52 protein-coding genes, 1 tRNA gene and 1 riboswitch (2 of these 54 running past the window's edge) are annotated in these 55,866 nt (G+C 73.3%); of the genes, 20 read left to right on the plus strand and 33 right to left on the minus strand.

Annotation, left to right across the window (positions count from 1 at the left end; translation table 11 throughout):
- From ACIQVI_RS27810 to ACIQVI_RS27825, 4 genes are all read right to left on the minus strand, one after another.
- Positions 1-31, minus strand: the 5' end (the start) of a protein-coding gene (locus tag ACIQVI_RS27810; RefSeq protein WP_403600678.1) for a hypothetical protein. It extends 2,444 nt beyond the left edge of the window; 31 of the gene's 2,475 nt are visible here — the first part of the coding sequence; the start codon lies at positions 29-31; its stop codon lies beyond the left edge, outside the window.
- Positions 32-144: 113 nt separating this feature from the next.
- Positions 145-900: a polysaccharide deacetylase family protein gene (locus tag ACIQVI_RS27815; RefSeq protein WP_403601219.1), complete on the minus strand. Its 756-nt coding sequence runs from the start codon at positions 898-900 to the stop codon at positions 145-147.
- Positions 901-992: 92 nt separating this feature from the next.
- Entirely contained in the window at positions 993-2,294 is a 1,302-nt protein-coding gene (locus tag ACIQVI_RS27820; protein WP_403600680.1) for a glycosyltransferase, read from the minus strand.
- Positions 2,295-2,340: 46 nt separating this feature from the next.
- Complete coding sequence (locus ACIQVI_RS27825) at positions 2,341-3,417, minus strand: GNAT family N-acetyltransferase (RefSeq protein WP_403601222.1); 1,077 nt, start codon at positions 3,415-3,417, stop codon at positions 2,341-2,343.
- 251 nt (positions 3,418-3,668) lie between these two features.
- On the opposite strand from ACIQVI_RS27825, the gene ACIQVI_RS27830 reads away from it, so the two are divergent.
- Together ACIQVI_RS27830 and ACIQVI_RS27835 are read left to right on the plus strand one after the other, a co-directional pair.
- The gene (locus tag ACIQVI_RS27830; RefSeq protein ID WP_403600682.1) at positions 3,669-4,022 is read left to right on the plus strand and encodes a hypothetical protein; all 354 of its coding nucleotides are present in this window, start codon (positions 3,669-3,671) and stop codon (positions 4,020-4,022) included.
- A gap of 29 nt (positions 4,023-4,051) precedes the next feature.
- Entirely contained in the window at positions 4,052-4,402 is a 351-nt protein-coding gene (locus ACIQVI_RS27835) for a VOC family protein (protein WP_403600685.1), read from the plus strand.
- A gap of 15 nt (positions 4,403-4,417) precedes the next feature.
- On the opposite strand, the gene ACIQVI_RS27840 is transcribed toward ACIQVI_RS27835, so the two are convergent.
- From ACIQVI_RS27840 to hutU, 5 genes are all read right to left on the minus strand, one after another.
- Positions 4,418-5,776: a RodZ domain-containing protein gene (locus tag ACIQVI_RS27840; protein WP_403600688.1), complete on the minus strand. Its 1,359-nt coding sequence runs from the start codon at positions 5,774-5,776 to the stop codon at positions 4,418-4,420.
- 83 nt (positions 5,777-5,859) lie between these two features.
- A complete protein-coding gene (hutI, locus tag ACIQVI_RS27845) occupies positions 5,860-7,107 on the minus strand; it encodes an imidazolonepropionase (protein WP_403600691.1) in 1,248 nt (415 codons plus the stop codon).
- A gap of 17 nt (positions 7,108-7,124) precedes the next feature.
- Positions 7,125-8,465 carry a formimidoylglutamate deiminase gene (locus ACIQVI_RS27850; RefSeq protein WP_403600694.1) on the minus strand — a complete coding sequence of 447 codons (1,341 nt, stop codon included), beginning with the start codon at positions 8,463-8,465 and terminating at the stop codon, positions 7,125-7,127.
- Entirely contained in the window at positions 8,456-9,667 is a 1,212-nt protein-coding gene (locus tag ACIQVI_RS27855; RefSeq protein WP_403601225.1) for an allantoate amidohydrolase, read from the minus strand. Before ACIQVI_RS27855 ends, ACIQVI_RS27850 begins: the two co-directional genes overlap by 10 nt.
- 17 nt (positions 9,668-9,684) lie before the next feature.
- Positions 9,685-11,412 carry a urocanate hydratase gene (hutU, locus tag ACIQVI_RS27860; protein WP_403600697.1) on the minus strand — a complete coding sequence of 576 codons (1,728 nt, stop codon included), beginning with the start codon at positions 11,410-11,412 and terminating at the stop codon, positions 9,685-9,687.
- A 158-nt stretch (positions 11,413-11,570) separates the two neighbouring features.
- Between hutU and ACIQVI_RS27865 the strand changes: the two genes are divergently transcribed.
- The 6 genes from ACIQVI_RS27865 (at position 11,571) to ACIQVI_RS27890 (ending at position 15,832) form a co-directional block, all read left to right on the plus strand.
- Positions 11,571-12,959, plus strand: a complete 1,389-nt coding sequence (locus ACIQVI_RS27865) for a diaminopimelate decarboxylase (RefSeq protein WP_403600700.1) — start codon at positions 11,571-11,573, stop codon at positions 12,957-12,959.
- A gap of 32 nt (positions 12,960-12,991) precedes the next feature.
- Entirely contained in the window at positions 12,992-13,471 is a 480-nt protein-coding gene (locus tag ACIQVI_RS27870; protein ID WP_403600703.1) for an SRPBCC family protein, read from the plus strand.
- Between the two features lie 161 nt (positions 13,472-13,632).
- Positions 13,633-14,040, plus strand: a complete 408-nt coding sequence (locus tag ACIQVI_RS27875; protein WP_351972534.1) for a hypothetical protein — start codon at positions 13,633-13,635, stop codon at positions 14,038-14,040.
- On the plus strand, positions 14,037-14,813 hold the full coding sequence (locus tag ACIQVI_RS27880) for a transcriptional regulator (RefSeq protein ID WP_351972535.1): 777 nt from the start codon (positions 14,037-14,039) through the stop codon (positions 14,811-14,813). Before ACIQVI_RS27875 ends, ACIQVI_RS27880 begins: the two co-directional genes overlap by 4 nt.
- 41 nt (positions 14,814-14,854) lie before the next feature.
- Positions 14,855-15,355 carry a roadblock/LC7 domain-containing protein gene (locus tag ACIQVI_RS27885; RefSeq protein WP_161371897.1) on the plus strand — a complete coding sequence of 167 codons (501 nt, stop codon included), beginning with the start codon at positions 14,855-14,857 and terminating at the stop codon, positions 15,353-15,355.
- Positions 15,356-15,460: 105 nt separating this feature from the next.
- Positions 15,461-15,832: a hypothetical protein gene (locus tag ACIQVI_RS27890; RefSeq protein WP_351972536.1), complete on the plus strand. Its 372-nt coding sequence runs from the start codon at positions 15,461-15,463 to the stop codon at positions 15,830-15,832.
- Between the two features lie 22 nt (positions 15,833-15,854).
- Here ACIQVI_RS27890 and ACIQVI_RS27895 read toward each other — a convergent pair whose 3' ends face one another.
- Positions 15,855-16,700, minus strand: a complete 846-nt coding sequence (locus tag ACIQVI_RS27895; RefSeq protein WP_403600708.1) for a MurR/RpiR family transcriptional regulator — start codon at positions 16,698-16,700, stop codon at positions 15,855-15,857.
- Positions 16,701-17,107: 407 nt separating this feature from the next.
- Positions 17,108-18,496: a cystathionine beta-synthase gene (locus ACIQVI_RS27900; protein ID WP_351969609.1), complete on the minus strand. Its 1,389-nt coding sequence runs from the start codon at positions 18,494-18,496 to the stop codon at positions 17,108-17,110.
- A gap of 103 nt (positions 18,497-18,599) precedes the next feature.
- Between ACIQVI_RS27900 and ACIQVI_RS27905 the strand changes: the two genes are divergently transcribed.
- The 3 genes from ACIQVI_RS27905 (at position 18,600) to ACIQVI_RS27915 (ending at position 22,200) form a co-directional block, all read left to right on the plus strand.
- Positions 18,600-19,661 carry an SGNH/GDSL hydrolase family protein gene (locus tag ACIQVI_RS27905; protein ID WP_351969610.1) on the plus strand — a complete coding sequence of 354 codons (1,062 nt, stop codon included), beginning with the start codon at positions 18,600-18,602 and terminating at the stop codon, positions 19,659-19,661.
- Positions 19,662-19,909: 248 nt separating this feature from the next.
- The gene (locus ACIQVI_RS27910) at positions 19,910-21,130 is read left to right on the plus strand and encodes an acetyl-CoA C-acetyltransferase (protein WP_121833336.1); all 1,221 of its coding nucleotides are present in this window, start codon (positions 19,910-19,912) and stop codon (positions 21,128-21,130) included.
- A gap of 248 nt (positions 21,131-21,378) precedes the next feature.
- Positions 21,379-22,200 (plus strand): hypothetical protein, encoded by an 822-nt coding sequence (locus tag ACIQVI_RS27915; protein WP_402444907.1) that lies wholly within the window; start codon positions 21,379-21,381, stop codon positions 22,198-22,200.
- Positions 22,201-22,215: 15 nt separating this feature from the next.
- Here ACIQVI_RS27915 and ACIQVI_RS27920 read toward each other — a convergent pair whose 3' ends face one another.
- The 4 genes from ACIQVI_RS27920 to ACIQVI_RS27935 form a co-directional block, all read right to left on the minus strand.
- Positions 22,216-22,545, minus strand: coding sequence for a hypothetical protein (locus tag ACIQVI_RS27920; RefSeq protein ID WP_161371898.1), 330 nt, complete (start codon positions 22,543-22,545; stop codon positions 22,216-22,218).
- Positions 22,546-22,658: 113 nt separating this feature from the next.
- Positions 22,659-23,561, minus strand: a complete 903-nt coding sequence (locus tag ACIQVI_RS27925; protein ID WP_351969612.1) for a Bax inhibitor-1/YccA family protein — start codon at positions 23,559-23,561, stop codon at positions 22,659-22,661.
- 159 nt (positions 23,562-23,720) lie between these two features.
- On the minus strand, positions 23,721-25,037 hold the full coding sequence (locus ACIQVI_RS27930; RefSeq protein WP_403600714.1) for a DUF2079 domain-containing protein: 1,317 nt from the start codon (positions 25,035-25,037) through the stop codon (positions 23,721-23,723).
- Positions 25,038-25,467: 430 nt separating this feature from the next.
- Positions 25,468-25,552, minus strand: a tRNA-Leu gene (locus ACIQVI_RS27935).
- A 388-nt stretch (positions 25,553-25,940) separates the two neighbouring features.
- Between ACIQVI_RS27935 and ACIQVI_RS27940 the strand changes: the two genes are divergently transcribed.
- Together ACIQVI_RS27940 and ACIQVI_RS27945 are read left to right on the plus strand one after the other, a co-directional pair.
- Positions 25,941-26,711 carry an ABC transporter ATP-binding protein gene (locus tag ACIQVI_RS27940; protein WP_351969614.1) on the plus strand — a complete coding sequence of 257 codons (771 nt, stop codon included), beginning with the start codon at positions 25,941-25,943 and terminating at the stop codon, positions 26,709-26,711.
- Positions 26,712-26,790: 79 nt separating this feature from the next.
- Positions 26,791-29,322 carry an ABC transporter permease gene (locus ACIQVI_RS27945; RefSeq protein WP_403600717.1) on the plus strand — a complete coding sequence of 844 codons (2,532 nt, stop codon included), beginning with the start codon at positions 26,791-26,793 and terminating at the stop codon, positions 29,320-29,322.
- Between the two features lie 65 nt (positions 29,323-29,387).
- Here the strand turns inward: ACIQVI_RS27945 and ACIQVI_RS27950 are convergent, their stop codons facing one another.
- The 12 genes from ACIQVI_RS27950 to ACIQVI_RS28005 form a co-directional block, all read right to left on the minus strand.
- Positions 29,388-30,686, minus strand: a complete 1,299-nt coding sequence (locus tag ACIQVI_RS27950; RefSeq protein WP_403600720.1) for a class I SAM-dependent methyltransferase — start codon at positions 30,684-30,686, stop codon at positions 29,388-29,390.
- 175 nt (positions 30,687-30,861) lie between these two features.
- Positions 30,862-32,241 carry an NAD(P)/FAD-dependent oxidoreductase gene (locus ACIQVI_RS27955; RefSeq protein WP_078968552.1) on the minus strand — a complete coding sequence of 460 codons (1,380 nt, stop codon included), beginning with the start codon at positions 32,239-32,241 and terminating at the stop codon, positions 30,862-30,864.
- Positions 32,242-32,642: 401 nt separating this feature from the next.
- Positions 32,643-33,557, minus strand: coding sequence for an exopolyphosphatase (locus ACIQVI_RS27960; protein WP_403600723.1), 915 nt, complete (start codon positions 33,555-33,557; stop codon positions 32,643-32,645).
- On the minus strand, positions 33,554-34,093 hold the full coding sequence (locus ACIQVI_RS27965) for a DUF501 domain-containing protein (RefSeq protein WP_121831642.1): 540 nt from the start codon (positions 34,091-34,093) through the stop codon (positions 33,554-33,556). The genes ACIQVI_RS27960 and ACIQVI_RS27965 overlap by 4 nt, the downstream gene beginning before the upstream one ends.
- A gap of 46 nt (positions 34,094-34,139) precedes the next feature.
- On the minus strand, positions 34,140-34,610 hold the full coding sequence (locus tag ACIQVI_RS27970) for a septum formation initiator family protein (RefSeq protein WP_351969619.1): 471 nt from the start codon (positions 34,608-34,610) through the stop codon (positions 34,140-34,142).
- Between the two features lie 109 nt (positions 34,611-34,719).
- The gene (eno, locus tag ACIQVI_RS27975; RefSeq protein WP_351969620.1) at positions 34,720-36,006 is read right to left on the minus strand and encodes a phosphopyruvate hydratase; all 1,287 of its coding nucleotides are present in this window, start codon (positions 36,004-36,006) and stop codon (positions 34,720-34,722) included.
- Between the two features lie 355 nt (positions 36,007-36,361).
- On the minus strand, positions 36,362-37,087 hold the full coding sequence (locus ACIQVI_RS27980; RefSeq protein ID WP_403600728.1) for a transglycosylase family protein: 726 nt from the start codon (positions 37,085-37,087) through the stop codon (positions 36,362-36,364).
- A 3-nt stretch (positions 37,088-37,090) separates the two neighbouring features.
- A riboswitch (cyclic di-AMP (ydaO/yuaA leader) is annotated at positions 37,091-37,308 on the minus strand.
- A 214-nt stretch (positions 37,309-37,522) separates the two neighbouring features.
- Positions 37,523-38,563, minus strand: coding sequence for a transglycosylase family protein (locus ACIQVI_RS27985; RefSeq protein WP_403600731.1), 1,041 nt, complete (start codon positions 38,561-38,563; stop codon positions 37,523-37,525).
- A gap of 160 nt (positions 38,564-38,723) precedes the next feature.
- On the minus strand, positions 38,724-40,127 hold the full coding sequence (locus ACIQVI_RS27990; RefSeq protein ID WP_403600733.1) for a cytochrome P450: 1,404 nt from the start codon (positions 40,125-40,127) through the stop codon (positions 38,724-38,726).
- A gap of 208 nt (positions 40,128-40,335) precedes the next feature.
- On the minus strand, positions 40,336-41,295 hold the full coding sequence (locus tag ACIQVI_RS27995; protein ID WP_351969624.1) for a nucleoside triphosphate pyrophosphohydrolase: 960 nt from the start codon (positions 41,293-41,295) through the stop codon (positions 40,336-40,338).
- Between the two features lie 19 nt (positions 41,296-41,314).
- A complete protein-coding gene (locus tag ACIQVI_RS28000; protein WP_403600736.1) occupies positions 41,315-42,007 on the minus strand; it encodes a SurA N-terminal domain-containing protein in 693 nt (230 codons plus the stop codon).
- A gap of 80 nt (positions 42,008-42,087) precedes the next feature.
- Positions 42,088-43,083 (minus strand): glycosyltransferase family 2 protein, encoded by a 996-nt coding sequence (locus ACIQVI_RS28005; RefSeq protein WP_403600739.1) that lies wholly within the window; start codon positions 43,081-43,083, stop codon positions 42,088-42,090.
- A gap of 125 nt (positions 43,084-43,208) precedes the next feature.
- On the opposite strand from ACIQVI_RS28005, the gene ACIQVI_RS28010 reads away from it, so the two are divergent.
- On the plus strand, positions 43,209-45,530 hold the full coding sequence (locus ACIQVI_RS28010; protein ID WP_403600742.1) for a YfhO family protein: 2,322 nt from the start codon (positions 43,209-43,211) through the stop codon (positions 45,528-45,530).
- Between the two features lie 76 nt (positions 45,531-45,606).
- Here the strand turns inward: ACIQVI_RS28010 and ACIQVI_RS28015 are convergent, their stop codons facing one another.
- Entirely contained in the window at positions 45,607-46,152 is a 546-nt protein-coding gene (locus ACIQVI_RS28015; RefSeq protein ID WP_403600745.1) for a GNAT family N-acetyltransferase, read from the minus strand.
- Positions 46,153-46,213: 61 nt separating this feature from the next.
- Here ACIQVI_RS28015 and ACIQVI_RS28020 point away from each other — a divergent pair, with 61 nt between their 5' ends.
- The 4 genes from ACIQVI_RS28020 to ACIQVI_RS28035 all read left to right on the plus strand — a co-directional run bounded on the left by ACIQVI_RS28020 (position 46,214) and on the right by ACIQVI_RS28035 (position 48,340).
- Positions 46,214-46,585 (plus strand): PadR family transcriptional regulator, encoded by a 372-nt coding sequence (locus ACIQVI_RS28020; protein WP_351969629.1) that lies wholly within the window; start codon positions 46,214-46,216, stop codon positions 46,583-46,585.
- Positions 46,582-47,163: an HAAS signaling domain-containing protein gene (locus ACIQVI_RS28025; RefSeq protein WP_403600748.1), complete on the plus strand. Its 582-nt coding sequence runs from the start codon at positions 46,582-46,584 to the stop codon at positions 47,161-47,163. Before ACIQVI_RS28020 ends, ACIQVI_RS28025 begins: the two co-directional genes overlap by 4 nt.
- A gap of 26 nt (positions 47,164-47,189) precedes the next feature.
- Complete coding sequence (locus ACIQVI_RS28030; RefSeq protein WP_403600751.1) at positions 47,190-47,807, plus strand: GNAT family N-acetyltransferase; 618 nt, start codon at positions 47,190-47,192, stop codon at positions 47,805-47,807.
- A 143-nt stretch (positions 47,808-47,950) separates the two neighbouring features.
- Positions 47,951-48,340: a hypothetical protein gene (locus ACIQVI_RS28035; RefSeq protein ID WP_403600754.1), complete on the plus strand. Its 390-nt coding sequence runs from the start codon at positions 47,951-47,953 to the stop codon at positions 48,338-48,340.
- Positions 48,341-48,376: 36 nt separating this feature from the next.
- Here ACIQVI_RS28035 and ACIQVI_RS28040 read toward each other — a convergent pair whose 3' ends face one another.
- The 3 genes from ACIQVI_RS28040 to ACIQVI_RS28050 form a co-directional block, all read right to left on the minus strand.
- Positions 48,377-50,116 carry an FG-GAP repeat domain-containing protein gene (locus ACIQVI_RS28040; protein ID WP_403600756.1) on the minus strand — a complete coding sequence of 580 codons (1,740 nt, stop codon included), beginning with the start codon at positions 50,114-50,116 and terminating at the stop codon, positions 48,377-48,379.
- Positions 50,117-50,304: 188 nt separating this feature from the next.
- A complete protein-coding gene (locus tag ACIQVI_RS28045; protein ID WP_403600759.1) occupies positions 50,305-50,922 on the minus strand; it encodes a hypothetical protein in 618 nt (205 codons plus the stop codon).
- 72 nt (positions 50,923-50,994) lie between these two features.
- Positions 50,995-51,387, minus strand: a complete 393-nt coding sequence (locus ACIQVI_RS28050) for a hypothetical protein (RefSeq protein WP_351969633.1) — start codon at positions 51,385-51,387, stop codon at positions 50,995-50,997.
- A 175-nt stretch (positions 51,388-51,562) separates the two neighbouring features.
- Here ACIQVI_RS28050 and ACIQVI_RS28055 point away from each other — a divergent pair, with 175 nt between their 5' ends.
- The gene (locus tag ACIQVI_RS28055) at positions 51,563-52,405 is read left to right on the plus strand and encodes a helix-turn-helix domain-containing protein (RefSeq protein WP_403600763.1); all 843 of its coding nucleotides are present in this window, start codon (positions 51,563-51,565) and stop codon (positions 52,403-52,405) included.
- Positions 52,387-52,593: a DUF397 domain-containing protein gene (locus ACIQVI_RS28060; protein ID WP_403600766.1), complete on the plus strand. Its 207-nt coding sequence runs from the start codon at positions 52,387-52,389 to the stop codon at positions 52,591-52,593. The genes ACIQVI_RS28055 and ACIQVI_RS28060 overlap by 19 nt, the downstream gene beginning before the upstream one ends.
- Positions 52,594-52,641: 48 nt before the next feature.
- On the opposite strand, the gene ACIQVI_RS28065 is transcribed toward ACIQVI_RS28060, so the two are convergent.
- Both ACIQVI_RS28065 and ACIQVI_RS28070 read right to left on the minus strand, forming a co-directional pair.
- Positions 52,642-54,363 carry an FG-GAP repeat domain-containing protein gene (locus ACIQVI_RS28065; RefSeq protein WP_403600769.1) on the minus strand — a complete coding sequence of 574 codons (1,722 nt, stop codon included), beginning with the start codon at positions 54,361-54,363 and terminating at the stop codon, positions 52,642-52,644.
- A gap of 104 nt (positions 54,364-54,467) precedes the next feature.
- A protein-coding gene (locus tag ACIQVI_RS28070) for a bifunctional serine/threonine protein kinase/MFS transporter (protein WP_403600771.1) crosses the window boundary here: on the minus strand, positions 54,468-55,866 show its 3' portion. 1,142 nt of this gene lie beyond the right edge of the window; the window shows 1,399 of its 2,541 coding nt (coding positions 1,143-2,541); its start codon lies beyond the right edge, outside the window; its stop codon occupies positions 54,468-54,470.

A 55,866-nucleotide genomic window follows, 5' to 3' on the forward strand; every position in this document is an offset into this window, starting at 1 on the left:
CGGTCACCGGTGCGGGCACCTGACGCTGCACGGCCTCTCCCCCCACGAACTGTCCCTTTCGGCGAAGTACGGAAGGTACTTCGGTCTTGTCGGTGCGTCCAACACCGGCCGCACGGACCGGGGTTGCTGATCTCCGGACGCTGCTCAGCCCGCGAAGCCGGGCCCCTTGAGCAGGGTGCGGGCCCTGCGGTACATCCGCCAGCCGACGGTGGGCAGCGAGTCCGGGTAGGGCGCGGCCTTCGCGCCCCGCCCCTCCATCCACCGCTCGACGTCGGCGACGGTGTGGCTCCGGCGCAGGATGAGCCGGGCGATGCGGTAGACCTCGTCCGTGCCGGAGCTGAGCGCGTGCCGCACGGCGACCGCCGAGGCGTACCCGGCGGCCGCGGCGGCCCGCCGGACGGCCGGGCTGTTGTAGCCGTGCGGATAGGCGAGGTGCGTGACCTCGTGCCCGAGGACGTCCTCCAGGACCGTCTTCGCCTCGCGCAGTTCGCGGCGCAGGGCGTTCGGCGCGAGGGTGTCGAGCTGCGGGTGGGTGACGGTGTGGGCGCCGATCTCCATCCCGTACTGCTCCAGGCGCGGCGCCTGGGAGAGGGTCATCATCGGCGCGGGCGGCAGCAGGCAGGGCCGGCCGGGGGTGATGGCGCCCGTGGTCAGGTACGCGGTGGACGGGAGGCCGCGCGAGGCGAGGGCCTCGGCGGTCGGCCCGGCCAGGTCGGCGAAGCCGTCGTCGAAGGTGAGGACGACGGGCCGGGGCGGCAGCGGGGTGCCGGTGGCGAGGTGCTCGACGAGGGTGCCGACGGTGACGGCGGTGCGGCCGCTGGCGACGATCGCGTCGAGCTGGGCGGCGAACTCCCTGGGGGAGACGGTGAATTCGGCGATCCAGTCCGGCGGGTCCTCCATCACGGCGTGATAGAGGAGGACGGGTATGAGGACCCGGGGGACGCGGGGGGCCCGGGTGGCACGGGGCGCGCGGGGGCGCCCGGACGTGCTCGTCATCGGGAACCCGCCTTCCGCAGACGGGCCTTGGCGTAGCCGAGCGGACCGTAGAACATGCCGCGTCGCTCCAGTCGGGAGAGGCTGCGAGGCCAGGGGTGGTGGTGGGTGCCGTGCTCGCCGGGAACACCCCCGTCGGGAGCCTCCCCTCGCTGGGCGGTCATCGTACGGGCGTGCGCGAGGCCGCGCGGCAGCCGGGCGAGGAGCGCGGGCAGCAGCCGGGGCCGGCGGACCAGGGTCGCGGTGAGGTACGCGGTGAGGCCGGCGCCGTAGCCGTACGCCTGGTTCCGCAGGTCCTGCCAGGTGTCGCGGTGGTGGTGCCAGACGAGGGCCCGCGCGGTGTAGCGGAGGCGGAAGCCGGCGGAGAGGACGGCGACGAAGGCGTACAGGTCGTCGCCGCCCTTCGCGGCGGTCCCGGTGCCGGTGGCGGGGTCGAAGCCGCCGGCCCGGCGCAGGGCGTCGGCGCGGAAGGCCATGTTGGCGCCGGAGCCGAAGCTGCCCGCGGTGAACGGGAAGAGGGGTTCGTCGGCGGGCGGCCGGGCCGGGTCGTACAGGCGCGGGGCGAAGCCCTTGGCGAAGCCGCCGTGCGATTCGAGGAGGACCTGGGCGGGGGTGGCGAGCCGGGCGGGCAGGATGAGGCCGGTGACGCAGCCGAGGCCGGGGTCGGCGGCGAAGGGCTCGGTGAGGGCGGTGAGCCAGTGCGGGTCGGCGATGACGTCGTCGTCGGTGAAGGCGACGACGGTGCCGTCGGCGGCGGCGAGCCCGGTGTTGTGGGCGACGGCGAGGCCGGGGACGTCCTCGCGGACGTACCGGACGCGGTCGCCGTACGTGCGGGTGACGAGGGCGTGGGTGGCGCCGGTGCGGGGCGCGTTGTCGACGACGATCAGCTCGAAGTCGGGGTGGTCCTGGGCGAGGAGCGAGTCGAGGGCGCGGGCGAGCTGCTCGGGGCGCTCGCGGGTGGCGACGACGACGGAGGCGCGGGGCGGGGCGCCCGCACCGGCCTCGTCCCGGCTGTCCGCGAACCACTCGGCGAACCGCTCGGCGTCGGTGAGGGGCGCGGTCCGGGCGAGCCGTTCCCGGGCGAGGGCGGCGAGCGCCTCGGCGGGGTCCTCGCCGTCCGCGACGGTGCCGACGACGGTGGCGGCGGGCCGCCCCCGGAGCCGTACGAGCGCGTAGACGTCACCGGCCTTCACCTCCGGTCCGCCGGGCGCGGGCCGGAACGACAGGACGGGCCCCCCGGGCGCGGCGAGGTCGAGCTCGGCGACGGAGAGGGGACGGGGGAGGGCGGCGGGGTGGTTCAACGGGGATCTCCCGGGGACGTGACGTGCGGACGGGGGCGCGGGAGGGTCAGCGCTCGCCCCGCAGGCGGGCGATCCGGTTGAGGGCGGTCCGGCCGCGGGCGGCGAGGGCGGGGCGCTCGCGGACGAAGGAGTGGAAGCGCCGGGCGGGCTCGCGGCCCGCCCAGTGGAGGGCGGCGCGGGCGCCGGGCCGGACGACGGCCCCCTCGTACACGGTCAGCTCCCCGGTCTTGAGGGCATCCTTGTACTCGGCGTCGCCGCGCCCCAGGTCGAGCATTCCGATCCCGGCGGCGGCCGCCGCCTCGGCCATCCGCAGGTGGAGGACGAGGCCGGGCGAGTACTTGGCGAACTCGGGGTCGTACGCGGGGAACCAGCAGGACAGGACGGTCGCGGACCGGAGCCCGAAGTGGGCGGCGACGGGCCGCTCGCCCGCGTACAGCACGGAGAGCACGCCGGAGCAGCCGGGCGTGCGGAGGGCGTGCAGGCGGCGGACGAGGGCGGTGATCCACTCCTTGGCGAAGCGGTCGCGGCGGCCGGTCCTGCGGTACTGGGCGGACTTCCACTCCATGAGGGTGCGCAGGGCCGCCGGGTCGCGCTCGTCGAAGACGAAGCGGACCTCGCCGTCGGCCCGGCGGGCGAGCCGCCGCTCCTTGGCGAGGGTGGTCTTGAGGAACTTGGGCGACTGGACGCGCAGGAGCGCCTCGTAGGCGGCGTACCCCTCGCCGACGTCGATCACGGGCGAGGCGAAGGACTCGACGGCGGCGCCCTCGAAGACGGGCTGCCCGTCCTCCAGGTTGTCGAACTTCCAGCCCGCGAGCCCGCAGTGGCGCAGCAGGGCGCGCGCGCCGGGCCGCAGCCCGTCCCGCAGGACGGCCCCCTGGCTGTCGGACACGCCGAACCCGATGGCCCTCCCCTGCCCCAACGGCCCCTTCTCGTAAGGGAAGAACCCGACGGGCTCGTCCCCCTCCCACCAGACGGCGACCCGCGCCCGGGGCCGCACCTCGGCGACCGCGCGGGTGAACTCCGGTTCCATGAACGGATTGGCGGGCGCGCCGGACTTGACCCGCAGCTCCCGCCACGCCTCGATCTCGCGCGCGCTCAGCTCCCCCGGCCGCACGACCCGCATGTGGACAGCGCTCAACCTGTCGACCCCCCGGTCTTCCCCCCTGAGTCCCGCCAGGAAAGGACGGTACCGGTCCGCAACGCTCGGAGACAGGGATACTCGGTCTTTCCGTGACCAACCCGTGAAGGTGGGGACAGGTCGAAGTCCCCCGCGGGTACGGGGCCTTCCCGCCCGCGCTCCGGAAACCCCGTGGCGGCGGCGCGCGGGCCCCCGGTACCGTCGGCCACCCCTCGCCCCGGAACGAAGGCACCGCCATGACCACCCCCCGCCCGACGACGACCCTCTGGCGCCCCACGGGCCCCGTGGAGCTGGACCTCGTCCGGAAGTCGGGTTGGCGCGCCTGGCCTCCCCGCCTCCCCGAGCAGCCGATCTTCTATCCGGTCCTGAACGAGGACTACGCGATCCGGATCGCCCGCGACTGGAACGTCAAGCACGACGGCGCGGGCTTCGTCACCCGCTTCGAGGTCGACACGGAGTTCCTGCGCAGGTACCCGGTCCGGCGGGCGGGCGGGCGGACGATCCTCGAACTGTGGGTGCCGGCGGAGGAGCTGGAGGAGTTCAACGCGCACGTCGTGGGGGAGATCCTGGTGGTCCACGAGTTCCGCTGAACACCGTTCCCCGTACTGAGGAGTCCCCGATGAGCGTGCGCCGCGCAGTCCCCAACCTGCGTACGGAATCCCCGCAGGAGAACAGGGACTTCTACGGTCTCCTCGGCTTCGAGCAGGTCATGGACCACGGCTGGATCGCGACTCTCGCCTCGCCGACCGTGCCCGCCGCCCAGCTCAGCCTGATGGGCGCGGACCTGACGGCTCCCGTCTCCCCCGACCTGAGCGTGGAGGTGGAGGACGTGGACGCGGTGTACGCGGCGGTGCGGGCGGCGGGCGCGGAGGTCGTGCACCCGCTGACGGACGAGGAGTGGGGCGTCCGCCGCTTCTTCGTGCGGGATCCGGACGGCCGGGTGGTCAACGTGCTCGGCCACCGGGCCTGACCGGCCGAACAGGCCCTAGTGGAACGTCAGTCGTTCCACCTGTCCGGGTTCGTACGTCTCCTCGACCGGCTCGCCGTTGACGACGAGCCGGAAGGCGTCCGCGTCTCCCAGGGTGACGTTGAGCAGGTCCTCGTCCTTGAAGGTGCGGGTCTGGCCCCGCTGGAGGATGTCGTCGAAGAGCGTCCGCCCGTCGGAGGCCTTCACCGTGAGCCAGGCCTTCCGCTTCTCGGCGGTGACCACCACGGTGACGACGCCCGGGAGGCCGGCGGCGGTGGTCGGCGGGGTCGTGGCGGGAGCGGAGGGCGTACCGGTGGCCGAGGAGCTCCGCCCCGGGCCCGGCGCGGCGGCCGAGGGGTCGCCCCCGCGGTCGTCCTTCTGCGCGAGGAGGTACCCGCCGCCGGCCAGGACGGCGATCACGGCCGCGGCGACGAGGACGGCGGGGAGGACGCGCTTGCGGGGCGCGGCCGGGTGAGGCCGGTCGGATACGGATCGGTCGGATACGGATCGGTCGGGCACGGGACGGCCGTCCACCGCTCCGGCCGGCTCCGCCGGGACGGCCACGGTGGGCGTGTACGGGGCCGAGCCCGGCACGAACAGGTCCAGGAGCTTGGCGGGGGTGGGCCGGTCGGCGGGGTCCTTGGCCAGGCAGGCGGCCACCACGGGCCGCAGCCCCCGCGGCACCGCCGAGAAGTCCGCGGGCTCGTGCACCGAGCGGTACATCAGCGCCATCGGCGTACCGGCGCCGAACGCGCTGCCGCCCGCCGCCGCCACCAGAACGGCACCGAGCGCGAACACGTCCGCCGCGCCGTCGACCTCGGCCCCCTGCGCCTGCTCGGGTGCGAGGAACCCGGGGGTGCCGAAGGCGGACCCGGTGGAGGTCAGCCGGGTGGACTCGACGGCCCGCGCGATCCCGAAGTCCAGGACGCGGGGCCCGTCCCCGGCCATGATGATGTTGCCCGGCTTGAGGTCACGGTGAACAAGCCCGCAGGCGTGGATGGCCTGCAGCGCCTCCGCCAGAGCCGCCCCCAGCATCCGCAGCCGGTCCTCGCCCATCGGCCCGTGCTCCGCGAGCAGCCCGCTCAGGGTGGGCCCGGAAATGTACGCGGTCGCGAGCCAGGGCGCCGGCGCCTCCGGATCCGCATCCACCACCGAAGCCGTGTGGAACCCACCCACCTTCCGCGCCGCGGCCACCTCCGCCCGAAACCGCTCCCGAAAGTGCGGATCGGCGGCCAACTCGGGCCGGGCAACCTTGACAGCCACCGGCCGCCCACCCCGCGACCGCGCCAGATACACCGTCCCCATCCCACCCGCACCGAGCTCCCGCTCGACGGCGTAGCTTCCGATGCGCTCCGGCAGTTCCGACCCAGGCCCCATGTCCCGCACGACCACTCCCCCTACGCGCTGCGGCACATCAGTATGACCGGTCACTCGCGTCGCGGGGGTTTCCGGCCCGCCCCTCAGGCCACCCTCACACCCCTCCTCCACACCCCCGACACCAGCGGTACGCCCGGCCGGTAGGCCAGGTGGACGTGGGACGGGGCGTTCAGGAGGGTGAGGTCGGCTCGGGTGCCGGAGGTGAGGCGGCCGATGTCGGTGCGGCGGAGGGCGGTCGCGCCGCCGGCCGTGGCGGACCAGAGGGCCTCGTCGGGGGTCATGCCCATGTCCCGGACGGCCAGGGCGATGCAGAAGGGGACGGAGGAGGTGAAGGAGGAGCCCGGGTTGCAGTCGGTGGAGAGGGCGACCGTGACGCCCGCGTCCAGGAGGCGGCGGGCGTCCGGCCACTCGGCGCGGGTGGAGAACTCCGCGCCCGGGAGGAGGGTGGCGACCGTGTTCCCCGAGGCCAGGGCGTCCACGTCCGCGTCCGTCAGGTGCGTGCAGTGGTCCGCGCTCGCCGCGTCCAGTTCCACCGCCAGCTGGACGCCGGGGCCGTACGAGAGCTGGTTGGCGTGGATGCGGGGGTGGAGGCCCTTCGCCCTGCCCGCCGTCAGGATCGCGCGGGCCTGGTCGCCGTCGAAGGCGCCCTTCTCGCAGAAGACGTCCACCCAGCGGGCGTACGGGGCGCAGGCGTCGAGCATCTCGCCGGTCACCAGGTCGACGTAGGCCGCCGGGTCGTCGGCGTAGTCCGGGGAGACGATGTGCGCGCCGAGGTAGGTGACCTCGTCCGTGTGCTCGGCGGCGATGCGCAGCGCGCGGGCCTCGTCCTCGACCGTCAGGCCGTAGCCGGACTTGGTCTCGAAGGTGGTCGTGCCCTGGGCGAGGGCCTCGCGCAGATAGTGGGCGACGTTCGCCGACAGGGCCTCGTCGCTCGCCGCGCGGGTCGCCGCCACCGTCGTGCGGATGCCGCCCGCCTTGTACGGCTGCCCGGACATGCGGGCGTTGAACTCGGCCGTGCGGTCGCCCGCGAAGACCAGGTGCGAGTGGGAGTCGACGAAGCCCGGGATCACGGCCCGGCCCTCCGCGTCGACCCGGTTGTCAGTGGCGGGTGCTTTGCTGGATTCACCGACCCAGACGACACGGTCGCCTTCCACGACGACGGCCGCGTTCTGGATCAGACCCAGGGGGGTTCCATCACCGAGGGAGGGATCGTTGGTGACCAGGCTCGCGATGTTGACGATGGCGGTGGCGGGCGCCGCCACGGCGCTGTTCGCGCTCGTGGGGGCGGAGGTCGCCGCCGCGCTGTTCCTCGCCTCGGGGCCGGTGTTCATGATGAGGGGTGTCTCCTTCAGCCGCGCAGGGCGGCGATCGAGTCGGCGAGGGCCCGGGGCACGTCCGGTACGGACGAGTGGACCCCGTCCCGTACGACGTGGCGGCCGCCCACGACCGTGTGACGCACGTCCGCTGCCGACGCCGCGAATACCGCCGTCTCGGCTGCCAGACGCGGTGCCGGTCCCGCTGTCCTGACGGAGTCCAGGGCGATCGTCGTGAAGTCGGCGAGGGCGCCCGGCGTCAGCTCGCCCGCCTCCTGCCAGCCGAGGGCCGCGTGGCCGTCCGCCGTCGCCGCGCGCAGCAGCGCGGCCGCCGTCCAGTGGCCCCGGATGTGGGTGCGCAGGCGCTCGTTCAGCTCCATGGCCCGCGCCTCTTCGAGGATGTCGACGACCGCGTGGCTGTCGCTGCCCAGGGAGAGGGGGGAGCCGGCGCGCTGGAGGTCCACCGCCGGGCCGATGCCGTCCGCGAGGTCGCGTTCGGTCGTCGGGCACATGCAGGTGCCGGTGGAGGACGAGCCGAGGAGGGTGATGTCGTTCGGGGTGAGGTGGGTGTTGTGGACGCCCGTCGTCCGGGACCCCAGTACGCCGTGCTCCGCCAGGAGCCGCGTGGGGGTGAGGCCGTGGGCCGCCAGGCAGGCGTCGTTCTCGGCGGTCTGCTCCGAGAGGTGGACGTGGAGGGGGGCCTCCCGGCGCCGGGCCCAGTCGGCCACCGTGGCCAGCTGGTCCGCCGGGACGGCCCGTACGGAGTGGATCGCCGCCCCGATCCGTACGCCGTCCCGCTCCTTGAGGGCCGAGGCGCGCTCGGCCCAGGCGTCGGCCGTGCCGTCGGTGAAGCGGAGCTGGTGGTGCTCGGGCGGGGCGCCGAAGCCGGAGGAGAGGTAGGCGGTGTCGAGGAGGGTGATGCGGATGCCCGCCTCGGCGGCGGCCGCGATCAGGGCCTCGCCCATGGCGTTGGGGTCGGCGTACGGGGTGCCGCCGGGGGCGTGGTGGAGGTAGTGGAACTCGCCGACGGAGGTGATCCCGGCGAGCGCCATCTCCGCGTACACCGCGCGGGCGAGGGCGAAGTAGCTGTCGGGGGTGAGGCGCTGGGCGACCTTGTACATGGTGTCGCGCCAGGTCCAGAAGGTGCCGGAGCCGACCTGGACCGTGCCGCGCAGGGCGCGGTGGAAGGCGTGCGAGTGCGCGTTGGCCAGGCCGGGGACCGTCAGGCCGCGCAGGACCTCCGCGCCCGGGGGCGGGGCCTCGACGCCCGTGCGGACCGACGTGATCCGGCCGTCCGCCACCTCCAGGGCGACGCCCGGCTCGACCACGGGGTCGATCCAGGCGTGCTCCAGCCAGTACGTGGTCGTCAGCGGCACGCCAGCTCCTCCAGTACGTCGGCGAGTGCGCGGACCCCGGCCAGGCAGTCGTCCTCGGCCGCGAACTCGGCCGGGGAGTGCGAGACGCCCGTGGGGTTCCGTACGAACAGCATGGCGGTCGGGATCGATTCGGACAAAATGCCCGCGTCGTGTCCGGCGCCGGTGCCGAGGACCGGAACCTTGCCCGAGGTGTCGGCAGTCGCGTCGCCCAGGATCCGGGACAGTTCGTCGCGCAGGGCGTGCGAGAAGTCCACGACCGGGGTGAAGGACTCGCGGACGACCGTGAGGTCGATGCCGTGGCGGTCGGCGTAGTCGCGGGCCGCCGTCTCGACGCCCGCGACGACCGCGTCCAGGGCGCCCTGGTCGGCGGCGCGCGCGTCGAGCCAGCCGCGCACGAGGGAGGGGATGGCGTTGACGCCGTTGGGCTCGACCGCGATCTTGCCGAAGGTGGCGACGGCGCCCGCGAGTTCGGCCTCGCGGCGGGCGGCGAGGACGGTCTCGGCGTAGGTGAGCATCGGGTCGCGGCGGTCCACCAGCCGGGTGGTGCCCGCGTGGTTGGCCTCGCCCGCGAAGTCGTACCGCCAGCGGCCGTGCGGCCAGATGGAGGAGGCGATGCCGATCGCGTCGCCGGACAGGTCCAGGGCCCGGCCCTGCTCGACGTGCAGTTCGACGAAGGCGCCGATGCGGGCGAGCCGCTCCGGGTCGGGGCCGATGGCGTCGGGGTCGTACCCGGCGGCCTCCATGGCCTGCGGGAGGCTGGTCCCGTCGCCGTCGCGCAGCTCGTACGCCTGCTCCTTCGTCAGGCGTCCGGCGGTGAGCCGGGAGCCGACGCAGGCGAGGCCGAAGCGGGCGCCCTCCTCGTCGCCGAAGTTGACGATGGCGAGGGGGCGCTTGAACGAGACGCCCCGGGCGCGCAGTTCGTCGAGGGCGGCGAAGGAGGAGACGACGCCGAGGGGGCCGTCGAAGGCGCCGCCGTCGGGGACGGAGTCCAGGTGGGAGCCGGTGACGACGGCGTCGCCCGCCGTGGGGTCGCCGAGCCAGGCCCACTGGTTGCCGTTGCGGTCGGTCTCGACGTCCAGGCGGCGGGCCTCGGCCTGCATCCGGAACCAGAGGCGGCAGTCGGCGTCGGCGTCCGTCCAGGCGTAACGGCGGTAGCCACCGGAGGCGGCGCTGCGGCCGAGGGGCCGCAGCGACCGCCACATGGCGTGGAAAGTCTCGCTCACGCGGAGCCTTCCCCGGAAGCGGAGGCCCCGGAAGCGGAGGCGCCGGAGCCGGAGGCCCCGGAAGCGTCGTCGCCCTCGCGCATCGGGACGCGGACGCCCTTCTCGTCCGCGACCCGCTCCGCGATGTCGTAGCCCGCGTCGACGTGCCGGATGACGCCCATGCCCGGGTCGTTGGTCAGCACGCGGCGGATCTTCTCGCCCGCGAGGGCGGTGCCGTCGGCGACGGAGACCTGGCCGGCGTGGATGGAGCGGCCCATGCCGACGCCGCCGCCGTGGTGGAGGGAGACCCAGGAGGCGCCGGAGGCGACGTTGACCATGGCGTTGAGCAGCGGCCAGTCCGCGATGGCGTCGGAGCCGTCGAGCATGGCCTCGGTCTCGCGGTACGGGGAGGCCACCGAGCCGCAGTCCAGGTGGTCGCGGCCGATGGCGAGGGGGGCGGCGAGGGTGCCGTCGGCGACCATGTCGTTGAACATGGCGCCGGCCTTGTCGCGCTCACCCTGGCCGAGCCAGCAGATGCGGGCGGGCAGGCCCTGGAAGTGGACGCGCTCGCCGGCCATCTTGATCCAGCGGTGCAGCGACTCGTTCTCCGGGAAGAGGTCGAGGATCGCCTTGTCGGTCTTGTGGATGTCCGAGGCCTCGCCGGAGAGCGCGGCCCAGCGGAACGGGCCCTTGCCCTCGCAGAACAGCGGACGGATGTACGCCGGGACGAAGCCCGGGAAGGCGAAGGCGCGGTCGTAGCCCGCGAGCTGGGCCTCGCCCCGGATCGAGTTGCCGTAGTCGAAGACCTCGGCGCCCGCGTCCATGAAGCCGACCATGGCCTCGACGTGCCGGGCCATCGACTCGCGGGCCCGGGTGGTGAACCCGGCCGGGTCCTTCGCCGCCGCGTCGGCCATGTCCTCGAAGGCGACGCCGACGGGGAGGTAGGAGAGCGGGTCGTGAGCGGAGGTCTGGTCCGTGACGATGTCGATCGGGGCGCCCTCGGCCAGCATCCGGGGCAGCAGCTCGGCGGCGTTGCCGAGGAGGCCGATGGAGAGCGGGCGGCGGGCGTCGCGGGCCTCGGTCGCGAGCGCGAGGGCGTGCTCCAGGGAGTCCGCCTTCACGTCCAGGTAGCGGTGCTCGATGCGGCGCTCGATGGCGCGCGGGTCGACGTCGATGCAGATGGCGACGCCGTCGTTCATCGTCACGGCGAGCGGCTGGGCGCCGCCCATGCCGCCGAGACCGGCGGTCAGGGTGATGGTCCCGGCCAGGGTGCCGCCGAACTTCTTGGCGGCGACGGCGGCGAAGGTCTCGTACGTGCCCTGGAGGATGCCCTGGGTGCCGATGTAGATCCAGGAGCCGGCCGTCATCTGGCCGTACATGGTGAGGCCGAGCTGCTCCAGGCGCCGGAACTCCTCCCAGTTCGCCCAGTCGCCGACCAGGTTGGAGTTGGCGATGAGGACGCGGGGGGCCCACTCGTGGGTCTGCATGACGCCGACCGGGCGGCCGGACTGGACGAGCATCGTCTCGTCCTGCTTGAGGGTGCGCAGGGTGCGGACCATCGCGTCGAAGGAGCGCCAGTCGCGGGCGGCCTTGCCGGTGCCGCCGTAGACGACGAGCTTGTCGGGGTGCTCGGCGACCTCGGGGTCCAGGTTGTTCTGGAGCATCCGGAGGGCGGCCTCCTGCTGCCATCCCAGGGCGCTCAGTTCCGTACCGCGCGGGGCCCGTACGGGGCGGGGTCCTGACATGGCGGTGCCTCCTCGAATGTCGTTCAGATATTCACATCCTGGCGGCATGAATAGTTGTAGTCAACAGGGCCCCCTCATCGCGCGGCGCCACGCGGTGCCGCACCGGCACGGGACCCGGCGCCCTCCCGCTCCCGCACCCGATGGACGACCATGGCCCCATGGCCCCCTCCCGTCGCGATCTCGCCGTCCGCGCCTCCGTCGACCAAGGTCTCCTCTCCCCCGCCGAACCGGTCGTCGCCCTCCTCGACACCGCCGGCATCCGCGCCTCCGCCGCCGCCCTGACCGGCGCCTTCGCCGCCGTCACCGACGCGCCCGTGCTGCACGCCTTCGCCGTGAAGGCCGCCCCGCTCGTCCCCGTCCTGCGCCTGCTCCACGAGGCCGGGATCGGGGCCGAGGTGGCGAGCCCCGGCGAGCTGGCCCTCGCCCGCGCCGCCGGGATCCCGCCGGAGCGCACCGTGCTCGACTCCCCCGCCAAGACCCCGGACGAGCTGCGCCGGGCCCTCGCGCTCGGGGTCGCGGTCAACGCCGACAACCTCCAGGAGCTGGACCGGCTCGACGCCCTCGTCGCCTCGGGACCCACCGCCTCGCCCCTCGGCCTCCGGGTGAACCCGCAGGTCGGAGCCGGTTCCATCGACGCGCTCTCCACCGCGACGGCCACCTCCAAATTCGGCGTGGCGCTCCGCGACGAGGGCGCCCGCAAGACGGTCGTCCAGGCCTTCCTGGACCGCCCGTGGCTGACCCGGCTGCACACCCACACCGGCTCCCAGGGCGTGCCGCTCGCCCTGATGGCGGAGGGGGTCGGGGAGGCGTACGCGCTGGCCGAGGAGATCAACCGGGCCGCCGGCCGCCGACAGGTCGACACCCTCGACATCGGCGGCGGCCTGCCGGTGAACTTCGCCTCCGACGAGGAGACGCCGACCTACGCGGAGTACGCGCGGCTGCTCGCCGACACCGTCCCCGGCCTCTTCGACGGCCGCTACCGCCTCGTCACCGAGTTCGGGCGCTCACTTCTGGCCAAACACGGCACGGTCCTCGCCCGGGTGGAGTACACCAAGACCTCCGGCGGCCGCCCGATCGCCGTCACCCACGCGGGCGTGCAGCTCGCCACCCGTACGGTCTACGCCCCCGCCTCCTGGCCGCTGCGGATCCTCGCGTACGACTCCGAGGGTCGTCCCCACACCGGGGAGGGTGCCGTCCAGGACGTGGCGGGCCCCGCCTGCTTCGCCGGGGACCTGCTCGCCACGGGCCGCGAGCTGCCGCTGCTGCGGCCGGGGGACGTGGTGGCGGTGCCGGACACCGGCGCGTACTACTTCGCCCACCACTACGCGTACAACAGCCTGCTCCGGCCGGGGATCCACGGCTTCACCACGGCCGGGGACGGGACGGTGGCGTTCACCGCCGTCCGCGGGCCCCAGACGCTCGACGAGGTCGTCGCCGAGGCGGGCGGGGACCTGGCGGACGCGCTGGTGCGCCCGCCCGCGGAACGGGAGGCCGAAGAGGAGGCCGACCGGGAGGATCGAACACAAGGCGGACCGCCCGTCCGGTAGCGCCGCCCCCGCGCCCCGGCTTCCATGAAGGCATGACTGGAACGGATACGGGCACCACCTCCGTCGTCGTCGAGCGCCGGGTCGCCGCCTCCGCCGGGCGGGTCTGGGAGGCGATCACCGACCTGCCGGACCTGCCCCGCGTCCTGACCGGCGTCCAGAAGGTGGAGGTGCTCACCCCGGGCGGCTTCGACGTGGGCACGCGCTGGCGCGAGACCCGGCGGATGCTGGGCCGGGAGGCCACGGAGGAGATGACCGTGACCGCCTGCGAGCCGCCCGAGCGGTACGTCACGACCGCCGACTCCCACGGGATGCACTACGTCTCCGAGCTCACCCTCGCGCCCGGCGGGGACGGGTCCACCGTCCTGCGGATGACCTTCTCCGCCCGGCCCGCGCACGGCCGCGCCCCCGGTCTCCTCGGCCGGCTGTTCACCCGCTTCGGGGCGAAGGCCGTCGCCAAGGCGCTCGCGAAGGACCTGTCGGACATCGCGCACGCGGTGGAGTCCCGGGCCTGACGGCCCCGCCCCGTCCCTCCGCCTCGGCCGAGGGATCAATTTCCGTCAGACCCGGGCATGTTCCGATGGAAAATGCCAGAACACCTCCCCCGGACCGGAACGTTCAGTAGCGTCACCGTTACTGCCGCACGTTCGCACGCCGCATCGGGAGGGGAATCCGCGTGCCCGGAATCGACGAGTGCCTGACGGAGGCCATGACCCTACCGGGTGCTCGGGGCGCCTCCCTGGTCGACTGGACCAGCGGGCTCGCGCTGGGAACGGCGGGCGACTCCCCCGTCGGGGACCACGAGACCACGGCCGCCGAGACCGCCGAACTGGCCCGCTCGGCAGCCGAGTTCGACACCTTCCTGGCCACCGACGAGGACGCCGGAGGGACCGGGGACGAGGAAGGGCCGCCCGTCGAGGACCTGATCGTCACCACCCGGGCCGGCTACCACGTCCTCCGCTTCGTCGAGACCTCCTTCGACAGCAGCGTCTTCCTCCACCTCTGGCTCGACCGCGACACCGGCAACCTCGCCCTCGCCCGCATACGGCTCCGCGACATAGCCGAGAAGCTGGTCCTCGGATGAGCGCCGTCGCCACCCCCGTCTCCCCGATGCTGGTCCGGCTCGCCGCCGAGAAGGCCACCGGGGCCCTGCTGCGCGACCACGGCACGCTCTACCTCGTGGACGGCCGGGTCGTGCACGCCGAGAGCCCCGCCTCCCCCGGCGTCGACGTCCTCCTCACCACCGGCGGCCGGCTGCCCCGGGAGAACTGGGACGAGGCCGTCGACCGGGCCGGCGCCCACCGCGCGGTCGGCCGCTTCCTCGTCGACAGCGGCCGGCTCCAGGACGGGGAGCTGGAGATCTGCCACCTCGGCGCGGTCTTCGACGCCGCCTTCTTCGCCCTCTCCCCCACCAGCGGCCCGACCCGCTTCCGGTACGGGGTGGGGCACTGGTTCGGCACGGTGCGGCCGGTCTCGGCCGAGGCCGTCGAGCGCGAGACCGTGCGCCGCCGCGAACTCCTCGACGCCGTCTGGCCGTACCCCGCCGTGGACACCGCCCCGGTCGTCCCCCGCCCCGCCGCCCCCGGCCAGACCGTGGGGTCGCGGCAGCGCGCCCTGCTCGCGGCGGCCGACGGCGAGCGGACCCCGGCGGAGCTGGCCCGGCTGCTCGGCCGCCCCGCCTTCCACACGCTCCTCGACGTACGGCGGCTGGCCGCCGCCGGGCTCGTCGAGACCCCGCTCACGCCCGGACCCGACCCCGTGCCACCGGCACCGGCGCTCTTACCCGTCCTGCCGGTGCCCGATCCCGACATCGCCCTGCTGCGCCGGCTCCGTGACGCCCTGGAGGCACACCTGTGATGAGGCGTGCCCTGCGCATACGCGCCGAGAGGAGACAGCTCATGACGGCAGAAGCCGAGGTCCTCGGCGAGCTGAGACGGCTGCGGGCGCGGCTGCCGCAGCTCACCGGAGCCCTGGCGGCCAGCGCCGACGGCCTCGTCCTGGCCCACGACACCGTGGACGGCGAGGCGGAGAGCGTGGCCGCGCTGACCGCGGCGGCGCTCGGCGTCGGCCAGCGGCTGACCGACTCCACCGGCCAGGGCCGCTTCCGCGAGCTGCTCGTACGCGGCGAGAGCGGCTACGTGGCGACGTACGCGGCGGGCGGCTCGGCCGTCCTGACGCTGCTCGCGGAGCCCCGGATCAACGTGGGGCGGCTCCATCTGGAGGCCCGCAGGTCCAGCGCCCGGATAGGCGAGCTGGTCGACGGGGCCCTGGAGCGCAGGGAGCCGAACCGCCTGGGGCAGCTCCCGCCCCCGTACCCCGGGAAGCCCCCGCACCCCGGGAGCCCGCCGCTGCCCGGGCGGCCCCCGGTCCGCGAGGCCCGCCACCCGAGGAGCCCGTAGCCCCGGAAGGCCCGTAACCCCGGAAAGCCCCGGCCCCGGCGTCCCCACCGACCGGGAAGCCACCACCCGAGAAGCACGTCACCCAGAAGGAAGAAGTACGACACCATGGCGAACACCGAGACCTCCCTCAAGGAAGCGGCCTCCATCGAAGGCGCGATCGGCGCTGCCCTCGTCGACTACACCAGCGGCATGGCGCTCGGCACGATCGGCGGCGGCAAGGAGCTCGACCTCAACGTCGCCGCGGCCGGCAACACCGACGTCGTCCGGGCCAAGGTCCGGGCGATGGAGATGCTGGGGCTCAACGACGAGATCGAGGACATCCTCATCACCCTCGGCACCCACTACCACCTGATCCGGCTGCTCAAGGGCCGCAACACCAACGGCCTCTTCCTCTACCTGGCCCTGCACAAGGACCGGGCGAACCTGGCGATGGCCCGCCACCAGCTGAAGAAGATCGAGGCCGAGCTGGAGGTCTGACGGCCGGCAGCCCTCCGGTCCGCTACTCGACGAACAGGCCCCGCGCCGCCGCCTTCGCGTCGAACTCCTCCAGGCGCGCCTGCGCGTCGGGGAGTTCGTCGGCCATGGCCTCCAGGAGGACCCGGCCGAGCATCATGGGGGCGCAGGCGGTGTCGAAGGCGAGCCCGGTGCCGACGGCGGCCGGGATCAGCAGGTCGCTGTGGGCGGCGACGGGCGCGAACGCCGAGTCGGCGACGGTCACGACCGCGAGCCCGGCCGCCCGCGCGTACTCCAGGGCCTCGACGACCTCGCGCGGGTGCCGGGGCAGCGCGAAGCAGAGCAGGGCCGTGGCCCCGGCCCGTACGGTCGCGTCGACGCGGTCCGTGAGCATCGAGCCGCCCTCGTCGAGCAGCCGGACGTCCGGGTGCACCTTGGCGGCGAAGTAGGCGAAGCCGCGCGCCTGCGAGGAGGCGGCCCGCAGTCCGAGCACGGGCAGCGGGCGGGAGCGGGCGAGCAGCCGGCCGGCCCGCTCGACGGGCCCGGGGTCGGCGAGCAGCCCGGCGAGGTGCCGGAGGTTCTCGATCTCGGCGAGCACGGCCTGCTGGTACTCGTTGTGCTCCTCGCCCCCGCCGGACCCGGCTCCGGCCCCGGGGGGCGCGACCTCCCGCAGGTGGCGGCGGAGCGCCGGGTACCCGTCGAAGCCGAGGGCCACGGCGAAGCGGGTCACGGAGGGCTGGCTGACCCCGGCGAGCTCGGCCAGCTCCACGCTGGACAGGAACGGCACGTCCCCGGCGCGCCGCACCATGCAGTGCGCGATCCGCCGCTGGGTCGGCGTCAGCCGGTGCCCCTCGAAGAGGGCCTGGAGCCGACCGGCCGGGCTGTCGCTCACGTCGCCCTCCCCTTTCACCTATTCACTCGCACGTCACTCTGCATAAGGATATGCACGATCCGGTGCGGGCGGTCCTGGGAAGAGGATGGCCGAAGGGCCCCCCGCCACCGCGAGGGGCCCTTCGGTGAAGCTTGGCGCGGGGACCGCCGCACCCCCGTTGCCGGGGGGCGGGACGACGGCGGTCCCCGCGAGGGACACGGGCCCGGGTCAGGGCCGGTCCGCGTCCGTGGCGTCTGTGGAGGCCCGGGAGCCGCTCCGGAAGTCCGTGACGCCGACGAGGAACAATGTGCCGGACGCGTGTTAAGCGGGTGCTGCGCGGACGTGTCGCGCTCGTACCAGTTGCGCGAACTCGTCCGCGCGGGCCGCTCCCGGACCCGCCCCGCGGTGCCGTACGGCCGCCCCCGGGCCTACTTCGCGTCGCTGCCCGCCAGGAAGGCCAGCAGGTCCTGGCGGCTGACGACGCCGGTCGGCTTGCCCTCGACCAGGACGATCGCCGCGTCGGCGGCCTCGCCCAGGACGGACATCAGGTCGGCCACGGGCTCGCCGGAGCCGACCTGCGGCAGCGGCGCGCTCATGTGGCGCTCCAGCGGGTCCTCCAGGGAGGCCCGCTTGGTGAAGAGGGCGTCGAGCAGCTCGCGCTCGACGACCGAGCCGACGACCTCGGCGGCCATGACGTCGGGGTGGCCGGCGCCGGGCTTCACGATGGGCATCTGGGAGACGCCGTACTCGCGCAGCACCTCGATGGCCTGGCCGACGGTCTCGTCCGGGTGCATGTGGACGAGGGAGGGCAGGCCGCCCTCCTTGTGGCGCAGGACGTCCGCGACGGTGGCGGAGGAGGTGTGCTCCAGGAAGCCGTAGTCGGCCATCCACTCGTCGCTGAAGATCTTGGACATGTAGCCGCGGCCGGAGTCCGGCAGCAGCACGACCACGACGTCGTCGGGGCCGAGGCCGCGGGCGACCTCCAGGGCAGCGACGACGGCCATGCCGCAGGAGCCGCCGACGAGGAGGCCCTCCTCCTTGGCGAGGCGGCGGGTCATCTGGAAGGAGTCCTTGTCGGACACGGCCACGATCCCGTCGGCGACCCTGCGGTCGTACGCGCTGGGCCAGAAGTCCTCGCCGACGCCCTCGACCAGGTACGGACGGCCCGAGCCGCCCGAGTAGACGGAGCCCTCGGGGTCGGCGCCGATGACCTTGACGGCGCCGCCGCTGGCCTCCTTGAGGTAGTTGCCGGTGCCGGAGATGGTGCCGCCGGTGCCGACGCCCGCGACGAAGTGGGTGATCTTCCCGTCCGTCTGCTCCCACAGCTCGGGACCGGTGGTCTCGTAGTGCGAGCGCGGGTTGTTCGGGTTGGAGTACTGGTCGGGCTTCCAGGCGTTCGGCGTCTCGCGGACGAGCCGGTCGGAGACGTTGTAGTACGAGTCCGGGTGCTCGGGGTCCACGGCCGTGGGGCAGACCACGACCTCGGCGCCGTACGCGCGCAGCACGTTGATCTTGTCCAGGGACACCTTGTCCGGGCAGACGAAGATGCACTTGTAGCCCTTCTGCTGGGCCACGATCGCCAGGCCGACGCCGGTGTTGCCCGAGGTGGGCTCGACGATGGTGCCGCCGGGCTTCAGCTCGCCGCTGCGCTCGGCCGCCTCGATCATCCGCAGGGCGATCCGGTCCTTGACCGAGCCGCCGGGGTTGAAGTACTCGACCTTGGCCAGGACGGTCGCCTGGATGCCCGCTGTGACGTGGTTGAGCTTCACCAGCGGGGTGTTGCCGACGAGGCTGATCATCGAGTCGTGGAATTGCACCGTAATCTCCGGGGTCTCCGTAATGGTGTGGCCAGCGTATGCGTAGTCGGAGCGGGTTACGGGGCAGTTACACCGTGAACGGCTTGAAGGAGGTGACGGCCCCATGTCCAGGGCGAGGGTGGCGCGGCGGATCGCGGCGGGTGCGGCGTACGGCGGCGGGAGCATCGGACTCCTCGGGGTCGCGGCGGTGGGGGTCCTGCTCGCCGAGGCGCACATCGCGAAGCGGACCGTGGGCGGCGGGGCGGCTCCGATGCCGCCCGCGGCGGACGGGCTCTACGGCCGGGCCTTCGGGACGGAGGACCCGCTGCGACTGGCCCTTCTGGGTGATTCCACGGCGGCGGGCCAGGGCGTGCGCCGCACCGGCCAGACCCCGGGCGCGCTGCTCGCCTCGGGGCTCGCGGCGGTGGCGGAGCGGCCGGTGCTGTTGCGGAACGCGGCCCTGTCGGGGGCGCGCTCGGACGATCTGGAGCGGCAGGTGTCGCTGCTGCTGGCGCAGCCCCTGGGGCCGCCGGACGTGTGCGTGATCATGATCGGGGCGAACGACGTGACGCACCGGATGCCGCCGACGGAGTCGGTGCGGCTCCTGGCGGCGGCGGTGCGGCGGCTGCGGACGGCGGGCTCGGAGGTGGTCGTCGGCACCTGCCCGGATCTGGGCACGATCGAGCCGGTCTACCAGCCGCTGCGCTGGCTGGCCCGGCGGGCGTCGCGGCAGCTGGCGGCGGCGCAGACGATCGTGGTGGTGGAGCAGGGCGGGCGGACGGTGTCGCTCGGCGACCTGCTCGGTCCGGAGTTCGCGGCGAACCCGCGCGAGATGTTCGGGGTGGACAGCTTCCACCCGTCGGCCGAGGGGTACGCGACGGCGGCGATGGCCGTCCTGCCGACGGTCTGCGCGGTGCTCGGCGCGTGGCCCGAGGCGGACCGGCTGGAGCCGGCGCGCCGGGAGAACATGCTGCCGGTGGCGAAGGCGGCGGCCGAGGCGGCGCGGGAGGCGGGCACCGAGGTCACGGGCGCCCGGGCGCCGTGGGCCCTGCTCAAGCACCGCCGCCGGCGCCGGCTGCCGGTCGCGGGCGCCCCGGAGGAGACGGGCGCGGCCTCCGCCGGGACGGGAGGGACGCTGGAGGCACCGGCGGGCGCCGCCACCCCGACGGAGACTCCGGCCAACTGAACACCCGGGGGAAGCCGGCTTCCGGCCGGCACCGCTCCCGCCGGAGCACCTGCCGGAAGCCGGATTCCGGGCGGCGCCGCCCCGGGCGGGGTGCCCGCCGGACGCCCGCCTCCGGCGGCACCGCCCCCGCCGACTGAGCGCCCGCTTAGAAAAGAGGTCCGCATCACACGCCCGTCCCGGTGACCCGTGCGGTACGTACGGGTAACTTCCTTTTCAGTCCGCCCACTCCGCACCCTCATGGAGCCGTGATGCCCGAAGCCGTGATCGTCTCGACCGCCCGTTCCCCGATCGGCCGGGCCTTCAAGGGCTCCCTGAAGGACCTGCGCCCGGACGACCTGACCGCGACCATCGTCCAGGCCGCCCTGGCGAAGGTGCCCGAGCTGGACCCGCGCGACATCGACGACCTGATGCTGGGCTGCGGTCTGCCCGGCGGCGAGCAGGGCAACAACCTGGGCCGGATCGTGGCCGTGCAGATGGGCATGGACCACCTGCCGGGCTGCACGATCACCCGTTACTGCTCCTCCTCGCTCCAGACCTCCCGGATGGCGCTGCACGCGATCAAGGCGGGCGAGGGCGACGTCTTCGTCTCGGCCGGCGTCGAGATGGTGTCCAGCTTCACCAAGGGCAACTCGGACTCGCTGCCCGACACGCACAACCCGCTCTTCGCCGAGGCCGAGGCCCGCACCGCCGAGGTCGCCGCCTCCGAGGGCTCCACCTGGCACGACCCGCGCGAGGACGGCCTCGTCCCCGACGCGTACATCGCGATGGGCCAGACCGCCGAGAACCTGGCCCGCCTCAAGGGCATCAGCCGCCGGGAGATGGACGAGTTCGGCGTACGGTCGCAGAACCTCGCCGAGCAGGCCATCAAGAACGGCTTCTGGGAGCGCGAGATCACCCCGGTGACGCTGCCGGACGGCACGGTCGTCTCGGCGGACGACGGCCCGCGCGCGGGCGTCACCCTGGAGGGCGTGCAGGGCCTCAAGCCGGTCTTCCGCCCCGACGGCCTGGTCACCGCCGGCAACTGCTGCCCGCTCAACGACGGCGCCGCCGCCCTGGTGATCATGTCCGACACCAAGGCCCGCGAGCTCGGCCTGACCCCGCTGGCCCGGATCGTCTCCACCGGCGTCTCCGGCCTCTCCCCCGAGATCATGGGCCTCGGCCCGGTCGAGGCGTCGAAGCAGGCCCTGAAGCGCGCCGGCCTCACCATCGGCGACATCGACCTGGCCGAGATCAACGAGGCCTTCGCCGCCCAGGTCATCCCGTCCTACCAGGAGCTGGGCCTCGACCTGGACAAGGTGAACGTCAACGGCGGCGCCATCGCCGTCGGCCACCCCTTCGGCATGACCGGCGCCCGCATCACCGGCACCCTGATCAACAGCCTCCAGTTCCACGACAAGCAGTTCGGCCTGGAGACCATGTGCGTCGGCGGCGGCCAGGGCATGGCGATGGTGATCGAGCGGCTCAGCTGAGCCCGCTCCCCTCGCGGACGGCGGCCAACCACGTCGCGTCCCAGCCGTGACCGAATCTCCCCCAGGATGTGACCTACGTCCCGGGGGAGTTCGTTTTCCCAGGTCAGAGCGGTTTCGGGACTAAACGCCTGGTAGAAATACCTGTCCAATTCGTGACGTAATGCACTGACAGCGGCCCCCACCTCACGACAAGCTGAGGTAGGAAGTCGGGGGATCGACTCGGAATCGGGAGTACGTCAGTGAGCGCCATGCCTCTTGCCCTGCTGCTGACCACGGCCGCCGCCACGGCCGTGGGCGCTGCCGCCCTGCACGCCGTCCACGGTCTCCGCAAGCAGGTCACCGCCCTGCGGCGCGAGCTGGCCGCCGGGCACGGCGTCACGGTTCCCGCCGCCCGGGCCACGCCCGCCGCCGAGATACGGGCCGCGGTCGCGGAGGCCCTGGCCGAGGAGCGCGAGCGCGAGCTCGCCGAGGCGCGGGCCTTCTGGGCCGCGCAGGAGGCCCGGGACGCGGCCGACGCCCCGTCCCTGCTGGGCGGCCTCGGCGGCCCGGCCGAGGACGGCTCCTTCTTCGTGCCGCGCCAGGCGGACTTCGTGGGCCTGGAGGCGATGGCCCTGGAGGCCATGGAGGCCGAGGCGGCGGCGCTGGACGGCGCGGCGGCGGAGCCGCTGGACGAGTTCCCCGAGGACTCCCCGGAGCTGGCCGCGGCCCGGCGCCGGCACCCCTCGCACCCGGACTTCGTGCCGGTGCAGACCCCGGTCGTCACCGACCACGAGCGGACGGTGGCGCGCCTGGAGGAGCTGGCCGACACGCGCACGGCCCTGACCGACGTCCGCCCGGGCCCGCTCGGCACCCTGGACGTGTACGTCTTCGCGGACGGCACCACGCTCTGTATGACCCCGGGGCACCGCGAGACCGCGGAGCGCCTCGCGGAGGCCCTGCGCGCGGGCCGCACCCCGGTCCTGCTCGGCGGCTCGGGCGTCTCGGGCGCCTTCGCCCTGACCTTCTCGTACGGCGACACGGACGAGGAGAACGTCTACATCCTCGCGGACCGCGTGATCGCCTCCCTGTAAGGCCGGGAACGGGCCCTACAGGCCCGAGCGCTCCGCCGCCTCCCGTACGAGCCCCACGGCCTCGTCCAGCTCCCCCGCGCGGGGGCCGGCCGGGGCCGTTCGCAGTGCCTCGGCCAGGTCGCTCCCGGCCACCACGAGCTGGTCGGCCACCGCGAAGACCCCGGCGTCCGGCATGGTCCTCGGCTCCCGGTCCGGGTCCTCGGCGCGCTGCGCGCGGACCGCGAGCTCCCGGGCGAGGGCGAGCCCCTCGGCCGCCGCGCCCCGCTGGAGGCGGCTCTGCGGGGCGGCCCGCAGCCGGTCGGCGAACCGCTCCACGGCGGCGGTCAGGTCACTCGTATCAAGCACCCCGCGACCCTACGCGCCGCCCGGGGCCTCCCGCCAACGGGCCGGAGAACGCGGAAGGGCCCGCCCGGCACGCAGCCGGACGGGCCCTTCCCCCCGAGTCAGGGGGTCGTGCGTCAGTCGTCGCCCTGGAGGATCGACAGCAGACGCAGCATCTCCAGGTAGATCCACACCAGGGTCATGGTGAGACCGAAGGCGGCCAGCCAGGCCTCCTCGCGCGGCGCGCCGTAGTTCACGCCGTCCTCGACCTGCTTGAAGTCGAGGGCGAGGAAGCAGGCGCCGAGGATGATGCCGATGACGCCGAACAGGATGCCGAGGCCACCGCTGCGGAAGCCGAGGCCGTCACCGCCGGCGAAGACGGCGAACAGCAGGTTGGTCACCATGAGGAGCATGAAGCCCATCGCGGCGGCCATCACGAAGCCGTAGAAGCGCCGGTTGACCCGGATCCAGCCCATCTTGTAGGCGATGAGCACGCCGGCGAAGACCGCCATGGTGCCCAGGACCGCCTGGATGACGACGCCGTCGGCGATGTACGTCGAGACGGCGGCCGAGATCACTCCGAGGAAGACGCCCTCGAAGGCGGCGTACCCCAGGATCAGCGCGGGCGACGGCTTGCGCTTGAAGGACTGCACGAGCGACAGGACGAGGGCGACCAGGGCGGCGCCGATGGCGATGCCGTAGGACTTGCCCAGGTTCGCCGGGTCGACCGGCAGCAGCAGCCAGGACAGGACGGCGGTGAGCACGACCGTGCCGAGCGTCATGGCCGTGCGGCTCACGACGTCGTCGATCGTCATCACGTTGCCGCGGGCCTGCTGCGGGGCGCCGAGCTGCGTGTCCTGCGGGGCGTACGGGTTGGTCGCGTACGGGTTCGTCGCGTCCCCGGCGTACGGGGTGCCGGTGGCGTACGGGTTGGTTCCGACGGCGGGGCCCCCGGCCTGCGGCTGCTGCGCGTTGAAGCCCGCGTAGCCGTTGTCGCGGCTGAACCCCCGTCGCGAGAAGACCGGGTTGCTGCTCCTCATCTCACTCCTCCATGGCAGACCGCACGGCGCGGCCTTGCGTCAAGGGTAATGCGTAGGCAAAAGAAACTCCCTAGTGCTCGGGGAGGATCTTTCCCTCATCTTCCCGCTCTTCCTCTCCCGCGGCGCGGGGTGTACGCACCCCCCGCCGGGGGCCGGTCCTCAGGGCCGTCCGGCGGGGCCGTCGACCCGCTCCAGCAGGGAGATCCCGCTGCGGCGCTCGACGAGCCGGTAGCCGGGGACGTCCGGGGCGCCGGATTCCAGGGACTTCCCGGTGGCGCATTCCGGATCGGACGGATCGGCGTTGTCGTAGACCATCCAGCGGGGCGGTTCCTTCGGCGCGAAGGAACGGGGGAAGAGACACACTTCGCTGACGGTGGTCCGGTACGCGAGCTGGGCCGCGAGGCGATTGGACGCGGCCACCGTGGCGCCGTCGGGGATCTTCCCGAGGATTTCGCCGGTCACGCGCACGTGCTCGGACGCGACCCATGTCCGCGGCAGCACGAGTTCGTGGAACGGGGAGGTGAAGAAGGTGACGCCCGTGGCGACCGCCCCGATCACGCCGGCGTGCAGGAGCCTGCGGGTGATCACCCGTCCCGAGGCGACGGCGTGGACCGCCGCGGCGAAGGCGACCGGCATCAGGATCGCGCTGTAGTGGAAGTCCATTCCCCAGTAGTTCGGGAAATCCGAGGTGAAGCGCCAGCCGAGCGTGGGGAGCATGACGATCAGGAGCGGGGAGCGGACCGCCAGGAATCCGGTGGGGGCGACGAGCATGAGGAGCGTGAGCCATTTGACCGGCGGCCAGAAGGTCGCGGCGGCCTTCACCAGGAGGCCCTTCTCCTCGGGTTCCGCGGGCGGCCAGTAGGCGAACTCGCCGAGCGGATTGACGGAGGGGAGGACGACGAACATCGCGAGGGCCGTCGCCACGATCCCGAAGAGCGCCAGCAGGATCCCCGTGCGCCGGGGCCCCTTCCAGGCGACGTACGCGCCGACCGCCGCCACCGTGAGCCCGAGGTCCTCCTTGACCAGGACCAGGGGGATCGCCCAGAGGACGGCCGCGCGCCACCTCCCGCGGCCGGCCGCGCACACGGAGAACGCGAGCAGCGGCACCGCGAAGGCCACTTCGTGGAAGTCGAACTGGACGAGTTCCGCGATGCCCCAGGAAGCCCCGTAGGAGATTCCGATCCAGTAGGCGAATGTCCGGCCCCTGACCTCCTGGGCCCATCGCGTGATCGGAATGACGGACACCGCGACCAGGGCCGCCTGGCAGACCAGGAGCGTATAGCTCGACGGGAACACCTTGTACACGGGACCGAGCAGCGCGAGGATCGGGTGGAAATGGTCCCCGAGCGCGTTGTATCCGGTCCCCTTGAGAGGGGCGTACGGAGCCGTGAACTCCGAGTAGGACTTCGCTATCTGGGTGAAGATTCCCAGGTCGTATCCGGTCGTGAGGTGTATCGCGTGCCGCCGCGCGGACAACGCCAGATAGACCAGGAAGAAAATTCCGGAAAGGAGAAGGGCGGGCTTCCCCGAATAACGCTCCGCCGGTTTCGGCACATTCCCCGCGGGTGCCGTGCCACCGCCTTCCGGTGCGCGCCGCTGGGAAGGCACTACCGAAAGGTTCAGGATATTCATGACGACATGAGAACCTAACAGGAGGCGGAGGGGCCCTATAGGGTAACAGGGGTGATCGACGGCCCCCGGGGGCGCTGCGGGCATCCGGACGGGCGGCCGCGCGAGCAGGGAGAACGGACCGTCGAGCGGGAACGGACGGAACGGTGAGCGGGGGGAACGGAACGGTCCGATCCGTACGCGCGGAGCGTCCGGGGCACCTCCCCCGCCTCCCGGAAGGCCCGGAGGGGACCGGCGGAGAACGGGTGGTCCCGCCGGTCGGCGGCACGGTCGTCGATGGTGCCCGGAACCGGACTCGAACCGGTACGGCCCGAAGGCCAGCGAGGTTTAAGCTCGCCGTGTCTGCATTCCACCATCCGGGCGTCGCGAAGCTCCGCGTTGGCACATGAGCCTATCGGGGCGCTTCCCTCGTTCAGCGGAACATCGCCCCTGATGTTGTCTTATTTTATTGAGGCCTGAGGGTGCGTCAGTGCAGGTGGGGGCCTTTTCCCCGAAGTGTGACGGGGGTCGCAGGCGCAAACCCGCACCCCGGGGAATGACGAAAAGTCGTCGCATTTGTGTCACCTCGGACCGGAGCCCCCGGCCCGGCGGCTCTCGGGGGCCCGGTCATACCTCAGGAGGAGGCCCCGGGACTCCGGTCCGACTCCAGGCTGCCCCGGGAACGGGCACGTGGACGGACGTCCCGGGCCGGAACGCCCGAGACGATGGAGGGGTTCCCGAAACAGCCCCGCAGTGACAGGAGTCCTCCTCGTGACCACCTCCCCCACCGTGTCCCGCGCCACCGCGGTGGCCGCCCGCGCCACGGACCTCTCGAAGGTGTACGGCCACGGCGAGACCCAGGTGGTCGCGCTCGACCACGTCACCGTGGACTTCCGGCAGGGCGAGTTCACCGCCATCATGGGCCCCTCCGGCTCCGGCAAGTCGACGCTCATGCACTGCGTCGCCGGCCTGGACTCCTTCTCCTCCGGCTCGGTGCGGATCGGCGAGACCGAGCTGTCCACCCTCAAGGACAAGCACCTCACCCAGCTGCGCCGCGACAAGATCGGCTTCATCTTCCAGGCGTTCAACCTGCTGCCGACGCTGACGGCCATGGAGAACATCACGCTGCCGATGGACATCGCGGGCCGCAAGCCCGACAAGCAGTGGGTCCAGCAGGTCATCGACATGCTCGGCCTCTCCGGCCGGCTCAGCCACCGCCCCACCGAGCTCTCCGGCGGCCAGCAGCAGCGCGTGGCCGTGGCCCGCGCGCTCGCCTCGCGCCCCGAGATCATCTTCGGCGACGAGCCGACCGGAAACCTGGACTCCCGCTCGGGCGCCGAGGTCCTCGGCTTCCTGCGCAACTCGGTGCGGGAGCTGGGCCAGACCGTCGTCATGGTCACCCACGACCCCGTCGCCGCCTCCTACGCGGACCGCGTGATCTTCCTCGCCGACGGCCGGATCGTCGACGAGATGCTGAACCCGACGGCGGACGGCGTGCTCGACCGCATGAAGGCCTTCGACGCCAAGGGCCGTACGAGCTGACGCCGCCAGGCCCGGCCTCGTAGCGCGACGCCCCGCGCCCCCGACCTCCGTCCGCCCCACCCTCCGTTCAGGACACCCCATGTTCCGTACCGCCCTGCGCAACGTGCTCGCGCACAAGGCGAGACTGCTGATGACCGTCCTCGCCGTGATGCTCGGCGTGGCCTTCGTCTCCGGCACCCTCGTCTTCACCGACACCCTCTCCCAGGCCTTCCGCAACCAGTCGGCGAAGAGCTACGACGACGTCGCCGTCGCCGTCGAGATGCACCCGGACCCCGAGGACGCCCGGCAGGCGCCCGGCCTCTCCCAGAAGGACGTCGACGAGGTCGCCGGGCTCGCCGGGGTCGCCTCCGTCGCCCCGCGCGTCGGCGGCTTCGCCGGCGTGCCCGACAAGGACGGCAAGCTGATCGGCGTCGGCTGGTCCAACAAGGGCACCAACTTCGCCCCCGGCAAGGACGGCAAGGACCGCGCGTACGCCTTCACCACGGGCGACGGGCCGGCCCGCGCCGGCGAGATCGCGCTCGACCGGGCCTCCGCCGACAAGGGCGGCTACAAGGTCGGCGACACCGTCCGTGTAGCCACCAACGGCCCGGTGAAGGAGTACGTCCTCTCCGGCGTCTTCACCACCGAGGACGGCGCCGTCAACGCCGGTGGCAGCCTGGTCCTCTTCGACACCTCCGTGGCCCAGAAGCTCTACCTGAAGCCCGGGTACTTCCAGGACATGACCGTCACGGCCGCCCCCGGCGCGCAGGCGGACAAGCTGCTCGACGAGGTCCTGAAGGTGGTCCCGAAGGCGGCCACCGCCCAGACCGGTCAGGCCCTCGCCGACCAGCAGGCCGAGGACATCGAGGCCGGGCTCGGCGCGCTCAACCAGGTGCTCCTGGGCTTCGCGGGCATCGCGCTCTTCGTCGGCGTCTTCCTGATCGCCAACACCTTCACGATGCTGGTCGCCCAGCGCACCAAGGAACTGGCCCTGATGCGCGCGGTCGGCGCCTCGCGCAAGCAGATCACCCGCTCCGTCCTCGCCGAGGCCGGTCTGGTCGGCCTGGTCGCCTCGACCGTCGGCCTCGTCCTGGGCGTCGGCCTCGCGGTCGCGCTCCGGTCGGCCATGAACGCCTTCGACCTGAAGATCCCGGCCGGCGGCCTGGTCATCGGCGCCTCGCCCGTCGTCTCCGCGTTCGCCGTCGGCGTCCTGATCACCATGCTCGCCGCCTGGCTGCCCGGCCGCCGCGCCGCGAAGATCCCGCCGGTCGCCGCCATGAACAGCGTGCACGCCACCGCGAGCACCAAGTCGCTCGTCCTGCGGAACTCCGTCGGTGCCGCGTTCACCGCGCTCGGCGTCGTCCTGATCGTGCTCGGCGCGGGCCGGGGCGGGGACGAGGGCCGGATGCTCATCGCGGGCGGCGCGTTCCTCACCCTCATCGGCGTGATCGTGCTGATCCCGATGCTGTCGCGGCCCGTGATCGCCCTGATCCGCCCGCTGTTCGTCGGCCTCTTCGGGATCTCCGGCAAGCTCGCCGGCCTGAACGCGGTCCGCAACCCGCGCCGCACCGGCGCCACCGCCTCCGCGCTCGCCATCGGCCTGACCCTGGTCACCGGCCTGTCGGTGCTCGGCGCGACCGTCGGCGCGGCCATCGACAAGATGACCGTCGACCAGATCAAGGCCGACTACATGGTGGTCATGGCCAGCGGCGACAGCCTGGGCGAGGAGGCCATCACCGCCCTCGCGAAGGCCCCGGGCGTCACGGCCGTCTCCCCGCAGCAGGCCGGTGCCCTGGAGTTGAAGGGCTCGTTCGTCTCGGCCTCCGGCGTCACCCCCGGCGACATCGAGAAGGTCCTCAACCTCCACGTCGTGAACGGCTCCCTGGCCTCCCTCAAGGAGGGCCAGATCGCGGTCGCCGACAAGACCGCCGAGAAGCGCGGCCTGAAGGTCGGCGACACGGTCCCGGTCGAGTACCTGGACAAGGCCAAGGGCAAGCTGACCGTCGGCGCGATCTACGAGGAGAGCGAGTTCGTCTCCCCCGTCATGATCGACCGCAAGCTGATCAACGCCCACGAGCAGCAGCCCTACACGCGGGAGGTCTACGTCGCGATGGACGGCGGCGCCTCCGAGGCCAACGCCAAGGCGCTGTCGAAGGCCATGGGCGACAACCCCGGCATCACGGTGATGAACCACAAGGACATCCGCGACGCCTTCGGCGGCCCGATCAACATGCTCCTGAACATCGTGTACGGCCTGCTGGGCATGGCCCTGATCATCGCCGTCCTCGGCGTGGTCAACACCCTCGCGATGTCCGTCTTCGAGCGCCAGCAGGAGATCGGGATGCTCCGGGCGATCGGTCTCGACCGGCGCCGGGTGAAGCGGATGGTCCGTCTGGAGGCCGTGGTCATCTCGGTGTTCGGCGCGGTCGTCGGCATCGGCCTCGGCGCCTTCCTCGGCTGGGCGCTCGGCGAGACGTTCAAGAGCAGCCTGCCGGGCTACGCCCTGGTGCTGCCCTGGGAGCGGATCGGGATCTTCCTGCTCCTGGCCGCCCTGGTCGGCGTCCTCGCCTCGCTGTGGCCGGCCCGCAGCGCGGCCCGTCTGAACATGCTCGCCGCCATCAAGACCGAGTAGCCGCCCGCACCACCGGCGAGGGGCCGGCCTCCCACCCGGGAGGCCGGCCCCTCGCCGTACGTCCGTCAGTCCGTCCCGCCGGTCCACGCGCGCGGCCGCAGCGGCAGCCCGCTCGTCCCCGGCGCGGGGGTCTTCACGGCGAGGAACTGGTTCACGCCGATCCGGTTGCGCTCGAAGGAGACGGCGGAGGCGGCCATGTAGAGCCGCCAGACCCGGGCCCGGCCCGGGGAGACGAGCCGGACGGCCCGGTCCCAGTCCGCCTCCAGGTTGGCCACCCAGCGGCGCAGGGTCAGGGCGTAGTGCTCGCGCAGGGCCTCCACGTCCCGGACCTCGAAGCCGGCGTCCTCCAGGGCCGTCAGGGTGCGGCCCATCGGGGCGAGTTCGCCGTCGGGGAAGACGTACGCGTCGATGAAGGGGTCGATCGCGTAGGCGGCCTCGTCGGGCTCGGGGCGCCGGGAGATCTGGTGGTTGAGGAGCCGCCCGCCGGGCCTGAGGAGCCCGTACAGGACATCGGCGTACTCCCGGTACCTCACGGCGCCGACGTGCTCGGCCATGCCGATCGAGGAGATCGCGTCGTACGGGCCGTCGGTGACGTCCCGGTAGTCCTGGACGCGGATCTCGATCCGGTCCGTCAGGCCCTCCTCGGCGACGCGCTCGCGGGCGCGGGCGGCCTGTTCGCGGGAGAGGGTGACGCCGACGACCCGGGCGCCGTACTCCCGGGCGGCGTGCAGGGCCATGGAGCCCCAGCCGCAGCCCACGTCGAGGAGCCGGTCGCCCTCCTTCAGGTCCAGTTTGCGGGCGACCAGGTCGAGCTTGTCGCGCTGGGCCTCCTCCAGGGTGCCGCCGGGGGTCCAGTAGGCGCACGAGTAGACCATCGAGGGGCCGAGGACCAGCGCGTAGAAGTCGTTGCCCACGTCGTAGTGGTGGCCGATGGCCTGCCGGTCGCGGCGTCTGGTGTGCCGGACGCCGCTGCGGCCCCGGACCTCCTCGGCCGGCGGGCGCGGCGGGGGGACGGGCCCGGCGAGCCGCAGCAGCTCGCGGGCGGCGGCGCGCAGCCGGGGGTCGCGGGCGGCGGCGAGCAGGCCCGGGGAGTCGCCGCGCTCCCAGAGGAGCCCGGAGACCCGGTCCAGGACCTCGTACAGGTCCCCCTCGACGTCGAGTTCCCCGGCCACCCAGGCGCGGACCGTGCCGAGTTCGCCGGGCTTCCAGATCATCCGCCGCAGGGCGCGCCGGTCGCGGAGGACCAGGACGGGGGCGTCCGCGGGGCCGGCCTCGCTGCCGTCCCAGGCGCGCAGCCGGACCGGGAGCGGTCCTCCGAGGAGTTCTCCGGCGAGAGTCGTCAGCCGCGAAGCGGCGTCGGCCATGGTGCCCACCTCCGTGATCGGTGTCCCGGAAACGTCCGTCCCCCAGGGAACACCGCGGGTGGGCGCCGGCACTCCCGCCGGGGCGCAACGAGTCGGCAAAACAACGCGAAGGGCCGCCCGCACCACGGATGGCGGGCGGCCCTTCGCAGGGGTACTGCCTACTGCTGCCGGAGCGTCAGGAGGCCTTGGCCTTCTCCTGCACCGGGGCGGCCGGGGCGGGGGCGGGCTTGGCGGCCTCGTAGAACTCCTCGCGCGGCGACTCGATGGCGCCGAGGGAGACGACCTCGCGCTTGAGGAACATCGCCAGGGTCCAGTCGGCGAAGACGCGGATCTTGCGGTTCCAGGTCGGCATCGCCATGCCGTGGTAGCCGCGGTGCATGTACCAGGCGAGACGGCCCTTGAGCTTGATCTTCACCTTGCCCATGACGATCATGGCGACGCCCTTGTGCAGACCGAGTCCGGCCACCGCGCCCTTGTTGGCGTGGCTGTACTCCTTCTGCGGGAAGCCGCGCATCCCGGCCACCACGTTGTCGCCGAGGACCTTGGCCTGGCGCAGGGCGTGCTGGGCGTTCGGCGGGCACCAGGCGTTCGGGTTGCCCGCGCGGCGGCCGACCATGTCCGGGACCTGGGCGTTGTCGCCCGCGGCCCAGGCGTAGTCGAGGCCGTTGATCTGGAGCTTCTCGTTGCAGTCCACGTGGCCGCGGGGGCCGAGCGGCAGACCGAAGCGGGAGAGCGCCGGGTTCGGCTTGACGCCGGCGGTCCACACGATCGTGTTGGAGTCGACCTCCAGGCCGTTCTTCAGCACGACGTGGCCGTCGACGCAGGAGTCCATGGAGGTCTCGAGGTAGATCTCGATCCCGCGGCTCTCCAGGTGCTCCTTGCCGTACTGGCCGAGCTTGGGGCCGACCTCGGGAAGGATCTTGTCGGCCGCGTCGACCAGGACGAAGCGCATGTCCTCGCGCGACACGTTCTGGTAGTACTTCGCGGCGTCGCGGGCCAGGTCCTCGACCTCGCCGATGGTCTCCGCGCCGGCGAAGCCGCCGCCCACGAAGACGAAGGTCAGCGCCTTGCGGCGGACCTCCTCGTCGGTGGTCGAGTCGGCCTTGTCGAGCTGCTCGAGGACGTGGTTGCGCAGGCCGATGGCCTCCTCGATGCCCTTCATGCCGATGCCCTGCTCGGCGAGGCCGGGGATCGGGAAGGTCCGGGAGACCGCGCCCATCGCGATGACGAGGTAGTCGAAGGGCAGGTCGTACGCCTCGCCGACGAGCGGCGCGATCGTGGCGACCTTGCGGTCCTGGTCGATGGTGGTGACCCGGCCGGTGAGCACCTCGGCTCCGCGGACGACGCGTCGCAGCGGGACGACGACGTGGCGCGGCGAGATGCTGCCGGCGGCGGCTTCGGGGAGGAAGGGCTGGTAGGTCATGTACGACCGCGGGTCGACGACCGTGACGGTCGCCTCCGCGTAGCGCATCTTCTTGAGGATGCGCCGAGCTGCGTACAGGCCTACGTACCCGCCGCCTACTACGAGGATCCTGGGACGCTCCGTGGTGCTCATGCCATCGAGTATCCACCCCGTCCGGGGGGTGCGTTCGTGCGCCCCTTCACAAGGTTGGTGGACACCTCTGCTACACTCCGCCGCCCACGTGATCCAGGTCATGTTCCTGCAAAGGAACCGGGATGCAGTGGCGAACGTTGTTCACCCCCCGTGAACTGGACCGGAGAGCCTCCGTTAACCCTGAACCGGAGGCCCCGTTCACGCGATGGAAACACCGGGCGGATCGGCCTCCGCACCTGCGAAAGGGCCCCGGGGCACCCCCCGGAGGGCCCAATGACCCCCTGCGGACTCCCTCGGGGCCCTTTTCCTTGTGAAGAACTTCACGAACTTTCCCGGCGGAACCTCGCGGGAAGGCTCGATAGCGCCCCTCTATGCGACGCATAGAGCCTTCCCATCGAGGTCTACGCGACGGACAGGGCGATCCCGTCGAGGATGTCGTGCTCGCTGACGACCACCTCGCGGGCCCCGACGCGCTCGACGATCTCCCTCAGGACGAGCGCCCCGGCGACGATCACGTCGACCCGCCCGGGGTGGATCACGGGGATCGCGGCCCGCTCGTCGTGGGTGGAGGCGAGGAGCCGGTCGGTGACCTCGTCGACCTGCTCGGCGGAGATCCGGGAGTGGTGGACCTTCTCGGAGTCGTACTCCGGGAGGCCGAGGGCGATGGCGGCGACGGTGGTCACGGAGCCGGCGAGTCCGACGAGGACGTCGGCCGTGTCGATCGGCACGGCCCCGGCGGCCAGGTCGAGCGCGGCCCGGACGTCGGCGCGGATCGCCTCGGCCTCCTCGGCGGTCGGCGGGTCGTGGCGGACGTGCCGCTCGGTGAGCCGGACGCAGCCGATGTCGACCGAGCGGGCGGCCTGGACGCGGTCGGTGCCGGTGACGAACTCGGTGGAGCCGCCGCCGATGTCCACGACCAGGTACGTCTCCGTGCCGGGCAGCTCGCCGGTGGCGCCGGCGAAGGAGAACGCGGCCTCCTGGTCGCCGGTGATGACCTCGGGCTCGACGCCGAGGATCTCCACGACCCCGCGCACGAAGTCGTCGCGGTTCTCGGCGTCGCGGGAGGCCGAGGTGGCGACGAAGCGGATCCGCTCGGCGCCCAGCTCCCGGATCACGGCGGCGTACTCGCGGCAGGCGGCGAAGGTCCGCTCCAGGGCCTCGGGGGCGAGCCGGCCCGTCCGGTCGACGCCCTGGCCGAGCCGGACGATGGTCATCCGCCGGTCCAGCTCGACCAGCTCGCCCGTCTCCGGGTGCACGTCGGCGACGAGGAGGCGGATGGAGTTCGTACCGCAGTCGATTCCGGCGACCCGGGTCACTCCGAGGCCTCCTTCTCGTCGGCACACGGGGTGACGCAGGCGCCCTTGGCCCACCACTCCGGCAGCATCGCGAGGGCCTCGTCGCCGAACGGGTTCACGCCGGGGCCCGCGACCAGGGAGTGGCCGACGAGGACGTGCAGGCACTTGACCCGGTCCGGCATCCCGCCGGCGCTCGGGAAGCCCTCCAGGACCTCGATGGCGTCGCGGCGGGCGAGGTAGTCCTCGTGCGCGGCCCGGTAGGCGTCGGCGAGCTCCGGGTCGGTGGCGAGCCGGGCCTGCATCTCCTTCATGACCCCGTTGGCCTCCAGGGTGCCGATGGCCGAGGCCGCCCGGGGGCAGGTCAGGTAGTACGTGGTGGGGAAGGGCGTGCCGTCGGGGAGCCGGGGCGCCGTCTCGACGACGTCCGGCTGCCCGCAGGGGCAGCGGTGCGCGATGGCGCGCAGGCCGCGGGGCGGCCGGCCGAGCTGGAGCTCGAAGGCGGCGACGTCCGCCTCGGTGGGCTCGGTGCGTTCGGTCTGCGGAGGGGGCGTTTGCATGTCTGCCTTGGGTGCCTAGGTCGTCGGTCGTCGGTCGTACGGGAGGTCAGCGGCGGTCGGCGTTGTCCACGCCGTCCCAGAGGTTGTCGTACCAGGGGCGGTCCGCCGCTCCCTGGTCGGCGCGGGGCCGCTGCTCCGCGCCGGGGTCGTTCACGGTGAAGCCGGTCTCGCCGGGAAGCAGGTAGTGCAGGTGCTCGCGGGCGAGGCGGCGGACGTAGGCCGGGTCCTGGAGGCGGGCCTTCTCGTCCCTCAGCTCCTGCACCCGCCGGGCGGCCTCGGCGGCCCGGCGCTCCTGCTCGGCGATCTCGCCCTGCTGGGAGACGTAGCTGCGCATGGGATAGGCGAGGGCCACGACCAGGGAGCAGACGACGAGGGCGAGGAAGGCCGCGCGGCCGGTGAGCCGGGAGCGGCGGGCCTGACGGCGGGTCTGGGAGCGGTAGACACGGGCGGCGGTCTGCTCGCCGAGCAGCCTGATCCGGGTCGCGGTCGAGAACCGGTCCCGGTCCTTCACGGCCATGTCGTGTCGCCTCCCCTGTTCACGCGGACGTCCCCGCACACGGTACGGGACCGAGTACGGGGACGTACGGAAGCTGCTCTGCGGAAGGGCGCGGCCCTTCAAACAAGCGTCAGCCCTTGAACCGCGGGAAGGCGCTGCGGCCGGCGTACACCGCGGCGTCGTCGAGGATCTCCTCGATGCGCAGCAGCTGGTTGTACTTGGCGACGCGCTCGGAGCGGGCCGGGGCGCCGGTCTTGATCTGGCCGCAGTTGGTGGCGACGGCCAGGTCGGCGATGGTGACGTCCTCGGTCTCGCCGGAGCGGTGGGACATCATGCACTTGAAGCCGCTGCGCTGGGCCAGCTCGACGGCGTCGAGGGTCTCGGTCAGCGAGCCGATCTGGTTGACCTTGACCAGCAGGGCGTTCGCGGACTTCTCCTCGATGCCCCGGGCCAGGCGCTCCGGGTTGGTGACGAACAGGTCGTCGCCGACGAGCTGGACCTTCTCGCCGAGCTTCTCGGTGATGACGTTCCAGCCGGCCCAGTCGTCCTCGAACAGCGGGTCCTCGATGGAGACCAGCGGGTACGCGGCGACGAGCTCCTCGTAGTACTCGGTCATCTCGGCGGCCGAGCGGGCCTTGCCCTCGAACTCGTACGTGCCGTCCTTGTAGAACTCGGAGGCGGCGACGTCGAGCGCGAGCGCGATGTCCTTGCCGGGCACGTAGCCGGCCTGCTTGATCGCCTCGAGGATGAGGTCGAGCGCCTCGCGGTTGGAGCCGAGGTTCGGGGCGAAGCCGCCCTCGTCGCCGAGGCCGGTGGAGAGGCCCTTGGTCTTCAGGACGGACTTGAGGGTGTGGTAGACCTCGGTGCCCCAGCGGAGGGCCTCGGAGAAGGACTCCGCGCCGATCGGGGCGATCATGAACTCCTGGATGTCGACGTTGGAGTCGGCGTGCGACCCACCGTTGAGGATGTTCATCATCGGAACGGGCAGCAGGTGCGCGTTCGGGCCGCCCAGGTAGCGGAAGAGCGGGAGGTCGCTGGCCTCGGAGGCGGCGTGCGCGACGGCGAGGGAGACGCCGAGGATGGCGTTGGCGCCGAGCGAGGACTTGTCCGGGGTGGCGTCCAGGTCGAACATGGCCTGGTCGATCAGGCGCTGCTCGGTGGCGTCGTAGCCGACGAGCTCCGGGCCGATCTGCTCGATGACGGCGAGGACGGCCTTCTCGACGCCCTTGCCCTGGTAACGGTTCGGGTCACCGTCGCGAAGCTCCAGGGCCTCGAACGCACCGGTGGAGGCGCCGGACGGAACGGCAGCACGGCCGGTGCTGCCGTCGTCGAGGCCGACCTCGACCTCGACCGTGGGGTTGCCTCGGGAGTCCAGGATTTCCCGGGCTACGACGACGTCGATGGACGGCACGAGCATCTCCTTCTGGGATGTGACGCTGGATGTGACGCAGGGCCTGTGCTGGGTCGCTCGGCCTTGCGACAAGAGCCTAACCGCCCCGGAGGCTCCGACCGGCCGGGCGCCCGCCCCCTGGGACGAAAAAGGACCCAAGGGCACGCACAAGGGGACGAAGGACCCCAGATCTACTGGGCGGTAACCATCAAGTGGGGCACGGGCGGGCTCCTGAGGCGGTCGCGGCCCCCTCTGTACGGCCCCTCAATAAGGGGAACCCCGGTCCGGCGCGCACGGGGGAAGGGCGCGCCGGACCGGGGTGGTCACCGCGGGAGGGTCGTCGGGGGCGCGTGAGCCGCCGGACTCACGCGACCCGCCGGGCTCACTTCAGGTGGAGCTGCTGGCCCGGGTAGATCAGGTCGGCGTTCTCGACGACGTCCTTGTTGAGCTCGAAGAGCTCGGCCCAGCCGCCCTTGACGCCCTGGGCGTCGGCGATCTTGCTGAGGGTGTCGCCGGCCACGACCTTGTACTCGCCGTCGCCCTTCTTGACCGTCTTGCCGGTCGGGGTGGTGACGGTCTTCTTGGCGGCCTCGGGGGCGGCCTGCCGCTCCTTCTTCGGGGCCTGGCGCTGCTCGCTGCGGGTGGTCGGCTGCTCGGCCTTCCGCTCCTGCTTCGGCTGCTGCTGCTTCGGCTGCTCCTGCTGCGGAGCGCTCTCGGCGGCGCCGCCGTCGTACGAGGCGCCGGAGAGGCCCACGCCGCAGCTCGGCCAGGCGCCCTTGCCCTGGCCCGCGAGGACCTTCTCGGCGATGGCGATCTGCTGGGACTTCGACGCCTGGTCGGCGGTGGAGGCGTAGGCGGTGCCGCCGTACGCGGCCCAGGTGGAGGCCGAGAACTGCAGGCCGCCGTAGTAGCCGTTGCCGGTGTTGATGGACCAGTTGCCGCCGGACTCGCACTGGGCGACGCGGTCCCACTCGGAGGACGTGGCGGCCGAGGCGGTGCCCGCGGTCATCAGCGGGGCGGCGACGGCGATGCCGGTGACGCCGACGAGCGCGGCGAGCTGGGTGGCCTTGGAGGGACGGCGGTGTTTGCCCTTGACGGAAAACAGCATGGGAATTCTCCTCACCGACGCCTGCGAGGTGAGCTGTCGGGTTCGGGCCGAAGAGTTGCCCGGCCGCGTGTCCTAGCACGCGGCTTCACCCCAAGCCGGTCGTCGGCCGTCTGTCTCGACGGCCGGGGCCGGCACTTACCTTGGGTCCCCCGCTCCTGCCTACGGCGCTTGCGCGACGACTGTTCCCATCGGCCGACGGCAGGATTCGGCGTTTCGGTCGACGGGGCCCGCGGTGGCGAGCGGTGATGACCGTAGACACAGAACCCTCCGAAGTTCAAAGAGGCTCATACGACGAATTTCGCCTCTTCTTGCCCTTCGGAGGGGACTGTTTGCGCAGGTGAGGAGTGACGGAAGCGGAGTTTGCGGGCGCTGTGGGCCAGTTGGGGCAAAGAGACCCATGTCTCACTCACCCGGAACCGGACATAAGCCCGCGAACTACCCCTCCGCCGAGACCGAACCCTTCGTCAGGTCGAGGTTCTGACCAGGGAGGATGAGGTCCGGATCGGTGCCCACGGTCCGCTTGTTGGCGTCGTAGAGGGCGGTCCACCCTCCGGGCAGTTCGTTCGCCTGGGCGATGTCCGAAAGGCTGTCACCCGGACGCACGGTGTATTCACCCGAAGAGCCCTGACTGTCCGTTGCGTCCGAATTCTTCGCTTCGTCAGCAATTGGGGCCGAGACGGGCTCTTCGGCAAGCTTGTCCTTGCCCGAGGCATGTCTACCGGATTCGGTGGAGCTGTCCGGCTTGTCGGTTTCCTCCGGGGCGGCGTCGCCCCGGTGCTTGCCTGTGCCGGGCGCGGACGGCGTGCCCTCGTCGCCCGGGACGCCGGGCGTCACGGAGCCGTCGGGGGCGACCGGGGCCGTCGGGTCGGACGGATCGGCCGGGAGCGTCGGGTCCGCCGGGTCCGTCGCCCCCGTCGACCCGGAGGGCGCGGACGGCGTGGCGGGGGCGGTCGGCGCGGTCGGGTCCGCCGGGGTGGCGGGAGCCGTCGATCCGGCCGGCGCGGACGGCGCGGCGGGAGCGGTCGTCGGGACGGAGGCCTTCGGCGTCCCGGTGGACGGCGCGGTCGGGGAGGCGGCCGGCGAGCCGGAGTTCCAGCTCGACTCGGGGACGGGCGCCACGGAGGGCGCCGGAGCGGTGGCCGGACCCGGGTCCACCCCGGTGGGCTTCCCGTCGTTCGTCAGACCGGCGATCGGCGCGCAGGTGGCCCAGGCGTCGCTGCCCTTGGCGAGGGCCCTCTCGGCCACCGCGATCTGCTGGGCGCGGCTGGCCAGGTCGGGGCTGGGCGCGTACGACAGGCCGCCGTGCCGCTCCCAGTCGCCCTGGGTGAGCTGGAGGCCTCCGTACATCCCGTTTCCGAAGTTGGCGCTCCACTGACCGCCGGACTCGCACTCGGCGACGCGGTCCCACGTGGCGGCGTCGGCGGCGGACGCGGATCCGGTGGCGAGCAGGGGCAGCGCCATGGCGGATCCGGTCACGCCCGCGGCGACGACGATGGCGGGGGCCTGACGGGGGCGACGGTGTCGTCCGTTCCCGGAACGCATAGGTACGCCTTTCGCGTGACGGCTGAGACTGCGGCGAAACGTAGCGGCATTCGAACGTCCGTCACAAGTCGATGGCCACTCGATCACATGAAGATCACATTTCTGACGGTCCGTCAGTGTGCGAGAGGGGTACGGAAGGGGAGAACTCCACCGGAAGCGTGCGCAAACCGCGCATGATGAGCCCGCCGCGCCACCGGAGTTCGGCCGGATCGGCGGCGAGTCGCAGGTCCGGCAGGCGGGTCAGGAGGGTCGCGAGCGCCGTCTGTCCTTCGAGGCGCGCGAGGGGCGCGCCGAGGCAGTAGTGGATGCCGTGGCCGTAGCCGAGGTGCTGGTTGTCGCGCCGGGCGAGGTCGAGCACGTCGGGCCCGTCGAAGCGCTCCGGGTCGCGGTCGGCGGCGGCGAGCACCACGAGCACCGGGTCGCCCGCCGGGATCTCCTGCCCGCCGATGGTCAGCGCCCGCGTCGCGTACCGCCAGGTCGCCATCTCCACGGGCCCGTCGTACCGCAGCAGCTCCTCGATCCCGGTCTCCAGGAGGCCGGTCTCCCCGGCGGCGAGGGAGTCCTGGAGGAGTCCCCTCTGCACGGGATCGCGGAGCAGCGCGTACAGACCGTTCCCGATGAGGTTCACGGTGGTCTCGAACCCCGCGAAGAGGAGGATGAAGGCCATGGCGGCGGCCTCGTTCTCGGTGAGGTGCTCGCCGTGGTCGGAGGCGCGGATGAGCCCCGAGATCAGGTCGTCCCCCGGGTCTTCGCGCTTGCGGTGGATCAGCTCCGCGAGGTAGCCGCGCATCTTCTTCACCGACCGGGCGACGCCGCCGCGCGGGCCTCCGCCGTGCCGGATCATCATCCCGGCCCAGTCCCGGAAGTCGTCCTGGTCCTCCTCGGGCACCCCGAGCAGTTCGCAGATGGCGTAGATGGGGAGCGGGAAGGCGAACTCGTGGATGAGGTCCGCGCTCCCCTTCTCCACGAACGCGTCGATGAGCCGGTCGGTCAACTCCTGGACGCGCGGGGCGAACTCGGCGACCCGGCGCGGGGTGAAGGCCTTCGACACGAGCCGCCGGAGCCGGGTGTGGTCGGGCGGGTCGATGTTGAGCAGGTGGGTCATCAGCTCGGCCTTGCGCTCGCCCGGAATGCCCGTCTTGCCCTTGGCGTGCGGGGACTCGTCGTGGTGCGCCGGGTTCTTCGACAGCCGCTGGTCCGCGAGGGCCTGCCGGGCGTCCGCGTACCGCGTCACGAGCCAGGCCTCGACCCCGCTGGGCAGCGTCGTCCGGTGCACGGGCGCGTGCTCCCGCAGCCAGGCGTAGGCGGGGTACGGGTCGGTGGCGAACTCCCAGGTGAAGAGCGCGGGCGCGGGGGCCGGGACGGGGGCGGGGGTCGCGCCGGGAGCGGGGGCCCTGCCGGGAGCCGGGGCCGTCCCGGAGGCCGGGGCCGTCCCGGAGGCCGGGCAGGAGGTCGGTGCGGGGTGCGGCGCGGGGTCCGGGGCGGTGCTGTCACTCACCCCCCGACCGTACAGCGCACCCCCGCGCGCCCCGGCGGCCCCGTACGGGACGGCCCGCACGCCCCCTCGCGCCCCGGCGGCCCCGTAGCGGGACGGCCCGCGCCCCCTCGCACTCCGGCGGCCCGTGCCGTACGGCCCGCGCCCCCACCGGACCCGGCGGCCCTCCCCTCTGTACGGGGAGGGGCTACGGCTGTACGGCGCTACGGCCTCACAGCCCCTCCGCCGCCCTGATCGCGTCCCGGTACGTCCGGGCCGCCGCCCGCAGCGCCGTCTCAGGGTCGACGCCCGCCGCCTCCGCGCGGGCCGCGAGGGCCAGGAGTTCGTAGCCGACGCCCCCGTCCGCCGGGACGGGCACGTCGAGGCCGGCCGAGCGGACCCGGCCCGCGAGCTTCGCGGCGAGCGCGAGGCCGGGCTGGCCGAGCGGCACGCCGTCGGTGACGGACTCCCGCCGCTTCTCGACCGCCTTGGTCCGCTGCCAGTGGGCGTGGACCTCCTCGGGGGTCTCGGCGGTCGCGTCCCCGAAGACGTGCGGGTGGCGGTGGATCAGCTTCTCCACGAGGGCCCCGGCCACGTCGTCCACGGAGAACGGCTCCTCCGGGTCCTCCTCGGCGATCCGGGCGTGGAAGACGACCTGGAGGAGGACGTCGCCCAGCTCCTCCCGGAGCGCGGTCCTGTCCCCGTCCTCGATCGCCTCCACCAGCTCGTACGCCTCCTCGATGGCGTACTTCACGAGCCCCTCGTGGGTCTGCGCCGAGGTCCAGGGGCACTCGCGCCGGACCCGGTCCATGACCTGGACGAGGTCGAGGAGGCGGGCGCCGGGCAGGTCGTACGAGCCCGGCAGCAGTTCGAGCTCGGGCATCGCGACCCGGCCGGAGCCGGCGAGCCGGGCGAGGCCGTCGGTCAGGCGCCGGTCGCCCTCGCCGGAGGGCAGCAGCAGGACCGTGCGGCCCCCGGCGCAGGCCTCGACCAGCTCCTCGGCGGTGGGCAGGGCGTGCTCGACGGCGACGCCCGCCTCCCGCAGGTACGGCAGTTGGGGGTGGTGCCCGTCGGGGCAGAGCACCCGGTCGGCGGCGTGCAGCGCCTGCCACGCGGGCCAGGACAGGAGTCCGGGGGCCACGCGGTGGCTGGCGGTGAGCAGGACGATGCGGCCGGGGCTTTCGGAAGTCACCCCCCGAACCTACCCGGCCTCAGGCACCGGGCCCGACGGCCTCCGGGGCCTTGCTGATCTGCCGCAGCCAGGGCGTACTGGCGGCGGCCAGCCGGATCTGGGCGTCGTCCCAGGCGCCGAAGCGCGGGTTCACGTCGATGGCGAGGTCCTTGGAGGCGGCGGTGAAGACGTCCGTCAGCTTCTTCTGGCCCTCGGGGCTGTCGTCGGCGCCCACCTCGGCGGCGATCTTGTTGAGGAGGACGTTGCGGCGGACGACGCCGTCGATCTGGCCGGGGGCCACGCCCTGCTCCTGGAGGAGGGCGGCGGCGAGCCGGTCCTCGCCGCCGCTCTGGCGGACGAAGGCGGTGCGGGTCTGCTGGAGCTCGGCGCGGCTGGCGGTGACGCCGTTGTCGCGGGCGACCTTCTCGACGACCCGGTCGAAGATCATGCTGTTGAGCTTGCGGCGGCTGAGATCGCCGGTGGCCGCGACGAGCTGCGCGGACTCCGGGGAGGCCGCCTGCGCGTCCCGGACGTCCTTCACCTGCGCCTGGAGGCTGGCGACGTCGATGCGCTCGCCGCCGACGACGGCCGCGGCCCCCGGGTGGGCGTCGTTGCCGCAGGCGGTGAGCAGCGGGGCCGCGGCGAGGAGCGCGGCGGAGACGGCGAGCGCCGTGCGGCGGTGCGTGCGGGGCTGTGTGCGGGGCTGCGTACGGCGGAGCGTGCGGCGGTGCAAAGGAGCCTCCCGGGCTGGTCGTGCGTCAGTTGAACGACCTTGCGGTGATCGATGGTAGGGAGTCGCCGGGGCCGGAGCCACTACTTCGGAGCGACTGTTTCCCACAACGACTCACCCGTCACCCGGGTGTCGGCCCGCCCCGCCCGTTCCCCTCCTTCGCCCCCGGTCTCCTTCAGCAGGTAGTGGGGCCGGCGCTTCACCTCGTAGTAGATGCGGCCGACGTACTCCCCGATGAGCCCGACCATGACCATCTGGACGCCGGCGAGGGCGGTGACGGCGACGAGGAGGGTGACGTAGCCGGGGGTGTCGACGCCGTTGGCCAGGGCGTCGCCGACGATCCAGGCCGCGTAACCGAGGGCGACGACGAGCAGCAGGAGGCCGAGGTGGACGGCGGCGCGCAGCGGCTTGTTGTTGAAGGAGAGCAGACCGTCGAGGCCGTAGTTGAGGAGCTTGCCGAAGGACCACTTGGAGCGGCCCTGCTCGCGGACGGCGTTCTCGTAGGAGAAGGTCGTGGTGCGGAAGCCGACCCAGGCGAAGAGGCCCTTGGAGAAGCGGTTGTACTCGCCGAGGTCGAGGACGGCGTCGACGGTCCGGCGGGACAGCAGCCGGAAGTCCCCGACGCCGTCGACCAGTTCGACGTCCACGAGCCGGTTGATCGCCCGGTAGTAGAGGCGGGCGGTGAGGGTGCGGGTGACCCGGTCGCCGTCGCGGGTGCGGCGGGCCACGACCTGGTCGTACCCCTCGGCGTGCAGCGCGGCCATGCGGTGGACCAGCTCGGGAGGGTGCTGGAGGTCGGCGTCCATGATCACGACGGCGTCGCCGGAGGCGTTCCGGAGCCCGGCGAGCATCGCGGCCTCCTTGCCGAAGTTCCGGCTGAAGGAGAGGTAGCGGACCCGGCGCGGGTCGCGCGCGGCGAGCTCCCGCAGGAGCGGGAGGGTCCCGTCCCGGCTCCCGTCGTCCACGTAGACGAGCTCGAACGCGCCGTCGAGGCGGTCGAGTTCATCGGTCACGCGGTCGTGGAAGCGGGCGAGGACGTCTTCCTCGTTGAAGCACGGCACGACGATCGAGAGCAGCACGCGGACCACGACAACGGAGCGCGGTGACCCGCCCGGTCCGGACGGATGGCCTCCAGGAGACCATCGCGTGAACGGCCCTTCCGGGCCCTGGCCTTCCCCGTTTTCGCTGGCATATTCGACCCGTCATGCCGAAGAACAGTCGCGCCTGCCTGCTGGCCGCCCTCCTCTCCGCCGTCGCCGTCTGCGGCGGGGACGCCGTCGCCCGGGTCTTCCCCTTCGGGCCGCGCCACCGGGCCGTCAACGACCTCGCCAACCAGTTCGTGCCGTTCCACGCGCACCTGTGGGACCTGCTGCGGGGCCGGGCGGACGGCGGGCTCCTCCTGGACTGGCGGGCGGGCTGGGGGACGTCCTTCCTGCCCGACTACGGCACGTACCTGTCGAGCCCGTTCGCCCCGCTGGTGGCGCTCTTCCCGCGCGCGGACGTCGAGTACGCGGTGTACGCGGTCACGGTCCTCAAGACGGCGGTCGCGGCGGCGGCGATGGCGTTCCTGCTGCGCCGCCTCGGTCCCGGGGCGTGGTGGTGGGCGGCGGTGCTCGGCGCCGCGTACGCGCTGTGCGGCTGGTCGCTGGCGGAGGGCGCGTACAACCCGATGTGGCTGGACGGCCTGATCGCCTTCCCGCTGCTCTGCCTGGTGGGCGAGTGGGTGCGGGAGGGGCGGCGGCCGCTGCTCGGTCCGCTGGTGGTGGCGGTCTGCTGGGTCGCGAACTTCTACACGGCGTACATGGCGACGCTGGGCGCGGCCCTGGTCCTCCTGGTCCGGCTGGCCACGACGGACTCCTTCCGGGCGCGGACGCTCGCGCGGGCGGCGGTGACGACCGGGATCGGGGTGGGCCTCGCGGCCCCCGTCCTCCTCCCGGTCCTCCTCGGGTCCCGGCACGCCCACCCGGGCCTGGTGCGGGAGTTCGCCCCGGTGACCGGGACGGACTTCCTCGCCCGGCTGCTGCCGGTGACGTACGGCTTCGCGACCCCGGCGGCCTTCGTCTGCACGGCGGTGCCGCTGCTCGCGGGGGCGCTGGCGTTCCACCGGGGCGCGCCGGGCCGGGAGCGGTGGCTGTGGCCGGGTCTGTGCGCGGCGGTGGCGGCGTCGATGCAGTGGGGCCCGACGCACCTGCTCTGGCACGCCTTCGCGACGCCGAACGGCAGCCCGTACCGGCAGACGTTCGTCCTCTCCGGGGTCCTGGTCCTGACCGCGTGGACGGCCCTGGCGCACGGCCGTCCGGACCGCCGGGCGGTGGCGGGCGGCGCGGCGGTCGTCCTGGCCCTGGCGCTCGCGGCGCTGCCGAGCCCGGTCCTCACCCCCTGGGCGCTCCTCCTCGCGGGCGCGGGCCTCGCGGCCGTGGCGGCGGCGCTCCTCCTCCCCCGCCGGGGCCGGTACGGCGTGCTCGCCGCGCTCCTCGTGACGGGCACGCTGCTCGGGCAGGCGTCGGCGACGACGGCGTACGCGGACCGGGAGCGGCTCGTGCGGCTCGACGACTACCCGCCGCTGGGCGCGGAGCAGGAGCGGCGGGCGGCGGCCCTGGCGGCGGCGGACGGCTGGCCCGCGTACCGCACGGACCCGGGCCTGCCCCGGGTCGCGGGCAACGACCCGCTGCTCCTGGGCGGGCAGGGCGCCGCGTACTACAGCAGCCACACCCCGGCGGTCCTCACGGCCACGCTCGACGCGCTGGGCGGCGGCTGGACCTCGCGGGGCCGGAACCTGCTCGGCCTCGACAACCCGGTGACGGACGCGCTGTTCGGGGTGGGGGCGCGCTGGCGGGACGGTGGGGTGGTCCGTACGGACACGCGCCTGCCGCTGGTGACGGTACGGCCGCCGGGCCCGCCCCCGGTCTACGGCCGCTCGCCCTTCCGCAACCAGGAACTCCTGCTCGGCTCCCGGGTGTACGAGGCTCCGCACGCGGGCGCGTGCCGGGTCGGTACGGAGGTCTTCCTCTGGGCCCCGGACGCCACGGGCCCGGCCCGCCTGGGCGAGCGGGAGGTCCGGCTCCTGGGCGGCAGGCCGAAGCGGCAGGCGGCGATGGTGTCCCTCGGCTTCCAGCGGACCCCCGGCCTGCGGCCGTCGCTCCCGGGTCCCCTTCCGGGCTCCGGCGCGCTCGGCTGCCTGGACCACGAGCGCCTGCGCGCGGCGGTCACGGCCCTGCGCGCCCGCGCGGCGACCTCGGTGGAGGTCACCCCGTCCGGCGTACGGGCCGCCCTCCCGCCGGGCGGCGGCACGGCGGTCGTGGCGGCCCCGCGCCTCGCGGGCTGGCACTGCGAGGACGCCGGACCGACCGCGTACGGCGGCCTCCTGGCGGTCCCCCTCGGCCCCGACCGCACGGAACTCGCCTGCTCCTTCCGCCCGCCGGGCCTGCGGGCCGGGCTCGCGGCGGGGGCGGCTGCGGGGCTGGTGCTGCTGCTCCGGGTCGGCCCCGGGCCCTTCCTGCGGCGCCGGAGGGCATCGACGGGGTGAGCCGGGGGGCGTCGGGACGGGGCTCGTCGGGTCAGGTCACGTCCGGTCAGGGCGCATCGGATCAGGGCACATCGGATCAGGGCACATCCGGCCGGGGCACGCCCGGGCGGGCCGTCCGCAGTTCCCAGCGGACCTCGCCGTCCTCGACCCGGTCGGTGGGGGCGAGGCCGGCCGCGCGGGCGACGGCGGCGGAGGCCGCGTGGTCGGGGTGGACGTGGGCGACGACGGTCCGCACGCCCCGGGCCGCGAGCAGTCCGACCAGGCCCCCGGCGGCCTCGCGGGCGATGCCCCGCCCCTGCCAGGCCGTGCCGACGACCCAGGCGACCTCGGCGGTCCGGCCGCCGTCGGTGACGGTCGCCTGCACGGTGCCGGTGAGCCGGTCCTCGGCGCGGAGCCGTACGACCCAGTTGTGCCAGGTCGCGGCCGGGTCGGGCGATCCGGCGGTCAACCGCTCGTAGCGCGCCCGGAGTTCGGGCGGGGTCAGCGGGGCGCCCCCGATGAAGGCGTGCAGGGCGGGGTCGGCCAGGACCTCCGCCATCTCCCCGGCGTGCGCGACGGCGAGCGGGACGAGGTCGAGTCGTGCGGTCCGTACGGTGCCGGGTCCCGGGGTCGGTTCGCTCATCGGGGGATCGTCGCACGCGGACCGTTGATCGAACCCCCTCCCCCGGAGTATCTTGCATAACATGGTTCCTGGCGAAGCAAGATCAGAGGCGGCCGGCAAGGTCGCCGTACAGCTGCGCAAGGGCGTCCTGGAGTACTGCGTCCTGGCGCTCCTCCGGGGCGGCCCCCGCTACGGCGTCGAGATCCTCGACGAGCTGGCCGCCGTCAGCGTCATGACCACCAGCCAGGGCACGATCTACCCCCTGCTGTCCCGGCTCCGCCGCGACGGTCTCGTCGACACCGAGCTGCGCGAGTCGGCCACCGGGCCCGCCCGCCGCTACTACACGCTCACCTCGTCCGGCCGGGCCGCGCTCGCCGAGTTCACCGAGGACTGGCCGCGCTTCCGCGCCGGCGTCGACCACTTCCTGACCGCGACTCCCGGAGGTTCCGCATGACCCGCACCGCACACCCCCTCGTGACCGACTACCTGGCCACGGTCGAGCGGGAGGCGTCCTTCCTGCCGGCCGGGCGCCGCGAGGAGCTCGTCGCGGACCTGCGCGAGCACCTCGACGTCGCCGTCGGCGAGGAGCGGGACCCGGAGACGGTCCGCGCCGCCCTCGAACGGCTCGGCAGCCCGGCCGCGATCGTCGCCGCCGCCCGCGCGGAGGAGCCCGGGGCCGCCGTCGCCGCGCCCCGGCCCGAGGGCACGGCCAAGAGCCGTACGACCCACACGGCCGTCGCGCTCGGCGCCACCGGCGTCGCCGGATACGCCCACCCCCTCCTCGGCCTGGCCGTCCTGATCGCGGGCCTCGTCATGCTGTGGACGTCCGACGCGTGGGACCGGGGCACCAAGGTCTTCGCGACCGTCCTCGTCTCCCTGACGCCCGTCGCGCTCCTCTTCACCTTCGTGCTCGGCGGGGCGGGACGCATCGGCGTGTTCGAGCTGCTCGCCCTCCTCGTGGCCGGGGTCGCCCTTCCCGTCACGGCGGCGGTCCGCCTGATCCGCGCCGCCCGCCGTGCGGAGACCCGCTGACGGACCAAGATCAACACGGGTGCAGAATGACCCGTATGCCCCTGACGAACACACCGAAGACGGCCGTGATCGACGACGCTCCGGTCATCGGCCGCACGCTGGCCTCCGCCTTCGGCGACGACCCGATGATGCGCTGGTTCTTCCCGGACGACGCCACCCGCGAGGCGGGCCTCGGCCGGTACTTCACCACCCTCTTCACCCGGCAGTACGGCCTCCACGGCGTGTGCGAGCGCACCGACGCGGCGGCGGCCTTCTGGGTGTCGCCCGAGGGCGCGGAGAAGGCCGTCCCCGACGCGGAGACGATCCGGGAGCTCCAGGAGATCCTGGGCGACCGGGCCGGGGCCTTCCGCGACGCGGTCACGGCCGCCGCCGGACACGGCCCGGCCGAACCCCACTGGTACCTGGCCGTCATCGGCGCCGACCCCGCCGCCCGGGGGCGGGGCCACGGCTCCGCCCTCCTCCGCTCGGGCCTCGCCAAGGCCGACGCGGCGGGCCTGCCGGTGTACCTGGAGTCCTCCAAGCCGGACAACCTGCCGGTGTACGAGCACTTCGGCTTCGTCGTCCGCGACGAGTTCCGGCTGCCGGGCGGCGGCCCGGTCCTGTGGGCGATGCGGCGCGAGCCCCGGGCGGCGCAGGACGCCTGAGCCTCCGGGAGCGCACGGTCCGCACCCCCTTCGGCCGGGGGTGCGGAGCCGCCCGAACGGCCCGCCGAGTGCGCGCGAACCGCCCTCCACCGCGCCGCCCCGGCCGCGACACCCAGGAACGCCCCCGGAGAGGCCCGTTCCCCGTGCGTACGCGAGAACCCGGCAAGTCCTCCGCCGAGCCGGACGACGCCACCGAGTCGGAGATCCTGCTCGGGGAGATCCGCGCCTCGTTCTACGAATGGCAAGGAGGGAACCAGTTCGTCGGACCGAACACCTCGATCCGGGCGGAGCCCTCCGACGCGAAGGACGACATCGCCTCCGACGGCAGGACCTACACGTTCCACGGCGTCCCCGTCACCGGAGCACAGGAGCGCGGCGGGTACGTCCACGTCCCGTACCTGGGGGCCAGGGACGTCGTCGCCCCGGCGGGCAGGGGCGGTGCGGAGACGCTGTTCGCCAGCTGCGAGCGGAACAAGATCCCCACGTCCACGTTCCTCCCCAAGGGGGTGTACAGCCCCAACGCCCGGCGCTGAACGCCCCCCTGGCCCCGTGCCCATTCCGGGAAAGCCCTAGAAGAGCAGGTTGTAGGTGTTCCATCCGGAGCCGACGCGGGTGCGGGCGGTGAAGGGCGCGGTGGCCTTGCCGGTACCCGTGTACAGCCACAGGGTCCCGGTCCTGTCGCGGGCGACGGCGTCGGCACGCCCGTCGTCGGTGAGGTCCCCGGTCACGACGAGCTGGTCGTACCCCTGCCAGCCACCGCCGATCCGGACGCGGGCCGCGTACGGGGCGGAGGCCTTGCCCGTGCCCTTGTACAGCCACAGCCCCCCGGACGTGTCGCGGGCCAGCAGGTCCGCCCGCCCGTCGCCGCTCAGGTCCGCGCCGCCGGCCAGCCGGTCGTACCCCTGCCAGCCCCCGCCCACGCGCACGCGTGCCTTGAAGCGGCTGCCGTCGGTGAGCCTGCCGGTGCCCCCGTAGAACCACAGGACGCCGGACTTGTCACGGGCCACGAGGTCCACGAGCCTGTCGCCGTCGAGGTCTCCGGCCCCGGTGACCCGGTCGTAGACGTTCCAGCCGGAGCCGACGCGGACGCGGGGTGCGTGCGTATTGCTGCGACCGGTCTGGCGGTCGTAGTACCAGAGGGTGCCGGTCGCGTCACGGGCGACGAGGTCCCCCAGGCCCCGGGTGGCGGCGGACGGCCGGACGGCGTCCCACGAGAAGGGCCCCTGCGCGTAAGGGGAGAGGGAGCTGATCGTGTTGTAGGTCTGCCAGCCCGATCCCGTTTCGCCGCGCGGGGAGAAGGGAGCGGCGGTGTTGCGGGTGCCGTCGTACTCCCACAGCCTGCCGGTGGTGTCGCGGGCGTGCAGACCGTGCCACGGCCGGACCGCACGGCCTTGGACGGGGAAGGGAGCGCTGGTCTGCTTGACGTCGGACTCGTCCCAGACGCCCTGGTCGTAGATGTCGTAACGGGTGTGGGCCTGGAGCTTCTGGGCGTACTGTCCCGGGCCGGCGGTCAGCTCGTACCCGATGACGTGGTCTCCGGGTTCGAGCGCACAGGCGACGTTGGGAAGGTCGTCGGGCAGGGTCGCGTAGCGGATCTCGCAGGTGGCGCCGGAGCCGGTGGTGACACGGCCGATGCGGAGGGGCGGCGTGTCACGGGTGAGCTGGTTCTCCGCGCGGGAGAAGCGGAGGGTCAGCCTCCCGGCGTCGTTGGCGTGGACGCGGAGCCGCTGGCGGACCGTGCCGCCGTCCGGGACGGCCGGGAGGTCGAAGCCGACCGTGTTCAGGAGGGCGTGCGCGCGGGACTTGACGGTGACCTTGCCGGTGCCGTGCCGCCCGTCCGCCGGGAGTGAGCCCGCGTTGCGGGCCTCCTTCACGGCCGCGGCGAGGTCACCGCCGGCCGGCACGTAGGCGAAGCCCCAGTACAGGGTGGTGTCGGTGGCGGTGGCGGGGATGTGGACGTCGGGCACCTGGTACGGAGCCCCCTCGCAGACGAAGACACCGGTGTACCCGGCGGGCTGCGTGCAGTGGCCGGCGCTGGAGCGGTAACCCTTCGGAAGACCCGCGCCCGCATCCGTCGGGTCGGTCATCGGCCGCGTACCGACCGCGACGACGACCTTTCCCGGGAAGGTCGTGCCGGATTCGACGATCGGGTAGAAGCGCGGCATCGCGCCCGGCGCCGCCACCACGTCGTACCCCGACAGCCGCAGCTCGTCGGCGGCGGTCGCGGAGTGCGGGGCGAGGAGGGTCGCCGCGGTGAGGAGTCCGGTGGCCGCGCCGAGCACGGCCGTACGGCGGGTTATGTGTCTCATGCGTCCTTCACGAAAAGTGTGGTCGTGCCGGTGATCGCGGTGGCCCATCAGGCGGTGCCCGACAGACGGGGCGCCCCGTGACCGGTGGGCGTGCCGAGGCAGGTGAGGAGGCACCCGGTGGGGCAGAGCCTACTCGTCCGACTTCCCGCCGAATCGACTTACTGGGCAGGGGTGTTCGGGTCGGCGCGTCAGCCCAGTGTCACCGTGCGGAGCGGTCGGCCCGTCTCCCGGTCGAGGTCGATCAGGTGGACCCGCTCGGTGCCGTCCTCGGCGAACCCCGTGACCAGGCGGACGCGGTCGGGGCCCTCCCAGGCCGCTTCGACGAGGGCGTTCTCGGCGACGTCGCCGTTGAAGTGCCCCACCCGCCAGCGCTGCTTCATCGGGCCCCGGCCCTCGTCCACGTAGACCCACCAGAGCGGGTCGATCATGTCCGCCCCCTCCTCGACCACGAGGCTGCGGTCGTCGCGGCCGGGGGCCGCCGTGTCCGAGGTCTCGGAGGCGGCTCCGAAGACCCCGAAGAGGAAGAAGGGGAAGGCCGCCAGGAGGACGAGCCCGAGGGCCACCCCGGTCAGGACGCGGACGACGAGATGGCGCACCGTGACGATCAGCGCCGCCGCGAGCAGGCCCGACACCAGGACGCCGAAGAGCAGCGGGTGGTCGAACAGCCGGGCCGCCCAGAGCAGTCCGCCGTCCTGGCCCGCCCACCGGCCCACCGCCCCGGCCAGGACGAGGCACCCGGCCGCCAGGACCATCGCGCGCGGGGAGAACCGGGCCTTCCGGCCCTGGACTGTGGTCTCTTCGGTCATGCGCGGTCGCTCCCCGACTGGTCCTCGTGACGTCTCCCACCCCTGACCCGCGCGGGGTCCGAAAGGTTGCGGTCAGGGGTGGTCCCGGTCCAGGTGCCGGCGCATCAGGACGTTCGCGTCGGTCTCCGCGCTGCGGTCGAACCGCTCCCGGGCTTCCCGCCGTTCCCGTACGAGCAGCGCGCAGGCCACGCAGTGCGGTACGGGCCGGGGCGGGCGGCTCAGGTCCGGCACCGGGACCGGCGCCCCCGCCCCCGTACGGGCCCGGTCGTTGGCCGCACGTACTCCCGCGCTCAGCCGCTCGGCAGGAGTGGCCGGGCGCAGGTCGGCGGGGTCCGCCTGCCACTCCCGGCCACCGCCCACGGGCCGCAGCATCGCGTACGGCCCGGCTTTCCCCCGGAACTCCCCCACCACACGCGCCACTTGGTCGTACACGAGCGCCCCGCGCTCCGGTCCCTGCGACTCCATGCGCCCTGTCTCCTTCTCCTCCACCGCCTGCGCGGAGCGCCATGAGTGGACTACCGTGCGTGTTCCGGGTACGAGACGAGGATGGCCCGGTTCCAGGGAACGTGGAGCGCGGTCGGGCGGTACTTCTCCAGGTGGCGCGGGTAGTTCCACATCTTCCACAAGGGGAGGGCGCGCCATGCCGGCGAGACGGGCGGTCACGGGCCGGAGTCAGGAGCCGAGGAAGCGGTTCGCGGAGGAACTGCGGCTGCTGCGGGCCGAACGGGAGCTTCCCCTGCGGAAGCTGGGCGAGGCCGTGGGCTGGGACTGGTCCCTGTTCTCGAAGATGGAGAACGGGGAGACGCTGGGCGGCCCGGAGGTCGTCCAGGCGCTGGACCAGTACTACGGGACGCCGGGGTTGTTGCTGACGCTGTGGGAACTGGCGCTGAACGACACGAACCAGTTCAAGGAACGGTACCGCCAGTACATGGTGCTGGAAGCGGAGGCGACGAGCCTCTGGTACTACGCGGTGGGTGCCGTTCCGGGTCTCCTCCAGACCCCGGCGTGTGCTGAAGCCCTGCTGTCGGCGGGCGGCATGGACGGCGACGAGCTGGTCACCCAGGTGGAGGCGCGCATAGGACGGCGAGGGCTGCTGTCCGACGAGGGCGCTCCCGCCTTCCGCGTGATCCTGTCAGAGACCGTGCTCCGCACACCTCTGCCGGACCGAGACGACTGGCTGGAGCAGTTGGAGTACCTCCTGACGATGAGCGAGCAGCGGAACATCATCGTCCAGGTCGTACCGCACTCGGTGGGACCGCACGCCCTGATGAACACCGACGTGATCTTCCTGCGCTTGCGCGGCGGCCGCACGGTGGCCTGGGTCGAGACAGACGTTTCCGGCGATCTCGTGGAGGAAGCGCCCTCCGTCGAGAGACTTCAGCTCCGCTACGATCGGGTCCGTGATCTGGCTCTTTCCCCCGCTGAATCACGGAAGTTCATCATGCGGACGTTGGAGGAAGCATCATGCGAGCCGTCGATCTGAACAACGTCACGTGGCGCAAGAGCTCCTACAGCAACACCGACGGCGGCAACTGCCTTGAGGTCGCCGACGACCTCCCCCACGTCCCCGTCCGCGACAGCAAGACCCCCACCGCCCCCGCACTCGTCTTCGCGACGAGCGCCTGGGTGTCCTTCGTGGACGGGGTCAAGAGCGGGCCGCTCGGGGGCTGACGGAACGGCCCCCGCCCAGCAGGGGCGGAGGCCGCTCGGTCAGGGGCGTCAGAACAGCAGGTTGTACCGCTGCCAGCCGCCGCCGATCCGGGCGCGGGCCGCGAACGGCTTGGAGGCGACGCCCGTGCCCTGGTAGTACCAGAGCGTGCCGGAGGCGTCCCGGGCGACCAGGTCCGCCTTGCCGTCCGAGCTGAGGTCGCCCGGCGACACGACGGAGTTGTAGGCCTGCCAGCCGTGGCCGACCTGGACGCGGCCGGCGAACGGCCGGGACGCCGTGCCCGTACCGGCGTACAGCCACTGCTTGCCCGCCGTGTCGCGGGCCACCAGGTCCGGCCTTCCGTCACCCGTCAGGTCGGTGCCGCCCGCGAGCGAGTTGTAGACGCCCCAGCCGCCACCGATCCGCACGCGGGTGCCGAAGGGGGCCGTCGTGCTGCCCGTGCCCGGGTACAGCCACAGCGTGCCCGCCGTGTCCCGGGCGAGCAGGTCCGCCTTCTTGTCACCGGTCAGGTCGGACGCGCCGGTCAGGGAGTTGAAGGCGTTCCAGCCGCCGCCGACGCGCTTGCGGGCCTTGAAGACGCTGCCGTCGCCGGAGGTGGGGAGGAACCACAGCACGCCGCTCTTGTCGCGCGCCACGGCGCCGGGGCCGGTGCTCTGGACGGTCACCGGGGCGAGCCGGGTGAGCGCCGAGTACTGGTTCCAGCTGGAGGGCCCGCCGACCAGGTCGCTGTAGCCCAGCGGCTGCTTGCCCTTGCCCGTACCGAGGTAGAAGAACAGGTCGCCGGAGGGGGTGCGGCCGATGAGCTGGTGGCGCGGGACCACCGGGATCGGGCTGGAGACCGTGAAGTCCGCGGCCTTCTCCGGGTTTCCGGTGCCGAAGCCGTACACCTCGTAGACGGCGGTGTTGCGCAGCCGCCAGGCGGGCGTCTTCGCGTTCGCCTTCAGGCCGTAGGTGATCGTGTAGTCGCCGGGGGCCTTGACGTCGCAGCGGATCTCGCCGCCCCAGCCGATCTCGCCGAACGAGTGGTCGCACTCGGCACCGGCGGCTCCGGCCGCGGTGACGCCGTCGACGGTCACCTTCAGCTCGTTCTCGTCCCAGCGCCGTTCGCCCGGCGCGGGGGAGAGGCTCATGCTCAGCTTGCCCTTGTCCACCGCGTGCAGCTTCACCGTGTGCTTCACGGTGCCGCCCGCCGGGAGCGTCGGCGTGGACAGGGTCATGGTGTTCTGCGCGACGTGCGCCTTGGTCCGCACCGTGACCGTCGCGTGCGACCGGCGGTCGCCGATCGCCTTGGAGGCGGCGGTCTGCGCCTCCTTGATGCCCGCGTCGACGCTCTTGCCGCGCGGCACGTAGACGAATCCGTAGTAGGCCGTCGTGCCGTTCGCGGCGGAGCCCGTCGCCGAGATCTCGGGCGTGGGGAAGCCCACGTCCTTCAGGTCGCACAGGTAGACCCCGGCGATCCCCTGCTTCGGCGCGCAGCCGTCCGCCCGCTCCACCTTGAGGCCGGCGGGCAGGCCGCCGCCGGACCACGTGGCGTCCTTCAGGGGCTTCTTGCTCAGCGCGTAGACGAACGTGCCGTCCGGCCGGCCGGTGTTCTGCCCGCCGGAACCCGACGGCGACAGCTCGGCCCGGCCCTCGCCCGGCATGAGGACCTTGTCCTCGACCGGTTCGGTGTAGTACGTCGGGTCCCCGGCGGCCACGGCCGCCCCCGCCCCCACGAGGCCACCGGTGGCGAGCAGCACGGCCACGACACCGGTTCCCAGAAGTTTCCTCAACAAATCCCCCACTGACGATTGATCGAACAATCGCGCGGAAAGTAGCACGGGGCTCGGACACCGCCGCGCGGCGGGGCGCGGACGGCCCGCTCGCCGGACCGCCGTCAGAGCCGTGGACGGCGGATCGTCAGGGCGGCGACCAGGCTCGCGAGGGCCAGGAAGCCGATCACCCACCAGGGCGGGCCGCTGCCATGGCCGACCGCCGCCGCGCCGAGGCCTTCGCCCACGCTCTGGACCGCGAGGACGGCGGCCGAGAGGGCGCCCGCGTGTCCGGGGAGGACGGCGGAGGCCGTGGTGGACGAGACGGCGGCGGCGAAGAGCGGCGTGAGGGCCGTGCCGAGGGCCAGGCCCGTCAGGATCACGAAGGGGAGCAGGGCCGCGTACTCGTCGCGGCTCCCGAGACCGGTGATGGTCGGGGCCGCTCCGGCCGCCGTGCCCAGCAGGCCCGTCACGACGAGGACGCGGGGTGCCACGCCCCGGTTCAGCAGCCGGGGGGAGATCTGGGTGGCGCCGACGACGACCGCGGCGAGCAGCGGCAGCGCGGCCAGTTCGACCTGGCTGGCGGTGTAGCCGGAGGACAGGACGAGGCGGTGGGTCAGGGACGGCAGCAGGGAGAGGGCTCCGGCAGCGGTCAGTCCCAGGGCGAGCAGACCGCCGAGCCGGTCGCGGTTCTTGAGGAGGTACGGCGGGAGGAGCGGGCTCGCCGTGCGCCTCTGCCACCCCAGGAAGGCCGCGAGCAGGACGGCGCCCCCCAGGAGGAAGATCAGGACCGAGGCCTCGCTCCAGCCCAGCGACGCCTCGACGGTGGCGCAGAGGAGGGCCGCGAGGCCGAGGGTGCCGAGCAGGACGCCGAGCGCGTCGAAGCGGGTGCCGGTGGGTTCCGGGCGGTCGTGCGGCAGGGCGCGCGTTGCGGCCAGGGCGACCAGGGCGAGGAGCGCGACGACGCTCAGGACCAGCTCCCAGGTCATCCATCCGGACGGGAGGGACGCCAGCAGAGTCCCGCAGACGCCGACCGTGGCATAGACCCCGAAGGCCCTGGCCCGCGCCCTCGGTTCGGGGAAACCGGTGGCCACCAGGGCCAGCGCCGCCGCCGTCACCAGGGCGCCCGAAGCGCCCTGGAGGATACGAACCCCGATCGTCCACCCCGGGGCGGCCTCCCCGGGCAGGACGACGAGCGTGCCGGCCGCCACGAGCAGTCCCGCGAGACCGGCGGTCAGCGTCCTCCTGCGGCCCACGCGGTCGGCCAGGTGCCCACCGAGCAGCAGGAACGCGCCGAAGGAGAGGACGAAAAGGTAGTAGATCGAGCTTTCGCCGTGGTGGAGGGAGAAGCCCTGGGGCGTCGCCCCGAACAGCACGGCCAGCTGCGCCAGGACGACCACCGCCAGGCCCCGCCCCCGCAGCGCGGGCGGGGCGGTGACGCCGTGCGCCGGGGCGGTCGGGGTGTAGGCGGGGGCCGGAGGGACGGGCCCGGGGGCCGGGGTGGTGGGCGCGGCGGCGTGGGCT

Source organism: Streptomyces sp. NPDC098101, from assembly GCF_044760185.1.
GTDB lineage: Bacteria > Actinomycetota > Actinomycetes > Streptomycetales > Streptomycetaceae > Streptomyces.

Excerpts from the sequence above, each read along its gene's own strand:
- ACIQVI_RS27915 (WP_402444907.1), top strand. The coding sequence starts at position 21,379 with ATGCCTCTTGCCCTGCTGCTGACCACGGCCGCCGCCACGGCCGTGGGC.
- ACIQVI_RS27950 (WP_403600720.1), bottom strand. The coding sequence starts at position 30,686 with ATGGCCGACGCCGCTTCGCGGCTGACGACTCTCGCCGGAGAACTCCTC.
- ACIQVI_RS27910 (WP_121833336.1), top strand. The coding sequence starts at position 19,910 with ATGCCCGAAGCCGTGATCGTCTCGACCGCCCGTTCCCCGATCGGCCGG.
- ACIQVI_RS27980 (WP_403600728.1), bottom strand. The coding sequence starts at position 37,087 with ATGCTGTTTTCCGTCAAGGGCAAACACCGCCGTCCCTCCAAGGCCACC.
- ACIQVI_RS27815 (WP_403601219.1), bottom strand. The coding sequence starts at position 900 with ATGGAGGACCCGCCGGACTGGATCGCCGAATTCACCGTCTCCCCCAGG.
- ACIQVI_RS27905 (WP_351969610.1), top strand. The coding sequence starts at position 18,600 with ATGTCCAGGGCGAGGGTGGCGCGGCGGATCGCGGCGGGTGCGGCGTAC.
- ACIQVI_RS27965 (WP_121831642.1), bottom strand. The coding sequence starts at position 34,093 with ATGCAAACGCCCCCTCCGCAGACCGAACGCACCGAGCCCACCGAGGCG.
- ACIQVI_RS27925 (WP_351969612.1), bottom strand. The coding sequence starts at position 23,561 with ATGAGGAGCAGCAACCCGGTCTTCTCGCGACGGGGGTTCAGCCGCGAC.
- ACIQVI_RS28020 (WP_351969629.1), top strand. The coding sequence starts at position 46,214 with ATGGTTCCTGGCGAAGCAAGATCAGAGGCGGCCGGCAAGGTCGCCGTA.
- ACIQVI_RS27835 (WP_403600685.1), top strand. The coding sequence starts at position 4,052 with ATGAGCGTGCGCCGCGCAGTCCCCAACCTGCGTACGGAATCCCCGCAG.
- ACIQVI_RS27855 (WP_403601225.1), bottom strand. The coding sequence starts at position 9,667 with ATGTGGCGGTCGCTGCGGCCCCTCGGCCGCAGCGCCGCCTCCGGTGGC.
- ACIQVI_RS28030 (WP_403600751.1), top strand. The coding sequence starts at position 47,190 with ATGACCCGTATGCCCCTGACGAACACACCGAAGACGGCCGTGATCGAC.
- ACIQVI_RS28045 (WP_403600759.1), bottom strand. The coding sequence starts at position 50,922 with ATGACCGAAGAGACCACAGTCCAGGGCCGGAAGGCCCGGTTCTCCCCG.
- ACIQVI_RS27945 (WP_403600717.1), top strand. The coding sequence starts at position 26,791 with ATGTTCCGTACCGCCCTGCGCAACGTGCTCGCGCACAAGGCGAGACTG.
- ACIQVI_RS27970 (WP_351969619.1), bottom strand. The coding sequence starts at position 34,610 with ATGGCCGTGAAGGACCGGGACCGGTTCTCGACCGCGACCCGGATCAGG.
- ACIQVI_RS27825 (WP_403601222.1), bottom strand. The coding sequence starts at position 3,417 with ATGCGGGTCGTGCGGCCGGGGGAGCTGAGCGCGCGCGAGATCGAGGCG.
- ACIQVI_RS27830 (WP_403600682.1), top strand. The coding sequence starts at position 3,669 with ATGACCACCCCCCGCCCGACGACGACCCTCTGGCGCCCCACGGGCCCC.
- ACIQVI_RS27870 (WP_403600703.1), top strand. The coding sequence starts at position 12,992 with ATGACTGGAACGGATACGGGCACCACCTCCGTCGTCGTCGAGCGCCGG.
- ACIQVI_RS27880 (WP_351972535.1), top strand. The coding sequence starts at position 14,037 with ATGAGCGCCGTCGCCACCCCCGTCTCCCCGATGCTGGTCCGGCTCGCC.
- ACIQVI_RS28010 (WP_403600742.1), top strand. The coding sequence starts at position 43,209 with ATGCCGAAGAACAGTCGCGCCTGCCTGCTGGCCGCCCTCCTCTCCGCC.
- ACIQVI_RS28055 (WP_403600763.1), top strand. The coding sequence starts at position 51,563 with ATGCCGGCGAGACGGGCGGTCACGGGCCGGAGTCAGGAGCCGAGGAAG.
- ACIQVI_RS28025 (WP_403600748.1), top strand. The coding sequence starts at position 46,582 with ATGACCCGCACCGCACACCCCCTCGTGACCGACTACCTGGCCACGGTC.
- ACIQVI_RS27885 (WP_161371897.1), top strand. The coding sequence starts at position 14,855 with ATGACGGCAGAAGCCGAGGTCCTCGGCGAGCTGAGACGGCTGCGGGCG.
- ACIQVI_RS28015 (WP_403600745.1), bottom strand. The coding sequence starts at position 46,152 with ATGAGCGAACCGACCCCGGGACCCGGCACCGTACGGACCGCACGACTC.
- ACIQVI_RS27840 (WP_403600688.1), bottom strand. The coding sequence starts at position 5,776 with ATGGGGCCTGGGTCGGAACTGCCGGAGCGCATCGGAAGCTACGCCGTC.
- eno (WP_351969620.1), bottom strand. The coding sequence starts at position 36,006 with ATGCTCGTGCCGTCCATCGACGTCGTCGTAGCCCGGGAAATCCTGGAC.
- hutI (WP_403600691.1), bottom strand. The coding sequence starts at position 7,107 with ATGAACACCGGCCCCGAGGCGAGGAACAGCGCGGCGGCGACCTCCGCC.
- ACIQVI_RS28040 (WP_403600756.1), bottom strand. The coding sequence starts at position 50,116 with ATGAGACACATAACCCGCCGTACGGCCGTGCTCGGCGCGGCCACCGGA.
- ACIQVI_RS27890 (WP_351972536.1), top strand. The coding sequence starts at position 15,461 with ATGGCGAACACCGAGACCTCCCTCAAGGAAGCGGCCTCCATCGAAGGC.
- hutU (WP_403600697.1), bottom strand. The coding sequence starts at position 11,412 with ATGTCAGGACCCCGCCCCGTACGGGCCCCGCGCGGTACGGAACTGAGC.
- ACIQVI_RS28060 (WP_403600766.1), top strand. The coding sequence starts at position 52,387 with ATGCGAGCCGTCGATCTGAACAACGTCACGTGGCGCAAGAGCTCCTAC.
- ACIQVI_RS27955 (WP_078968552.1), bottom strand. The coding sequence starts at position 32,241 with ATGAGCACCACGGAGCGTCCCAGGATCCTCGTAGTAGGCGGCGGGTAC.
- ACIQVI_RS28050 (WP_351969633.1), bottom strand. The coding sequence starts at position 51,387 with ATGGAGTCGCAGGGACCGGAGCGCGGGGCGCTCGTGTACGACCAAGTG.
- ACIQVI_RS27865 (WP_403600700.1), top strand. The coding sequence starts at position 11,571 with ATGGCCCCCTCCCGTCGCGATCTCGCCGTCCGCGCCTCCGTCGACCAA.